The following is a 57,671-nucleotide window of genomic DNA, read 5'->3' on the forward strand; positions in this document are numbered from 1 at the left end:
CGTCTGCATGTCGTCATTCACGATGATCCCGCGGTTTACTGCGATTCCGGCTGACACAACCAATTGAATATTCGGCCTCACGCCAGCCGCCATCACAATCAAGTCAGCTTTCAATGAAGAGCCGTCTTTAAAACGGATGCCGTCTGCCCGCGAGGTGCCAGAAATGGCTACGGTGTCTTTTTCCAAAAGAAAGGTTAAGCCTTTCCGCTCCAGCTCCGTCTGCAGCAGCCGCGACGCCGTTTGATCGAGCTGTTTTTGCATAATGCCGGCTGAGTGATGAATGACGCTGACATCCATGCCGAGATGCTGTAAACCGACTGCGGCTTCGAGTCCTAATAAGCCGGCTCCGATCACCGCTGCCTTTTGATAATGTTTGGCCATGCTCATCAACGCTTGGCAGTCTTCTATTGTTCGAAATCCGTAGACGCCTTCTTTGTCCGCCCCGGGGATGGGGAGAATATGAGGGGAGGAGCCTGTTGCCACTATTAATTTGTCATAAGACAGGGTGCGTTTCCGATCCGTGATAACCCGCTGCTGATCTGTATCAATTTGAACAACCGTTTCGCCTGTGTAAAGAGTAATCCTGTGCTTGTCGTACCAATCCTTGCTGTTCAGTGTAATGTCATCGAGTGACGCCTCACCTTGCAGTACAGAGGATAAGAGAATGCGATTATAGTTGGGATGCGGTTCGCTTCCGAAAATGACAATTTCGAACATTTGGCGATTCAGCTTTAAAACTTCTTCAATACAGCGGATTCCGGCCATTCCATTCCCTGCTAACACTAATCTTTGTTTCTTCATGTACCAGACCTCCTTTGACACAGCATGTAAGTTTTCTCCTATTAAAAATTATGTCACAATGCTTTGTTAACGCATTAAACGTGTCACAAAAACTTACACATGTCTTTTCCAGAAAAAAATGGTCATATATTCTTGATTCAGAAAATTTAAAATAATAGAGGGTCAAGAAAGGGGAATCTTATGAAGCTGTCGGAACTGAAAACTAGCGGTCATCCACTCACTTTGCTCTGTTCCTTTTTATACTTTGATGTGAGCTTTATGATATGGGTTATGCTTGGGGCACTGGGTGTTTATATTTCTCAAGATTTTGGCCTATCTCCTTTTGAGAAAGGGCTTGTCGTGGCTGTGCCGATCTTATCAGGATCTGTGTTTCGTATCATTTTAGGTATTTTAACGGACAGAATCGGACCGAAAAAAACGGCAATGATCGGGATGCTGGTGACAATGATTCCCCTGCTGTGGGGGACATTTGGAGGCCGCTCACTTTCTGAGCTGTATGCCATTGGGGTTCTGCTTGGCGTGGCGGGGGCAAGCTTTGCCGTTGCGCTGCCTATGGCAAGCCGGTGGTATCCGCCTCATTTGCAGGGGCTTGCGATGGGGATCGCCGGTGCGGGGAACAGCGGCACTTTATTTGCAACCCTGTTTGGCCCGCGTCTTGCAGAGCAGTTCGGCTGGCACATTGTCATGGGAATTGCGCTTGTTCCTTTGTTGATCGTCTATATTCTTTTTGTGTCCATGGCAAAGGATTCTCCTGCACAGCCGGCGCCGCAGCCGCTTAAAAACTATCTGCATGTTTTCGGGCAAAAGGAAACATGGTTTTTCTGCCTGCTGTACAGTGTCACTTTCGGTGGATTTGTCGGGCTATCAAGCTTTTTATCTATTTTCTTTGTCGATCAATACCAGCTGTCAAAAATTCACGCGGGCGATTTCGTTACATTATGTGTGGCGGCGGGAAGCTTTTTCCGGCCTGTCGGGGGCTGGATTTCCGATCGTGTCGGCGGCACAAAAGTGCTTTCTGTATTGTTTGTCATCGTGGCCCTGTGTATGGCCGGGGTCAGCAGCCTGCCGTCTCTCTCAATGGTCATCGTTCTTTTGTTTGTCGGAATGATGGGGCTCGGAATGGGCAACGGAGCCGTATTCCAGCTCGTACCGCAGCGCTTCCGCAAAGAAATCGGCATGGTGACGGGAATTGTCGGCGCGGCCGGCGGCATTGGAGGGTTTTTCCTGCCGAACATCTTAGGATCGTTAAAACAGATGACAGGCACATATGCTATCGGTTTTATCACGTTTTCCTGTATCGCGCTGTTGGCGTTTGCACTCGTGCTTGCCGCAGGCTATTACTGGAGAAAAAGCTGGGGCGCGGAAAGCAGCCCGGCTGATGCTTAGGTTTTGACGGACACGTATTTGTGCGTGTCTTTTTTATTTTCTCTTGATTTTATTCGATGAAGTGGTCAAGATAAATAGTAATTGTTACGATTTATAGACGAGAGGAGTTTTCTGATTGAATCAATACACGCTGCTCCCGGGAAAACCGGAGCGTCTTCAATACTTTGGATCGGTCAGTTCGATGAAAGGCGAGAAACCTGTAGAAAAAGAGAAAATGAAGGATCTGCAAAACATCAGGAAAGATTATTTTTTTGACATTCAGCATGTAGGTGTCGCTAATGTGTCCCATCCGGTCACAATCACTTCTGCCATGACGCCTGCTGAGCAAACAACGACTGCGGACTTTACAATGACTTGTGATTTGCGGAGGAATCAGAAGGGGATTAATATGAGCCGGTTAACAGAGCTGCTCCAAATCTATCATCAAGATGGCTGGGTTCTCTCATTTTCCTCTCTGCAGCAATTTACGAAAGAGCTTGCAGAAAACATGGACCAGTCATCAGCTTCAGTCGAAGTGCGGTTTCCATGGTTTTTCGAACGGAAAAGTCCGAAGCTTGAGAAAGCGGGTCTGATGCATGCTGACATATTGATGTCTGTCACCTATCGCGAAGATCAGCCGTTTGAACAGCGTGCCGGCATCTCAGCAAAAGTAACGACCCTGTGCCCTTGCTCCAAGGAAATCAGTGAATACAGTGCCCATAATCAGAGGGGAACGGTCAGCATTTGGGCTGATATTCATCCGGCCGCATCGATGCCAAGCGATTTTAAAGCTGATTTGCTTCACGCCGCAGAATCAAATGCCTCTGCGAGACTGCATCCGGTCCTTAAGCGTCCGGATGAAAAAGCCGTGACGGAAACAGCATATGAAAACCCGAGATTTGTTGAGGATCTTGCCAGGCTGATTGCCGCGGATTTGTATGAGCTTAAATGGGTGTCATCCTTTGAGATTGAATGCCGCAATGAAGAATCAATCCATCTCCACGATGCCTATGCAAAGCTGCGTTTTTCGAAACAGGAGGATAGAATATGAAACTCTTCTTATTATTTGCGCGGTTCTTGTGCCGGCCAGCCTTCTGTTAGCCTGCTCCGATCATGCGGAAGAACACGCAAGTGCCGATACAAAGGATAAAAAAGTCATCGGAAAAGAAGCAAAAAAACTAGGGGTGAAGGCATCTCATGGATGTATCAGGCTGGCCATCCCAGATGCGAAATGGATATATGAAAACATCCCTCAACATACAAAAGTTGTGATTGGCTGAATGGAAAAGAAGTTGACAAAAAGGAAAAAAGAACATACGATTTAAATCGTAACAATTACGTTTTGTTGAGAGGAGATTCTCCCATGTATAAATGGCTGATCATTGGCGGCGGCATCCAAGGCTCAACCTTGGCTGTGCATCTTGTGAAAAGCAGAAGGGCATCGATTGAGGATATTGCTGTCATTGATCCCCATGAACGCCCTCTTGAATGCTGGAAACGAAACACAAGCCGCATTCAGATGAAATACTTGCGCTCTCCATCGGTTCATCATGTAGACACAGAGCCGTTCAGCCTGCAAACGCATGCGGATAAAAGCCAATGGCCGGAAGTATTCTTTGGAAGATATAAGAGGCCCTCGCTTTCGTTCTTCAATCAGCACTGCGAGACTGTGCTAGATGAAATACATATGGATCAAGCATGGAAAACAGGCATGGTGACAAATTTGAGAAGGGCAAACGGGTTGTGGGAAGCGGAGACAGATACCGCTGGTACTCTCAGGGGGGAACGAGTCGTTTTAGCCATGAGTTTTTCTCATCAGCCTTCTTGGCCGGAGTGGGCAAAACCATTTCAGAATAGCGGCATTTATCATGTGTTTGACAGAGAGGTGCACGATGTAAGCAATGAAAGTCTGCAAATGGCAGTTGTGGGCGGGGGGATAACGGCTGCTCATTACGCCATAAAACTCGCAGATGACGGCCATGATGTAACGATGCTGGTGAGGCATCCGTTCCGGATCTATGACTTCGATAGTGATCCAGGATGGCTTGGTCCGAAATATATGAAAGCATTCAGTAAAACGTCTGACTATCAAAAGAGAAGGCAATGGATTACAAGCGCCAGACATCGCGGCTCTTTTCCAAAGGACATTTCAAGAACACTTGCTGTCTATAAGGAGGAGGGCAGAGTAAAAGTCATTCAGGATGAAATTGATTTTTGTCAAAAAACAGATGACGGCAAGATACAGATACACTGTAAAACGAGTGAATCACGATACGAATACGAGCGTGTCGCATTGGCAACAGGTTTTACCTCGGACATCAGCCGGTTCGATTGGGTACAGAGAGCAGCGCAAGCGGAGCAATTGCCTTATGCAGGCTGCGGTTTTCCGATTATTGGCAAGGATTTGCAATGGGGAAAAGGCTTATATGTGATGGGAGCCTTTGCTGAATTAGAAATCGGGCCGACAGCGAGAAATATTTCCGGAGCACGAAAAGCTGCTTACACCATTGCTTATACGGCGAAGCATACAAGTTAAATCGTAATGATTCTATTTTATGAGGAGGACATTAGTATGAAAAAAATACCGGTTACCGTACTGAGCGGTTATCTTGGCGCGGGAAAAACAACATTGCTGAACAGCATTCTGCAAAATCGTGAAGGCTTAAAAATAGCGGTCATTGTCAACGATATGAGTGAGGTGAACATTGACGCGGGCTTGGTGAAGCAGGAAGGAGGCCTTTCCAGAACAGATGAAAAGCTTGTGGAAATGTCAAACGGCTGTATTTGCTGCACGCTTCGCGAAGACTTATTAATTGAAGTCGAGAAACTGGCAAAAGACGGGCGGTTTGATTACATCGTAATCGAATCGACAGGAATTAGTGAACCAATCCCGGTGGCTCAGACTTTTTCTTATATCGATGAAGAGATGGGGATCGACCTTACAAAATTCTGTCAGCTGGATACGATGGTGACAGTGGTTGATGCCAACCGTTTTTGGCATGATTATCAGTCAGGCGATAGCCTTCTGGATCGCAAAGAAGCGTTAGGGGAAGAGGATGAAAGAGACATTGCCGACCTCTTGATCGATCAAATCGAGTTTTGTGATGTTCTGATCTTGAATAAATGTGACTTGGTCAGTGAGCAAGAGCTTGAACAGCTTGAAAAAGTGCTTCGCACACTGCAGCCAAGAGCCAAATTCATTCGTTCCGTCAAAGGAAATGTAAAACCGCAAGAGATTTTGCATACAGGGTTATTTAACTTCGAGGAAGCGAGCGGGTCAGCCGGCTGGATTCAAGAACTGACGGCAGGCCATGCGGAACACACCCCGGAAACAGAAGAATACGGCATCTCTTCATTTGTGTATAAGAGACGTTTGCCGTTTCATTCTACACGGTTTTATCATTGGATGGATCAAATGCCAAAGAATGTGGTTCGTGCCAAAGGAATCGTCTGGTGCGCCTCGCATAACAATCTCGCTTTGCTGATGTCGCAAGCAGGACCGTCGGTTACAATTGAGCCTGTATCGTATTGGGTGGCGGCGCTGCCGAAGCTTGAGCAGGAGCAAGTCAAACAGCAGGAGCCGGAAATCTTGGAGGAGTGGGATCCGGAATTCGGCGACCGTCTGACGCAGTTGGTGTTTATCGGAACAGATTTGGATGAAGATGAGATCACGAAAGAGCTTGATCAATGCCTGCTGACTGAGTATGAATTTGATTCCGACTGGTCGCTGTTTGAGGATCCGTTCAAGTGGAAGCTGAATCAATAGGAAAAAAGCCGTCTCCTGAGGAGCGGCTTTTTTTAATGAAACGTTTGTTTAAACATAATGAGCGTATTTTTTCTCAAGGATATTCTGAAAAGCGGCCGCTGCTGAGCAAATGGCCCAATAAATGAGAGCGGTCAGAATATACATGGTCATGTAATCAAACTCTCTGCCGCCGATGATTTTCGCATGCTGGAGCAATTCCGGCACTGTAATCATTGCAGCGAGAGAGGACGCCTTGATTAAGTCGAGCAATACATTGGCAAGCGGAGGCAGCGCAATACGGATTGATTGCGGCAAAATGATCCCCCTCATCGTCTGCCAATAGGAAAGGCCGAGAGAGGATGCGGCTTCCCACTGTCCTTTTTCAACGGATGAAATGGCTGAACGGTTAATTTCCGCAATATAGGCGGCGCTGTTAAGACTAAAGCCAATTAAAGCGGCTGTGACAGCGGAAAACTCAATGCCGATATAAGGAAATCCGAAATAAAGGATAAACAAGATCACCAAAATCGGAACGCCCCGCATAAATGAGATATAGAGCTTCGCCGGCCATCTTAACAAGGCGAGCTGAGACATTCTGGCGAGTGATATGAACAGGCCGATCACCGTTCCCGCAAACATGCTCACAAAAGAGATGAGCAGCGTATACCCAATGCCTTTTATGACATAAGGAAACGATTCAATGGCCAGCTTTGTGTTGAAAATATATTCCCACTGAATGCTATTGATCATGGCGTCCGATTACAAACCAACGTCTTGAACGTCGACATCCAGTTTCTTTGATACATCTGCTTTATTGAAGAATTGTTTCGATAACTTTGTCAAAGTGCCATCCTTGCTCATTTCCTTCAATGTTTCGTTCATCTTTTTCTGAAGTGCTGCATTGCTTTTTTTCATGACAAGCGCTTGTTTGTTCGGCATGTACTTGATGTCAGGATGGATCGTAATGTTGAGATCCGGGAATGCTGCGAGCGCAAGTGTCTGCAGGTAATAGTCGTTTAAAATGACATCAGTGCGTCCGTTAGCGACATCTTTTAAATACTGCTCATTGGTCGCATTATCATAAATCACTTCTTGAGCGCCGTATTTTCTCGCTACATCCATGTAGACTGTCGTAGCTGCGCCAGCGGCTTTCTTTCCTTTTAAATCCTTAAGCGTTTTAATCCCTGATAAATCGTCTTTTCGGACGATTGCCGTGCCGTATGAATATTTATATGGAGTGGAGAACGCGAACTTCTTCTCGCGGTCCTTCGTCACATCGATGTCATTTGCGGCTGCGTCAACCTGGCCGCTGTTCACCGCTGTCAGCATTCCGTCAATGCCCATCTCCTTGAACTCAACCTTCAGGCCCAAGCGTTTTGCCGCTTCACGAACGACTTCAACCTCATAGCCCGTCAGCTTATCGGAACCTGAATCGGTATCGTGATAAGAAGTGGGATAAAGCGTGCCAGATGTAGCGACAACAATTTTCCCTTTGTCTTTGATCTGCTCCCAGCCTGTATCCTTGGAATCGGCTTCATTTTTGCCGGAACAGGCTGCCAATATAAGAAAGAAAGCCATTGTGAAACTGAATATAACGGCTTTCGATGGCATGAATGATTTCACCTAAGTTTCCCCCAATCTGTTAATCAACTAAAAAGATAGCACTGAACATAAGGGGTTGCAATATGTTGGTGACGTTTTCAAAAAGTTCGAATTGTGTATACAAATAGGTGTGCGTTTAAAAGCGGCTATGAAGGGAAGGAGTGATTATAAAGGAGTTGTTTAAGGATAAAAGAACTGCCATACCAAGGAAAAGAGCATGTGAAGTGAAGTATGTAGCAGATACCATGATTGAGATGCCATTACACCAATGGGCCGGGCACTCGTTATTCTCATGCTGTATGAAATGGTGAAGAAGCATGAAATCGATCTTTCACATAAATTAAGTCTTGCTGATGGCCCTAAGGCATATGATATATTCGATAAGAAAGAAGATGGAAACATCAAAGTCATATTGAAGACATATGGGGGAGTCAAATGAATATTTACAAACCAGCTGGATTCTGGATCAGATTAGGAGCTTCATTGCTGGATTACATTATTGTTTCGGTGCCTCTTTTGCTGATCTATTGGCTGATTACAGGAAAAGACCCGAACGACAGCATGTTCATCAGTCTGATTGTTCTGCTGTACTCTATTTTGTTGCCGGTGTTTTGGAACGGCTACCTTATCGGAAAAAGAATCTGCGGGATCAGAATCGTAAAAAAAGACGGATCACAGGTCAGCCTGTTAACGATGTTTTTGCGGGTTATTGTTGCAGGTCTGGTTTACGGCATCACCTTCGGACTCGGCTTGATCGCCAGCCTTATTCTGATCGGCGTCCGAGAAGACAAACGGACACTGCATGATTTAATCGCGGGAACATATGTCACTTACGCGTCTCCGGGTGAAGAAGAACTTTATACTGACGAACAAATCAGAAAGAGCGAATAATGGTTCGCTCTTTTTCTTTTGCATGTATAAAAAATGCAATGCAGCAAAACATATGAAAAATAGGATTGGAGGAATATATTGGATGGAACGAATCAAAATCAATATCATCACGATGTTCATAACCGCAGCTGTCATTTCTCTGACCGGCACAGCTGAAGCCGCTGAAAAACAGCAGCAGCCTCCCGCAAATGTCACACTGACAGATCAGCAAAAGAAAGAAATTGAACAGCTGGAAGCAGACATACTAAAAAAGCGCAAAGACGTGATCTCAAAGTATGTGCAATACGGTGTCCTGCCTAAAGAAAGAGGAGAACACATCAAAAATCACATGGACAAACACTTTGAAATGATGAAACAAAACGGCTTTGTTCCAAAGCCTCATCCTCATCAGCATAAATTTGAAAAAAGACATTAAGACGGTAAGCATCCAATGGGAATTGGGTGCTTTTTTATTGTGAAAAAGTTGCTGTAATAAATGAGTGAAGTTTTAGAAATTAATATCGCAATAGCCGGTTATATCGTATAATAAGATATAAAGAGGTGTGTATGATGGAAATGGATTTCATAGCTAAACTAAATCAGCAATGGACAGATATTTATTATGTATTACATTACAAACATAAAGACAATATTTCTCACCAGGCAATACGGCTCATGCAGCATATTGAAAAGCAAGGCGAAGCCACAATAGGGGCTTTGGCTGAATACTTGTCTGTCTCTCACAATACTGCGTCGGAGCATACTAAACGTTTAATTCAAAAGGGATTAGTAGCTAAACGGCGAAGTCAGCAAGATGAACGAAAGGTTATAGTATTCTTAACGCAAGAAGGAAGATCTGTTCTTGAGCAGCACACACAGCTAGATAAAGAGAAATTAACGGAAATAATTAAACGACTAAGCACTTCAGAAAAGGAATTGCTTGAACAGGCCTTTGAACTTTTAAGTAAGGAAGCTAAACAATGGCAGTTTTAAGCAAAGTGATCATCTCAGCGTTGATTATCGGTTTTGTGACTGAAATATCAAAAAGACATCCGACCTATGGGGGAATTATTGCCGCTTTACCCTTGGTCAGTTTATTAAGCCTTTTTTGGATGCAAATACAGGGTGAAAAAACAGCTCAATTAAGTCAATTTACATCAGGTGTGCTTACAGGAATCCCTGCTACAGTTTGTTTACTCGCTATTTTGGCGTTTTTGCTGAAAGTTCATGTGCCGTTCTGGTTAGCATTATGCGTTGGAATACTAGGATGGGCTGTATTTTTATGGATGCAAAAGATTTTTTTCAATATATTATGTAACTGAGTGAGAGAAAGGAGATGCTATGTTTTTAAAAAAAGTTACTCTTCTTCGAGATAAGATTGCGGACTTTGACAGATTTCCTTTTACTATCCCGGCTATCAATCAATTAAATGAAATTTTATTTACTAGCCAAGTGACTTTTTTTGTAGGAGAAAATGGATCTGGCAAATCTACTTTGCTTGAAGCTATAGCAAATAAGTGTGAATTCAATACAGCGGGTGGAAGCCGAAATAATGTCTATGATTTACAGGAGTCAGATTCTCATTTAGGTGATTACATACGTTTATCTTGGCTGCCAAAGGTAACAAATGGCTTCTTTTTAAGAGCTGAATCGTTTTATCATCTTTCTCTTCATCTGGATGAGATGGAATTAGAAGCTCCGCAGCCATACCGTTCTTATGGAGGGAGGCCGCTGCACAAGCAATCACATGGAGAGTCCTTTATGTCTCTATTCCGTCATCGTTTTAAAGAAAAAGCGATTTATCTTTTAGATGAGCCAGAAGCTGCACTTTCTCCAGCTAGGCAACTGGCTTTTATGAGAGTAATACATGATTTGGTGAAGGGTGGAAATGTCCAGATGATCATTGCGACTCACTCCCCGATCCTGCTGGGCTATCCCGATGCTAATATTTTAAGCTTTGATGGTGGAAGAATACATCCTACAGAATATGAGAATACAGAACATGTTCAATTAACACGATATTTTCTTGGACAAAGAGAAAAAATATTGAATGAGCTGTTCCGCGATTAATATCGAGTTGATATGAAACGCGTTTCATAACCTATGATAGGTTTATCAAATACTTCAGGAGTGATAAACACTATGATCCACCAGCATCCAGAATCTTTTCCGAAACATTTTTTGTGGGGCTCTGCTTCAGCAGCGTACCAGATTGAAGGCGCTTGGAACGAAGATGGCAAAGGCCCTTCTGTATGGGATGTATTTACGAAAATACCGGGCAAAACGTTTAAAGCGACCAATGGCGATATTGCGGTTGACCATTATCACCGTTATAAAGAAGATGTCGCTTTGATGGCTGAGATGGGATTAAAAGCGTATCGATTTTCCGTCAGCTGGCCGCGGATTTTTCCAAATGGAAAAGGGGAGATCAATGAAGCAGGCCTAGCGTTTTACGATAACCTGATTGACGAGTTGCTTTCTCATCACATTGAGCCAGTTCTGACTTTATATCACTGGGATTTGCCTCAGGCTCTTATGGACGAGTATGGTGGTTTTGAATCAAGAAACATCATAGAGGATTTTAATAACTACTGTATTACTCTTTATAAACGTTTTGGAGACAGAGTGAAATATTGGGTATCGTTAAACGAACAGAATTACAATTTTAATCACGGCTTTATTACAGCCATGCACCCGCCTGGAGTGAAAGACAGAAAACGATTTTATGAAGCAAACCATATTGCGTTTCTCGCTAATGCGAAAGCCATTGAATCTTTTAGGGAATATGTGCCTGATGGCAAAATCGGTCCAAGCTTTGCTTATTCTCCGGCTTACCCTTTATCCAGCCATCCAGAGGATATACTGGCATTTGAAAACGCTGAAGAATTTATGAACAATTGGTGGCTGGACATGTATTGCTGGGGAACCTACCCGCAAATTCCTTTCCGCTATTTAGAAAAACAAGGCTGGGCGCCGACAATCGAAGCAGGAGATATGGAGCTGCTTGCCAAAGGAAAGCCTGATTTTGTAGGTGTCAATTATTATCAGACCATCACCTACGAACGAAATCCGCTTAATGGTGTGTCGGAAGGGAAAATGAATACGACAGGCCAAAAGGGGACCAACCAGGAAACAGGGATACCCGGAGTGTTTAAAACGAAAAAAAATCCGCACCTGACAACGAGCAACTGGGATTGGACAATTGACCCAATCGGATTGCGTATCGGTCTTCGCCGAATTACAAGCCGCTATCAGCTTCCAGTGTTTATCACAGAGAATGGTTTGGGTGAATTTGATAAAGTTGAGGACGGGACTGTACAGGATGATTATCGAATTGATTATTTGCGTTCGCATCTTGAGCAATGCAGACAAGCCATCAGCGATGGTGTCGATTTGATCGGCTATTGCAGCTGGTCGTTTACTGATCTATTAAGCTGGCTGAATGGTTACCAAAAAAGATACGGATTCGTTTATGTTAATCGCGATGAAGAAAATACACATGATTTAAAACGCTTGAAGAAAAAAAGCTTTTATTGGTATCAGGATGTAATCAAGACGAACGGAGAAAGTTTATAAAGAGTCCCTGAGAGTCATTCTCTCAGGGCTTTTTCATTACACAGAAACAGCATCAATAATATAAGTGTCGGCATGCAGATCTGACATCTCAGCCGGCACAGTCCAGCATGTCAATTGATAGTCTCCTTTAGGAAGATCAAAGGACAGCCTTTTAGACATAATGCTTTCAATTTCAATTCCGTTTTCTGTGACTTGAAAAGGAACAGTCACTTTCTTTTCGTAGGAGTTTACAGTTTCTGAACTGTTCAGGCGCAAAAGAATAAAGGCCTTTGTATTTCTCTGTGCTTCAAATGAAATCGCTCCGTCCGCCGCAGCAAATCCTTTTTCGATCGCTTCGTCAGTCCAATCCATAACAGGAGGTGCAGAATCCTTTTGAAATACAGTAAATTGATGATATGAAATCGACAGTTCTTGTGGCTTCCATGACTTGATCAATGTGCTGTTCCTCCTCTATTGTTTACTGAATCGTGAATAAAACCTTTGTGCCGTCTGGATAGTCGGTAAGCTGATGCCCGACCCAAGAGCCTGCACCGCGGTTGTCAGCAGGAGAAATGTATTCTACAGAAGCTCCCTCACCGCCTTCTTTGCACATGGCCATTGGCCATTCATCTCTGTCATACCCCGTTTTTGGCGGTACGTCTTTTAATGATTGCTCGCGGCGTTCCTCAGCTCCGTCTCTGTCGATGGTGCACACATCAGAGTGCCCCTCATTTATCGCATCCTTAATATGTTTGGCCGTTTCGGGATAACGGTCAGAAGGGAGGGCAATTGTTTCGTCATATTCTTCAGTTTGAGACGTTTTTTGATCAGCTGAGAAAAAGTCTCCCTTGATCAGGCCGACAGCTGCAGCTGCTATGACGACGATGACGAGAAGTATCGTTTTTATGATGTCCATCGTGATGTTCACCTCCCGCTTTCAGCAACTTTAAAACTGCCCCAAGAGTAATCCAGAAAGCATTTGGTGTAAAGGTTAAAATTTTTAGTTTTACAATCAGTTTATTGCTGAAAACGTAATTTTAGCAGGTCGAAATATTTGTTTTCAGTAAAATACCGTTGCCAATTTACAATAATGATAGTAAGTCATCGGCCGTTTTCGGGTTGATCAATCATTTTAAATTGGCTTATGATACCGGTAAGCTCCTCAGCTAATTGAGATAGCGTTTCAGACGCTGCAGTAATCTCTTCCATTGCAGCAAATTGTTCTTCTGTTAATGCAGCCGCCTGACGGGTATTTTCTGTAGAATCTTTAATATCAGCCGTATTGGCTGCAAAGGATTCGTTTATGTTATGTGCAGTGGTTGAGATGTTTGATACAGATGCTGATAAATCACTAATTTCAGCGCTGATTTCACCTGTGGCGGCTGCAATTTCCTTAAATGCATCTCTAGTGCGCTGGATCATGGTGACGCCTTCTGCAGCCTCTGTTTTCACATGCTCAACAGATCTTGCTGATTGGCTCATATCTTTTTGGATTTCTGTGATCAGTTTTGAAATCTGTCCCGCAGACTGTTGAGATTCTTCCGCTAATTTACGCACTTCATCGGCAACAACAGCAAAACCTTTGCCATGTTCACCGGCTCTGGCAGCTTCAATCGCTGCATTCAGTGCAAGCAGGTTTGTCTGATCGGCTATTTGGGTGATGACGGATAAAATTTGCTCAATTTGTTTAGAGCGGCCGTCCAGCTGGTGTATGATTTCTCCGCTATTCTGGATCGAATCGTGAATCGCATCCATTTGTGCCTGCACATTAGAGATTTCCTTTTGCCCAATGGCGGCTTTTGATTGCGCAAGCTGCCCTTTGTCGGCAATAGCAGCAGTATTTGAAGAAATATCCCGGATATCTGCTGAAGCTTGTTTTAATGAACTTTCACTGTTTTCAATTCGTGTGATCTGATGCTGGGCTCCATTTGCAATCTGCTGTACAGCTTCTGTAATCTTTTCTGAAGCTTGATTTGTTTCCTCTGCTCCGGCTGAGAGCTGCTGAGAGGCAGAAGCAAGCTGAAGGGCTGATTGCTGTACGGTTTGGATGGTATCGTTCAGTTTCATCCTCATCTTATTGTAATAGACGCTCAGTTCTGATAGCTCGTCACCGGATTTGTCTGACACCTCTATTGTCATATCTCCGTTTCCGGCACTTTCAAAGGCGCATTTTAAAGCATTCAGCCGCTTATTGATTCTTCTGGTGAAAAGCAGGACAAGGATGACTGATGCAATAATGACGATAACAAGAACGATAGCGAATTGAGTGAAAAGTGATTGCGTAAGTGATGCTAAAATGCTTTGATTGGCTCCGGTATACAGCATGCCGATAATGTTTCCATTTTGGTCCTTTAAAGGCATGTATGCCGTCTGATAAGAAGAGCCCGCCACGTCTGCTTGTCCGTTGAATAGTTTACCCTTCTTTAAAACTGCGTCAGCAACTTCAGGAGAAGCCTGAGTGCCAACAGCTCTTTCGCCATTCTTCATGACATTGGTTGCTACACGAGTATCTCCTTGGAAAATTGTAACGGTATCACCTGTTTTTTCGCCAAGCAGATCAACGATATCCTCATTTTCGTTGATTTGTGTTTGACCTTTATAAAGCTTATTGTTTTTTATCTGCCAGTCCCCTGAAATGACATCATCAATATAAGCACTGCTTAAAGCCAGATCGCCTTTCGCTTTTTCAGTCGCCATTTGTTTCATGCTGTCTGTAATTTCCTTAAGCATCACAGTGCCGATTGATACCGAAAACAAAAGAACAATCACGAAAACTAGGCAGAGAATTTTTGTTCCTAGCTTAAGCTTTAGTTGTTTTATCACCATAATTCCTCCTTTTAATGATTTGTAGGTCATATTACTTATCGGGTTTTTGAGTTTAAAGTTTTATTTTAGGAATAATTAAAACCGGCCTGATCTCCAGGCCGGTTGTGTGACGCTATTCAAGGTTTGCGTGGTGGGTGAACATGGTATCAGAATCGAGCCCTTGTTTCTCCATAAGTTTTAAAATGACTGCATCATAGAACAGCAGCAAAGTTTGCTCAAATAACGATCCCATTGGCTGTATGGTTTTATAGCTTCCGTTTGACTGGTCTTTAGGAGAACCGGGCATGTTGACGATGAGATCCGCTTGTTTTCCGATGCTTGATTCTGGATTGATGGTTAAAGCGGCAACAACCCCGTCTAAGCTATTTGCTTTTGCTGCTGTATGGATCAGGCTCTTTGTCTCGCCTGATCCTGAGCCGATAATGACGAGATCTCCTTTGCGGAGCGGCGGAGTGAGAATCTCACCGACAATATGAGCGTTGAAGCCCATGTGCATCAATCTCATGGCGAAGGATTTTGCCATCAGGCCAGAACGCCCTGCACCCGCAGTGAAAATTTGATTAGATGAAAGAATGTGGTCGGCAAGCTGATCAGCTTCTTCATCAGAAATATAAGCCGCTGAACGGTGTAACTCATTGAGAATTTCCGTTACGTATTCAGTCGTTTTCATAACGTTATCCTTGGGCAATAAGCTGTTTCATTTTTGAAGCCGTTTCTGCTTTATCGGCTGCGCTTGTAATTCCGCCTCCAACAATGACAAGGTCAGGATTTTGTTTGATCACTTCAGGAAGTGTATCAAGTTTGATGCCCCCCGCAATTGCGGTTTTTGCGTTTTTTACGGTATTTTTGATTGTCGTTAATTCTTCGAAAGAGTTTTTACCCTCTGCTTGAAGATCATATCCAGTGTGGACGCAGATGTAGTCAACACCGAGTGCGTCAATTTCTTTCGCACGGGATTCAATATCTTTCACGTTAATCATGTCCACTAAGATTTTCTTCTTCTGTTTTTTGGCTTCTTCTACTGCGCCTTTAATCGTTGCGTCGTCTGTAGCCCCTAAAACGGTGATGATGTCAGCGCCTGCTTCCGACGCTTTCATGATTTCGTATCCACCGGCATCCATGATTTTCAGATCTGCTAGAACCTTCAATTGCGGAAATGTTTCTTTTATTTCTTTAACGGCTCTGAGGCCTTCATTAATGACTACTGGTGTTCCGATCTCAACTACGTCGATGTATTGTTCCACTTCTTTGACGAGCTCAATGGCTTCCGGGATATTTACGAGGTCTAATGCAAGCTGTAATTCCATTGTTAATCCACTCCCTTTTTCGAATTATTTTTCATTCTATAGGTTCCCTCTATTGATGAGAAGTAGGCACTTTGAAGTCAACTAGTTACTTGGAGGATACTGTGAGGAGAGGCAATCAGATTTCTTTCGCTTGGTTTTATGAGTGAGTATAATAAAAAGGAGTCTGCGAAAAAGTAAGTAAGTGATGATACGTCTCTAACATACAAATAGTATACTAAGGGGGGATTTCTTTGAGCCGGATGGACGACAAAAGGTTTAATTGTGAGAAGGAATTAACGCTTGCAGTGATCGGCGGTAAATGGAAAATGCTCATTTTGTGGCATTTAGGAAAAGAAGGCACAAAACGGTTCAATGAATTAAAAACTTTGATTCCTGATATTACGCATAAGATTCTCGTAAATCAGCTGAGAGAGCTTGAGCAGGATATGATTGTTCACAGGGAAGTGTATCCGGTTGTCCCGCCGAAGGTTGAATATTCATTGACCTCGCAAGGAGAAAGCCTCATGCCGATTCTTGATGCCATGTATGAGTGGGGGAAAGGCTATATGGAACTGATTGATATCGACAAAAATGTCATAAAGGAATCGTTGTAAGGCGCTCTTCGCAAGGGTGTCTTTTTTTTGCTCGTTTTTCGGTTTTTGCGCGGTAAATAGATGTCATGTAAAGAATGTAAATGGCTTTCAACAATAAAGGGGAATTAATAGGGTGGACGAGTTTTAAAAATTTTTATTTTTCTGTAAATAATGTTTAGTGGAAATTTTTGCGGCATCCCGCAAAAATATCCCAGTAAATAAACTGGAATCTTTCGGCATCCCGCATGAAACTTTTCACCCATTTTTCGGTGATAAAAACATTTTTTTCATTTAAAGTGAACGGTAGTAATGTAAAAAAATATTGAAAACAATGAATAAATAGCCAAAACTGTTTCCTGTTGGGATGAGGGATCTTGCGGTCTGTATCCGCTAGTGTTAAACACCGCAATGATGATGATGGCAGCCCGTTTTGATAGCGGCAATCTGTTTTTTTGTTTGGATGCACTGCTTTTTAAGTGTAGTACTTTTGGCTTTTTCGACTGTTAGTTCATAAGGTTTAAAAGCTTATATGGATAAGAAAGGGAAAATACGCTGCACATGTTCACTAGTTATTGAAGATTAGGGGAGGTATGACAATATGGAAATAACTTTTTACCCTTTAACGGATGCACAAAAACGAATTTGGTACACAGAAAAATTTTATCCTCACACAAGTATTTCGAATCTTGCGGGGATTGGTAAGCTGGTTTCAACTGATAAGGTTGACTGGGTGCTTGTTGAGCAGGCGATTCAAGAGTTTATCCGCAGAAATGACGCTATGCGCCTTCGTTTACGGCTCGATGAAAACGGAGAGCCTGTTCAATATATAAGCGAGTATCGGCCTGTTGATATAAAACATACTGACACCACTGGAGATCCGAATGCGATTGAGACTATTTCACAATGGAGCCGGGAGGAAACGAAAAAACCGTTACGGCTGTACGATTGTGACTTGTTCCGTTTTTCCATGTTCACCATAAAGGAAAATGAAGTGTGGTTTTACGCAAATGTTCATCACGTGATTTCTGATGGAATCTCTATGAATATACTCGGAAATGCGGTTATGCACATTTATTTAGAATTAGCCGGCGCCTCAGAAACAAAAGAAGGAATCTCGCATTCATTTATCGATCATGTTTTATCTGAACAGGACTATGCTCAATCGAAGCGGTTTGAAAAGGATAAGGTATTTTGGAACAAGCAATTCGAATCGGTGCCTGAACTTGTTTCCCTGAAACGGAATGCTTCCGCAGGTGGGAGTTTAGATGCTGAGAGGTTCTCTAAAGATGTGCCTGAAGCGCTTCATCAGCAGATCCTATCGTTTTGTGAGGCAAACAAGGTCAGTGTTCTTTCGGTGTTTCAATCGGTGCTTGCCGCCTATTTGTACAGAGTCAGCGGTCAGAATGATGTCGTGACGGGAACCTTTATGGGCAACCGGACAAATGCGAAAGAGAAGCAGATGTTTGGCATGTTTGTTTCGACAGTTCCGCTACGGACAAACGTAGACGGCGGTCAGTCGTTTTTAGGTTTTGTCAAAGACCGGATGAAGGATCTCATGAAGACGCTTCGTCACCAAAAATACCCGTATAACCTCCTGATCAATGATTTGCGTGAAACAAAGAGCTCGCTGACCAAGCTGTTTACGATTTCTCTTGAATATCAGGTGATGCAGTGGGAGAAAGAAGAGGATCTTTCCTTTTTGACTGAGCCGATTTTCAGCGGCAGCGGATTAAATGATGTCTCGATTCATGTAAAGGATCGATGGGATACAGGGAAACTCACCATTGATTTTGATTACCGCACTGATTTATTTTCACGTGAAGAAATCAAAATTGTTTGTGAACGCATGATGACGATGCTGGAGAATGCATTATCGCATCCAGATGATGCAATTGATGAATTAACGCTGATTTCTGAAGCGGAGAAAGAGAAGCTGCTTGCGAGGGCCGGCGGTGAATCTGTCAGCTATCGTAAGGATATGACGATTCCAGAGCTGTTCCAAGAACAGGCTGAACTGCTATCTGATCATCCAGCGGTTGTTTTTGAAGATCGCACATTGTCCTATCGAACATTACATGAACAATCTGCACGCATCGCCAATGTGCTGAAACAGAAAGGGGTTGGCCCAGACAGTCCTGTCGCGGTTCTGATTGAACGCTCAGAACGGATGATTACGTCTATCATGGGGATTTTAAAAGCCGGCGGAGCCTATGTGCCGATTGATCCCGCTTTTCCGGCGGAGCGCATTCAATATATTTTGGAGGACTGCGGCGCGGACTTCATCCTGACTGAATCGAAGGTTGCGGCTCCTGCAGCTGATGCTGAGCTGATTGATTTTGATCAGGCGATTTCCGAAGGTGCAGACGAAAGCCTGAATGCAGATGTGAACGCACGGAACCTTGCCTACATTATTTACACATCGGGAACAACCGGACGTCCGAAAGGTGTTATGATCGAGCATCGCCAGGTTCATCACTTGGTTGAATCTTTGCAGCAGGCGATTTACCAAAGCGGCAGCCAAACACTGCGGATGGCATTGCTTGCGCCGTTCCACTTTGATGCGTCAGTGAAGCAGATTTTCGCGTCGCTTCTTTTGGGACAAACCCTTTATATCGTATCTAAGAAAACAGTGACAAACGGATCTGCCCTTGCTGCATATTATCGCAGGCACAGCATTGAAGCGACGGATGGAACACCTGCCCATCTGCAAATGCTGATCGCGGCGGGCGATTTTGAAGGTCTCAAGCTGAAGCATATGCTGATTGGAGGAGAGGGCCTATCGTCTGTTGTTGCGGACAAGCTGTTGAAGCTATTTAAAGAAGCAGGCACAGCGCCGCGTTTGACCAATGTGTACGGGCCGACTGAAACGTGTGTTGACGCGTCCGTTCATCAGGTTATCCCAGAGAGTGCCGTTCAATCAGCGTATGTGCCGATCGGGAAAGCGCTGGGGAATAACCGTTTATATATTTTGGATCAAAGAGGCAGGCTGCAGCCGGAAGGTGTGGCGGGCGAGCTTTATATCGCAGGCGACGGTGTTGGCCGAGGCTATTTACATTTGCCTGAATTGACGGCTGAGAAGTTTTTACAAGATCCATTCGTGCCAAGCGATCGCATGTACCGGACCGGAGACGTGGTGCGCTGGCTGCCAGATGGAACAATCGAATATTTAGGCAGAGAGGATGACCAGGTCAAAGTCCGCGGATACCGGATTGAGCTTGGAGAAATTGAAGCCGTGATTCAGCAGGCGCCAGACGTTGCGAAAGCCGTTGTTTTGGCACGTCCTGACGAACAGGGAAATCTTGAGGTTTGCGCATATGTTGTGCAGACGACTGGCAGCGAATTTGCTCCGGCCAGCCTGCGGGAGCATGCGGCCAGACAGCTTCCTGACTATATGGTACCGGCTTACTTGACAGAAGTGACAGAAATTCCGCTCACGCCAAGCGGTAAAGTGGACCGCCGAAAGCTGTTTGCATTACAGGTGAAGGCGGTCAGCGGAACAGCCTATACGGCGCCGCGCAATGATATGGAAAAAGCAATCGCAGCCATTTGGCAGGACGTGCTGAATGTTGAGAAGGCGGGGATCTTTGACAATTTCTTTGAAACGGGCGGGCATTCATTGAAGGCTATGACGCTTTTAACAAAGGTTCATAAGGAAACAGGCGCTGACATTCCGCTTCAATACTTGTTTGAGCATCCGACGATTGCGGCTCTTGCGGAGGAAGCCAAACACAGAGAAATCCAGGAATTTGCAGCGATTGAACCTGCTGAAAAACAGGAGCATTACCCGCTTTCTTTGGCACAGCAGCGAACTTATATCGTCAGCCAGTTCGAGGATGCGGGTGTTGGATACAACATGCCGGCGGCAGCGATTTTGGAAGGGCCTTTAGAGATTCAAAAGCTGGAGCGCGCATTTCAAGGGTTAATCCGCCGCCACGAGTCTCTGAGAACGTCATTTATTCTTGAAAACAGCACGCCGAGACAGAAAATTCATGACAGCGTCGATTTCAACATCGAGATGATTGAAAGAGGCGGCCGCTCAGATGAGGCAATTATGACTTCATTCGTCCGGAGATTTGATTTGGCAAAAGCACCGCTGTTCAGAATCGGCTTGATGGAGCTTGAAGAGAACCGTCATATGCTTCTGTTTGACATGCATCATTTGATTTCTGACGGTGTGTCCATTGGCATTATTTTGGAGGAGTTAGCACGGATATACAAAGGCGAACAGCTTCCTGAGCTTCGTCTTCAGTATAAGGATTACGCTGTGTGGCAAAGCGGCCAGGCTGCTGAAGGGTACCAGAAGGACCGGGCGTATTGGAAGGAGGTCTTTGCGGGCGAGCTTCCGGTGCTTCAGCTTCTGTCCGATTATCCGAGACCGCCTGTTCAAAGTTTTGAAGGGGATCGGGTGTCAATCAAGCTGGATGCGGGATTAAAGGATCGCTTAAATCGTTTGGCTGAACAAAATGGCGCCACGCTGTATATGGTGATGCTGTCCGCTTACTATACGCTTTTGTCAAAGTATACGGGACAGGATGACATCATTGTCGGCACACCGTCTGCGGGCAGAAACCACTCCGATATAGAGGGCATTGTCGGGATGTTCGTCAATACGCTCGCAATTCGCAGTGAAGTGAAGCAGGACGAGACGTTTACCCATTTGATCACTCGTGTCCGCAAACAGGTGCTGGACGCCTTTTCTCATCAGGACTATCCGTTTGAGTGGCTTGTTGAAGATCTGAACATTCCGCGTGATGTAAGCAGACATCCGCTGTTTGACACGATGTTCAGTCTTCAAAATGCGACAGAGGGTATTCCGGCTGTCGGTGATCTGATCTTGTCTGTTCATGAGACCAACTTCAAGATTGCAAAGTTTGATTTGACGATGCAGGCGAGAGAAACCGATGAAGGCATTGAGCTTGATTTGGACTACAGCACGAACCTGTTTAAGCAAAGCACGGCTGACAGGCTGCTCAACCATTTTGCGCGTTTGCTAGAAGATGCTGCGGCTGAGCCTGAGAAACAGATTTCTGAGTACAAGCTTCTTTCTGAAGAGGAGGTTGCTTCGCAAATTCAGCAGTTTAACCCGGGCAGAACACCTTATCCGAAAGAAAAAACGATTGTTCAGCTGTTTGAAGAGCAAGCGGCGAAAACGCCAGACCATCCGGCACTTCAATATGAAGGCAAATCACTTACCTATCGTGAGCTGAATGAACGGGCCAATCGTTTAGCGCGCGGCATTCTTTCTCTCGGAGCAGGCGAAGGCAGAACAGCCGCTGTCTTGTGCGAACGGTCAATGGACATGATTGTGTCGATCCTCGCAGTTTTAAAAGCTGGCTCGGCTTATGTTCCGATTGATCCGGAACATCCGATTCAGCGGATGCAGCATTTCTTCTGTGACAGCGGAGCGAAGGTGCTTCTCACTCAGAAAAAATTAAAGGCTTTAGCAGAGGAAGCGGAATTCGACGGCGTTATCGTGCTTGCAGATGAGGAAGAAAGCTATCATGCTGATGCGCAAAATTTCACACTGCCTCTTGATTCTTCGGCGATGGCCAATCTGACGTATACTTCCGGAACGACAGGAACACCAAAGGGAAATATCGTGACACATGCCAATATTCTGCGCACGGTGAAGGAAACGAATTATCTCAGCATTACGGAACAGGACACGATTCTCGGACTTTCCAATTACGTGTTTGACGCGTTTATGTTTGATATGTTCGGTTCTTTGTTAAACGGTGCCAAGCTTGTACTGATACCGAAAGAAACCGTTTTGGATATGGCTCGCCTGTCTCGTGTTATTGAGCGGGAGAACATCAGCATTCTTATGATTACAACTGCTTTGTTCCACCTGCTTGTGGACTTGAATCCGGCATGCTTGTCAACGCTGCGCAAGATTATGTTTGGCGGGGAGCGGGCTTCGGTTGAGCATGTAAGAAAAGCTTTGCAAACGGTTGGAAAAGGCAAGCTCCTTCACATGTATGGGCCGTCTGAAAGCACGGTTTTCGCGACGTATCATCCGGTTGATGAATTGGAGGAGGACACACTGTCTGTTCCGATTGGAAAACCGGTCAGCAATACGGAAGTATACATCCTTGACCGGGCGGGACACGTGCAGCCTGCCGGGATCGCCGGGGAGCTTTGTGTGAGCGGCGAAGGACTCGTGAAAGGCTATTACAACCGTCCAGAACTGACTGAGGAGAAGTTCATTCCGCATCCGTTTACGTCCGGCGAACGCATGTATAAAACGGGTGACCTCGCCAGATGGCTGCCGAATGGCGACATCGAATTTATCGGTCGGATCGACCATCAGGTGAAAATTCGCGGACAGCGCATCGAGCTTGGAGAAATCGAACATCAGCTGCAAACCCACGACCGCGTGCAAGAGAGTGTTGTGCTTGCTGTTGATCAAGGCGCGGGAGACAAGCTGCTCTGCGCGTACTTTGTCGGGGAGGGAGAAATCTCATCTCAAGAGCTGAGAGAACATGCGGCAAAGGATCTGCCGGCTTACATGATTCCTGCAGTGTTTATTCAAATGGACGAGCTGCCGCTGACCGGGAACGGAAAAATCGACCGGAGAGCGCTGCCGCTTCCTGATGCCAGCGTCTCAAGAGGTGTTTCATATGTTGCGCCTCGCAATGAAACGGAACAACAACTCGCAGACGTTTGGGCACAGGTGCTTCAGGTTCAACAGGTCGGCGTTTATGATCACTTCTTTGACATCGGCGGACATTCATTAGCAGGCATGAAGATGCTTGCCTTAGTTCATCAGGAACTGGGTGTTGAACTGTCACTTAAAGATCTCTTCCAGTCACCTACGGTTGAGGGCTTAGCACAGGTAATTGCCTCTGCTGAAAAAGGGACAGCCATCAGCATCAGCCCGGCAAAGAAACAAGATACGTATCCTGTTTCCTCACCGCAAAAACGGATGTATGTGCTCCAGCAGCTTGAAGGAGCGCAAACGAGCTATAACATGCCAGCGGTTCTGCGCCTTACAGGTGAGCTTGATGTTGAAAGGCTTAACAGCGTCATGCAGCAGTTAATGCAGCGTCATGAAGCCTTTAGAACCACGTTTGAAATAAAAGATGGAGAAACGGTGCAGCGGATCTGGGAAGAAGCTGAGTGTGAGATGGCATATTTCGAAGCTGCAGAAGAAGAGACAGAGCGGATCGTTTCTGAGTTTATCAAGCCTTTCAAAATCGATCGGCTCCCGCTGTTTAGAATGGGTCTGATCAAGCATTCAGACACTGAGCATGTGCTGCTGTTCGATATGCATCATATTATTTCTGATGGTGCGTCTGTTGGTGTGCTGATTGAGGAACTTTCGAAGCTGTACGACGGAGAAACCCTTGAGCCGCTCCGCATTCAATATAAGGATTATGCCGTGTGGCAGCAGCAGTTCATTCAGTCTGAGCTTTACAAGAAACAAGAGGAGCACTGGCTGAAGGAGCTGGACGGAGAGCTGCCGGTGCTGACGCTACCGACTGACTATAGCCGGCCTGCCGTTCAAACATTTGAAGGAGACCGTATTGCATTTTCATTAGAAGCAGGCAAAGCTGAAGCTCTGCGCAGACTAGCAAAAGAAACGGATTCCACACTGTACATGGTGCTTCTGGCTTCATACAGTGCGTTTTTATCGAAACTGAGCGGGCAAGACGATATCATCGTCGGTTCACCGATAGCCGGACGATCCCAAGCTGACGTCAGCCGCGTCATCGGAATGTTCGTCAATACGTTGGCGCTGCGCACGTATCCGAAAGGTGAAAAAACATTTGCTGACTATCTTAGCGAAGTGAAAGAAACCGCGCTCAATGCTTTTGGTGCGCAGGATTATCCGCTTGAGGATCTGATCGGAAACGTACAGGTTCAGCGTGACACGAGCAGAAATCCGTTATTCGATGCAGTATTTTCGATGCAAAATGCGAACATCAAGGATTTAACGATGAAAGGGATTCAGCTGGAGCCGCATCCGTTTGACCGGAAAACGGCCAAGTTTGACATCACACTGACGGCTGACGAAACGGACGGAGGGCTTACGTTCGTACTTGAATACAATACAGCGCTGTTTAAACCTGAAACAATCGAACGATGGAAACAATACTGGATGCAGCTTCTAGATGCTGTCACAGGCAATCCGAACCAACCGCTTGCCAGCCTGTCAATCGTCACTGAAACAGAAAAACAAACGCTTCTCGACGCATGGAAGGGCAAAAACCTTTCTGTGCCGACAGATAAAACCGTTCATCAGCTATTCGAAGAGACCGCTCAGCGCCACAAAGACCGCCCGGCTGTCACATTCAACGGACAGTCATGGACGTACGGCGAGCTGAATGCGAAGGCAAACCGTCTTGCCCGGATTCTGATCGACTGCGGCATCAGCGCGGATGAGCGCGTCGGCGTTCTCACGAAGCCGTCGCTTGAAATGTCCGCTGCGGTGCTCGGCGTCTTAAAGGCGGGAGCGGCGTTTGTGCCGATTGATCCTGATTATCCGGATCAGCGGATTGATTATATTTTACAAGACAGCGGCGCGAAGCTTCTCTTGAAACAGGAAGGCATTTCAGTTCCGGATAGCTTCTCAGGAGACGTCATTTTTCTCGACGGAGATCGTACGATTCTAAGCCTGCCGCTAGATGAAAACGATGAAGAAAATCCAGAGACGGATACAAACGCGGAAAACCTCGCGTACATGATTTACACGTCTGGAACGACCGGGCAGCCGAAGGGTGTCATGGTTGAGCATCATGCGCTTGTGAACCTGTGCTTCTGGCACCACGACGCGTTCAGCATGACAGAGGAGGACCGCAGTGCGAAATACGCGGGCTTTGGATTCGATGCCTCCATTTGGGAGATGTTCCCGACTTGGACAATTGGCGCCGAGCTTCACGTCATTGATGAAGAAATCCGCCTTGATATCGTCCGCCTGAACGACTATTTCGAAACACACGGCGTGACGATTACCTTCCTGCCGACGCAGCTGGCGGAACAGTTCATGGAGCTTGAGAACACATCACTACGTGTCCTCTTGACTGGAGGAGACAAGCTGAAGCGTGCGGTCAAACAGCCGTACACGCTCGTCAACAACTACGGGCCGACAGAAAATACGGTCGTTGCCACGAGCACAGAAATCAACCCGGAGGAAGGCTCGCTTTCCATCGGGCAGGCGATCGCCAATACGAGAGTGTACATTCTCGGCGAGGGCAATCAGGTGCAGCCGGAAGGCGTGGCCGGAGAGCTTTGCGTGGCGGGACGCGGACTGGCGCGAGGCTATCTGAATAAAGAGGACGAAACCGCGAAGCGGTTTGTCGCTGATCCGTTTGTGCCGGGTGAACGCATGTACCGCACCGGCGATTTGGTGAAATGGGTGAACGGCGCCATCGAATACATCGGCCGGATCGACCAGCAGGTCAAGGTCCGCGGTTATCGGATCGAGCTCTCAGAAATCGAAGTCCAGCTCGCCCAGCTTTCTGAGGTGCACGATGCTGCGGTAACAGCTGTCAAAGATAAAGGCGGCAATACAGCGATCGCGGCGTATGTCACACCGGAAACAGCTGACATAGAAGCGTTAAAGTCTTCGTTGAAAGAAACCCTGCCGGACTATATGATCCCGGCGTTCTGGGTGACGCTGAACGAACTTCCGGTTACCGCAAACGGCAAAGTAGACCGCAAAGCGCTGCCGGAGCCGGATATCGAAGCAGGGGGCGGAGAATACAAAGCGCCGACAACGGACATGGAAGAGCTGCTTGCCGGCATTTGGCAGGACGTGCTCGGTATTTCTGAAGTCGGTGTCAGTGACAATTTCTTCTCGCTCGGCGGAGATTCCATCAAAGGAATCCAGATGGCGAGCCGCTTGAACCAGCACGGCTGGAAGCTGGAAATGAAAGATCTTTTCCAGCACCCGACGATCGAAGAGCTGACCCAATACGTGGAGCGTGCCGAAGGCAAACAGGCAGACCAAGGCCCAGTGGAGGGCGAAGTCATTCTGACACCGATCCAGCGCTGGTTCTTTGAAAAGAATTTCACGAACAAGCACCATTGGAATCAGTCAGTGATGCTTCACGCCGCGAAGGGCTTTGATCCTGAACGGGTGGAGAAAACATTGCAGGCACTGATCGAACATCATGACGCACTCCGCATGGTTTATCGTGAGGGAACGAAAGAGGTCGTTCAATACAATAGAGGACTTGAAGATGCTTCAGCTCAATTGGAGATCATTCAAATCGAGGGCCAAGCGAAAGATGATGAAGACCGCATAGAGAGAGAAGCGGAACGGCTGCAGAGCAGCATCGACTTGCAGGAAGGCGGCTTGTTAAAAGCAGGCTTGTTCCAAGCGGAAGACGGAGACCACTTGCTTCTTGCCATTCACCACTTAGTGGTTGACGGCGTGTCGTGGCGGATTTTACTGGAGGATTTCGCCGCGGTATATACACAGCTTGAGCAAAGCAATGAACCGGTTCTCCCGCAGAAAACACATTCATTTGCGGAGTATGCAGAGAGATTACAAGACTTCGCGAACTCCAAAGCCTTTTTGAAAGAAAAAGAGTATTGGAGACAGCTTGAAGAACAAACTGTCGCGGCAAACCTTCCGAAGGATCGTGAATCTGGTGATCAGCGAATGAAACATACAAGGACAATCGAATTTTCGCTGACTGCTGAAGAGACAGAACAGCTCACCACCAAGGTGCATGAGGCATATCACACAGAAATGAATGATATTTTGCTGACGGCATTCGGATTGGCGATGAAGGAGTGGACAGGTCAGGATCGAGTAAGTGTTCATTTAGAGGGGCATGGACGTGAAGAAATCATAGAAGACCTGACCATTTCCCGGACAGTCGGCTGGTTTACGAGTATGTACCCGATGGTACTCGATATGAAGCATACGGATGATCTGGGCTACCAGCTGAAGCAAATGAAAGAAGATATCAGACATGTACCGAATAAGGGAGTCGGGTATGGCATTCTCCGCTATCTGACGGCGCCGGAACATAAAGAAGATGTGGCGTTCTCGATTCAGCCGGATGTCAGCTTTAACTACTTAGGACAGTTCGATGACATGTCGGATGCAGGCTTGTTCAAGAGATCAGAGCTGCCTTCAGGACAGTCGTTAAGCCCGGAAACAGAAAAACCGAACGCGCTTGATGTTGTCGGATACATTGAAAACGGAAAACTGACGATGTCAATGGCCTATCATTCTCTTGAATTTCATGAAAAAACGATAAAGACATTCAGCGACAGCTTTAAAGCCCATCTTCTCAGAATCATTGAACATTGCCTATCTCAAGATGGAACGGAACTGACGCCGAGTGACCTTGGCGACGACGATTTGACGCTGGATGAACTGGATAAATTAATGGAAATTTTCTAATAGAGGTGGCATATGAGCAAAAAATCGATTCAAAAGGTGTACGCACTGACACCGATGCAGGAGGGAATGCTGTATCATGCGATGCTTGATCCGCATTCTTCCTCGTACTTCACACAATTAGAGCTTGGGATTCACGGTGCTTTTGATCTTGAAATCTTTGAGAAAAGCGTCAATGAACTGATTCGGTCATACGATATTCTCCGTACGGTATTTGTGCACCAGCAGCTGCAAAAACCGCGTCAGGTCGTGTTAGCGGAACGCAAAACAAAGGTGCATTATGAAGATATCAGCCATGCGGACCAAGACCGCCAGAAAGAGCATATTGAGGGTTATAAACAAGACGTGCAGCGCCAAGGTTTTAACCTGGCAAAAGACATGTTGTTTAAGGTGGCGGTTTTCCGTCTTGATGCAGATCAGCTGTATCTTGTCTGGAGTAATCATCATATTATGATGGATGGCTGGAGCATGGGCGTACTCATGAAAAGCCTGTTCCAAAACTACGAAGCGATCAGAGCAGGCAAAACACCGGCAAACGGTCAGGGAAAGCCTTATTCCGACTACATCAAGTGGCTTGGAAAGCAGGACAATGAAGAAGCGGAGAGCTACTGGAGCGAACGCTTGGCGGGTTTTGAACAGCCGAGCGTACTCCCGGGCCGCCTGCCTGAGAAAAAAGACGAATACGTTAACAAAGAATATTCATTTACATGGGACGAAAAACTGGTTGCCCGCATTCAACAAACCGCAAACCGCCATCAAGTGACAGGACCCAACCTGTTTCAGGCTGTTTGGGGCATTGTTCTTAGCAAATACAACTTTGCGGATGACGTTGTCTTCGGCACGGTTGTATCGGGCCGCCCGTCTGAAATCAACGGGATTGAAACGATGGCGGGGCTGTTTATCAACACCATCCCGGTTCGGGTAAAAGTTGATCGAGATGCTGCTTTCGCTGATGTGTTCTCAGCTGTTCAACAGCATGCAGTAGAGGCGGAGCGCTATGATTACGTACCGCTCTATGAGATTCAAAAGCGCTCAGCCCTTGATGGCAATCTCTTGAACCATCTGGTCGCGTTTGAAAATTATCCGCTGGATCAAGAGCTTGAAAACGGCAGCATGGAAGACCGACTCGGATTTTCTATCAAGGTAGAAAGCGCATTTGAGCAAACGAGCTTCGATTTCAATCTGATTGTGTATCCAGGCAAAACGTGGACTGTCAAAATCAAATATAACGGAGCTGCCTTTGATTCCGTCTTTATCGAACGGGCAGCGAAGCACCTTACCCGCATGATGGAAGCGGCTGTCGATCAGCCGGACGCTTTTGTCCGTGAGTACGGGCTTGTGGGAGACGAAGAGCAGCGGCAAATTGTCGAGGTGTTTAACCAGACGGAAGCCGAACTTCCAGAAGGAATAGCCGTTCATCAAGTGTTTGAAGAACAAGCGCAGCGAACACCAGCAAGCACTGCCGTCGTATATGAAGGAGCCGAGCTGACATACCGTCAGCTGAATACAGCGGCAAACCGTCTGGCGAGAAAGCTTGTCGAACTAGGTCTTCAAAAAGGGGAAACAGCCGCGATTATGAACGACCGCTCGGCAGAAACCGTTGTCGGCATGCTGGCTGTGTTAAAAGCTGGAGCCGCCTATGTGCCGCTTGATCCCGTGCTTCCTGAAGACCGTCTTCGTTTCATGGCGGAGGACAGCTCAATTCAGATGGTATTGGCCGGAAAGTCTTATACAGAGCAGGCGCATCAGTTGCAAGTGCCGGTTATTACACTGGACAGCGGCTTTGAAGAGAGCGGAGCGGCTGACAATCTCAATCTGCCATCCGCACCGTCTGATTTGGCATACATCATGTATACATCTGGTTCAACGGGCAAACCGAAAGGCGTCATGATCGAACATAAAAGCATTTTGCGCCTCGTTAAAAATGCCGGTTACGTTCCTATTCATGAAGAGGACCGCATGGCGCAAACGGGAGCTGTCAGCTTTGATGCCGGCACTTTTGAGGTATTCGGCGCACTGCTGAATGGCGCAGCACTTTATCCGGCCAAAAAAGAGACGCTGCTTGATGCGAAACAATTTGCGGCATTCCTGCGTGAGCAGAGAATCACGACCATGTGGCTGACATCACCATTATTCAACCAGCTTGCTGCAAAGGATGCCGGCATGTTCGGCACACTGCGCCATGTAATCATCGGAGGAGACGCGCTCGTGCCGCATATTGTCAGCAAAGTGAAGCAGGCATCACCGTCGCTTTCGTTGTGGAACGGATATGGTCCGACAGAAAACACGACGTTTTCAACAAGTTTTCTGATCGACCGTGAGTATAGCGGCTCTATTCCAATCGGGAAGCCTATCGGAAATTCGACTGCCTACATCATGGATGAGCAGCAGCGTTTGCAGCCGATTGGCGCTCCCGGCGAGCTGTGCGTCGGCGGAATCGGTGTAGCGCGAGGATATGTCAATCTTCCTGAGCTGACGGAGAAGCAATTTCTTGAAGATCCATTCAGGCCGGGTGAAAGGATTTATCGCACTGGCGACTTGGCGAGATGGCTGCCGGACGGCAATATCGAATTTTTAGGAAGAATCGACAATCAAGTGAAGGTGCGCGGCTTCCGAATTGAGCTTGGCGAAATTGAAACAAAACTGAACATGGCAGAGCATGTGACAGAGGCTGCGGTGATCATCCGCAAGAACAAAGCAGGTGAAAATGAAATTTGCGCGTACTTTACGGCGGACCGTAAAGTGTCTGTGAGCGGGCTGCGAAAAACGCTGTCTCAATCTTTGCCTGATTATATGGTTCCTGCCCATTTGATTCAGATGGACAGCCTGCCGCTCACGCCGAACGGAAAAATCAACAAAAAAGAACTGCCTGCGCCTCAATCAGAAGCCGTACAGCCGGAATACACAGCACCAGAGACAGAGAGTGAAAAGAAATTAGCGGAGATCTGGGAAGGGGTACTCGGCGTCAAGGCAGGCGTTACCGATAACTTCTTTATGATCGGCGGTCATTCTTTGAAAGCGATGATGATGACGGCAAAAATCCAAGAGCATTTTCATAAAGAAGTGCCGATTAAAGTGCTTTTTGAAAAGCCGACTATTCAAGAATTGGCTCTGTATTTGGACGAGAATGAAAGCAAGGAGGAGCAGACGTTTGAACCGATCAGGCAAGCACCTTATCAGCAGCATTATCCTGTATCCCCAGCCCAGCGGAGAATGTATATCCTCAATCAGCTTGGACAAGCAAACACAAGCTACAACGTCCCCGCTGTACTTTTGCTGGAGGGAGAAGTAGATAAAGACCGGCTTGAAAACGCGATTCAGCAATTAATCAACCGGCACGAAATTCTCCGTACATCGTTTGACTTGATCGACGGAGAAGTTGTACAAACCGTTCATAAAAACATATCGTTCCAGCTGGAGGTTGCCAAGGGACGGGAAGAATACGCGGAGGAAATGATCAAAGCGTTCATTCAGCCGTTTGAATTAAACCGCGCGCCGCTCGTCCGTTCGAAGCTTGTCCAGCTTGAAGAAGAACGCCATCTGCTGCTGATTGATATGCACCATATCATCACTGACGGCAGTTCAACAGGCATTCTGATCGGTGATCTCGCCAAAATGTATCAAGGCGCTGATCTTGAGCAGCCGCAAATTCACTATAAAGATTACGCTGTTTGGCATAAAGAACATGCTGATCAACAAAAGGATGAAGCATACTGGCTCGATACCTTTAAAGGCGAGCTGCCGATTCTTGATCTTCCGACGGATTTCGAGCGGCCTGCTGAACGGAGCTTTGCTGGAGAGCGCGTGATGTTCGGGCTTGATAAACAGATGACTGCTCAAATCAAGTCACTCTTGGCAGAAACGGATACGACAATGTATATGTTTTTGCTGGCGGCGTTCAATGTACTCCTTTCTAAGTACGCGTCACAGGACGATATCATTGTCGGATCGCCGACTGCGGGAAGAACACATCCTGATCTTCAAGATGTGCCGGGGATGTTTGTCAACACGGTCGCACTAAGAACGGCGCCTGCGGGAGATAAAACGTTTGCGCAATTCCTTGAAGAAGTCAAAACAGCAAGCCTTCAAGCATTCGAGCATCAGGGCTACCCGCTTGAGGAGCTGATTGAAAAGCTTCCGCTTACAAGGGATACAAGCCGAAGCCCGCTGTTCAGCGTGATGTTCAACATGCAGAACATGGAGATTCCATCATTGAGATTAGGAGATTTGAAGATTTCTTCATACTCCATGCTTCATCACGTGGCGAAATTTGATCTCTCCTTGGAAGCGGTCGAGCGAGAAGAGGATATTGGCCTAAGCTTTGACTATGCGGCTGCCCTGTTTAAGGACGAGACGATTCGGCGCTGGAGCAGCCACTTTGTCAACATCATCAAAGAGGCCGCAACTAATCCGAATGTTCGGCTATCTGATGTAGACTTGCTTTCACCAGCAGAAACAGCTGCTTTACTTGAAGAAAGTCATATGACTCAAATTACTGAAGCAACCTTTGCAGCTCTTTTCGAAAAACAGGCCCAGCAAACACCTGATCATTCTGCGGTGAGGTCTGGTGGAAATCTGCTGACCTATCGCGAGCTTGATGAACAGGCGAACCAGCTGGCGCATCATCTTCGTGCGCAAGGGGCAGGAAGTGAAGACATCGTTGCAATTGTCATGGATCGGTCAGCTGAGATCATGGTATCGATTCTCGGAGTCATGAAAGCGGGGGCGGCTTTCCTGCCGATTGATCCGGACACGCCTGAAGAACGAATCCGCTATTCATTAGAGGACAGCGGAGCGAGAATTGCGGTCGTAAACGAAAGAAACATGACGGCCATTGGGCAGTATGAAGGGACAATCGTCAACCTTGATGACGCGAAATGGAGAAATGAGAGTAAGGAGCGTCCCTCTCCGATCTCCGGATCTCGTAATCTTGCATACGTCATTTATACGTCCGGTACGACCGGGAAGCCAAAAGGTGTGCAAATCGAGCATCGCAATCTAACAAACTATGTTTCTTGGTTTAGTGAAGAGGCGGGCCTGACGGAAACCGATAAGACTGTATTGCTTTCGTCTTACGCATTCGACCTAGGCTATACGAGCATGTTCCCTGTGCTTCTGGCAGGGGGCGAGCTCCACATCGTGCCGAAGGAAACCTATACGGCGCCAGATGAAATGGGGCTTTATATCAAGGAACACGGGATCACATATATCAAACTGACACCGTCTCTGTTCCACACGATGGTGAATACTTCCAGATTTACAAAAGAACCAAACTTTGAATCCTTGCGCTTGATCGTCTTGGGAGGAGAAAAAATCATCCCGGCGGATGTTCTCACCTTCCGCAAGGTGTATGGCCATACCGAATTTATCAATCACTACGGCCCGACAGAAGCAACAATCGGCGCCATCGCCGGACGGGTTAATCTGTCTGAGCCGGATGCATTCGCGAAACGCCCGACAATCGGGCAGCCGATTGCGAATGCCGGTGCGCTTGTCTTAAATGAGTCGTTAAAGCTTGTGCCTCCGGGAGCGAGCGGCCAGCTCTATATCAAGGGACAGGGGCTTGCGAGAGGATATCTCAACAGGCCTCAGCTGACAGCCGAGAGATTTGTACAGAATCCATATTCACCGGGCAGTCTCATGTACAAAACCGGAGATGTTGTACGGAGACTTTCTGACGGTACGCTTGAATTTATCGGCCGGGCCGATGATCAGGTGAAAATCCGCGGCTATCGCATTGAGCCGAAAGAAATTGAAACGGTCATGCTCAGCCTCAGCGGAATTCAAGAAGCGGTTGTGCTAGCAGTTTCCGAGGGCGGGCTTCAAGAGCTTTGCGCGTATTATACGGCGGATCAAGCCATTGAAAAAGCAGAGCTCCGCAACCAGCTTTCACAAACACTGCCGTCTCATATGATTCCTGCTTTCTTTGTGCAGGTTGACGCCATTCCGCTGACGGCAAACGGGAAAACCGATAGAAGCGCATTGCCGAAGCCACACGCGGAACAATCCGGACGCAGGGCCTTAGCCGCACCGGAAACAGTGCTTGAGAAGAGCCTATGCCGCATTTGGCAGAAAACGCTTGGCATAGAAGCGATCAGCATCGACGACAATTTCTTCGATTTAGGCGGCCATTCATTAAAAGGGATGATGCTCATTGCCAACATTCAGGCTGAATCGGAGAAAATCGTACCGCTTAAAGCGCTGTTCGAGCACCCGACTGTTCGCCAGCTTGCGGCTTACATGGAGGCATCGGCAGTTTCAGGCGGCCATCACGTGCTCAAACCGGCTGACAAACAGGATATGTACCCACTGTCATCTGCGCAGAAACGGATGTATGTACTGAATCAGCTTGACCGGCAGACGATTAGCTACAATATGCCATCTGTTCTTCTGATGGAAGGCGAGCTTGATATTTCACGTCTGCGCGACTCACTCAATCAGCTTGTGAACCGCCACGAGTCATTGCGCACATCATTTATGGAAGCAAACGGTGAGCCTGTTCAGCGCATTATTGAGGAGGCGGCGATTGATCTTCATTTGTTTGAAGCGAAAGAAGATGAAGCGGAACAAAAGATCAAGGACTTTATCCGTCCATTCGACTTAAACGACGCACCGCTCATTCGCGCAGCATTGCTTCGAATAGAAGCGAAAAAACATTTGCTGCTTTTAGATATGCATCACATCATCGCAGACGGGGTATCAAGAGGCATTTTTGTAAAAGAATTGGCGCTGCTTTACAAAGGAGAGCAGCTTCCAGAGCCGGCGCTTCATTATAAGGATTTCGCCGTTTGGCAAAATGAAGCTGAGCAAAAGGAACGGATGAAGGAGCATGAGGCGTACTGGCTCTCGGTTCTTTCAGGCGAGCTGCCGGAACTTGATCTTCCGCTCGATTACGCCCGTCCGCCTGTGCAAAGTTTTAAAGGGGACACGGTCCGTTTCCGTACGGGAAGTGAGACGGCAAAGGCGGTAGAACAACTGCTCGCAGAAACCGGAACGACCTTGCACATGATGCTTCACGCTGTTTTTCACGTCTTTTTAAGCAAAATATCCGGGCAGCGGGATATCGTCATCGGCTCCGTCACTGCCGGCCGGATGAATGCTGATGTCCAAGATATGCCGGGAATGTTCGTCAATACGCTTGCCTTAAGAATGGAAGCGGAAGAACAGCAAACATTTGCAGAGCTGCTGGAGCAAGCGAAGCAGACAAACCTGTCAGCGCTGGAGCATCAGGAATATCCGTTTGAGGAATTAGTCAATCAGCTTGATCTCCCTCGGGATATGAGCCGAAATCCATTGTTTAACGTGATGGTGACGACAGAAAATCCTGATAAAGAACAGCTTACATTGCAGAATCTAAGCATTTCACCTTACGAGTCCCATCAGGGAACGTCTAAGTTTGATCTGACATTAGGCGGATTCACTGATGAAAACGGCATCGGACTGCAGCTCGAATATGCGACTGATCTGTTCTCAAAAGAAACGGCTGAAAAATGGAGCGAATACGTTCTACATTTACTAAAAGCTATCGCGGAAAATCCGAACCAGCCGCTTTCCAGCCTGTCACTCGTCACCGAAACAGAAAAACAAACGCTTCTCGACGCTTGGAAGGGTAAAACGCTGCCTGTACCGACAGACAAAACCGTTCATCAGCTATTCGAAGAAACAGTTCAGCGCCACATAGACCGCCCGGCTGTCACATATAACGGCCAGTCATGGACGTACGGCGAGCTGAACGCCAAGGCGAACCGTCTTGCTCGGATTCTGATTGACTGCGGTATCAGCGCGGATGAACGCATCGGCATCCTCACGAAGCCATCGCTGGAAATGTCCGCCGCGGTGCTCGGCGTCTTAAAGGCGGGAGCGGCGTTTGTGCCGATTGACCCTGACTATCCGGATCAGCGGATTGAATATATCCTACAGGACAGCGGTGCGACGCTTCTCTTGAAACAGGAAGGCATCTCAGTGCCGGACAGCTATACGGGAGAGGTCATTCTTCTTGACGGCAACCGCACGATCCTAAGTCTGCCGCTTGATGAAAACGACGAAGAAAATCCAGAGACGGATGCAAACGCTGAGAACCTCGCGTACATGATTTACACGTCTGGAACGACCGGACAGCCGAAGGGTGTCATGGTTGAACACCATGCGCTTGTGAACCTGTGTTTCTGGCACCATGACGCGTTCAGCATGACGGCGGAGGACCGCAGTGCGAAGTACGCGGGCTTCGGATTCGACGCTTCCATTTGGGAGATGTTCCCGACCTGGACGGTCGGCGCCGAGCTTCATGTCATTGATGAAGCGATCCGCCTTGATATCGTTCGCCTGAACGATTATTTCGAAACGAACGGGGTGACGATCACCTTCCTGCCGACGCAGTTGGCGGAACAGTTTATGGAGCTAGAGAACACGTCACTCCGCGTATTGCTGACAGGCGGAGACAAACTGAAGCGTGCCATGAAACAGCCGTACAAGCTCATCAACAACTACGGGCCGACAGAAAACACGGTCGTTGCCACAAGCACAGAGATCAATCCGGAGGAAGGCTCGCTTTCCATCGGGCAGGCGATCGCCAATACGAGAGTGTACATTCTCGGCGAGGGCAATCAGGTGCAGCCGGAAGGCGTGGCCGGAGAGCTTTGCGTGGCGGGACGCGGACTGGCGCGAGGCTATCTGAATAAAGAGGACGAAACCGCGAAGCGGTTTGTCGCTGATCCGTTTGTGCCGGGTGAACGCATGTACCGCACCGGCGATTTGGTGAAATGGGTGAACGGCGCCATCGAATACATCGGCCGGATCGACCAGCAGGTCAAGGTCCGCGGTTATCGGATCGAGCTCTCAGAAATCGAAGTCCAGCTCGCCCAGCTTTCTGAGGTGCACGATGCTGCGGTAACAGCTGTCAAAGATAAAGGCGGCAATACAGCGATCGCGGCGTATGTCACACCGGAAACAGCTGACATAGAAGCGTTAAAGTCTTCGTTGAAAGAAACCCTGCCGGACTATATGATCCCGGCGTTCTGGGTGACGCTGAACGAACTTCCGGTTACCGCAAACGGCAAAGTAGACCGCAAAGCGCTGCCGGAGCCGGATATCGAAGCAGGGGGCGGAGAATACAAAGCGCCGACAACGGACATGGAAGAGCTGCTTGCCGGCATTTGGCAGGACGTGCTCGGTATTTCTGAAGTCGGTGTCAGTGACAATTTCTTCTCGCTCGGCGGAGATTCCATCAAAGGAATCCAGATGGCGAGCCGCTTGAACCAGCACGGCTGGAAGCTGGAAATGAAAGATCTTTTCCAGCACCCGACGATCGAAGAGCTGACCCAATACGTGGAGCGTGCCGAAGGCAAACAGGCAGACCAAGGCCCAGTGGAGGGCGAAGTCATTCTGACACCGATCCAGCGCTGGTTCTTTGAAAAGAATTTCACGAACAAGCACCATTGGAATCAGTCAGTGATGCTTCACGCCGCGAAGGGCTTTGATCCTGAACGGGTGGAGAAAACATTGCAGGCACTGATCGAACATCATGACGCACTCCGCATGGTCTACCGTGAGGAAGACGGAGAGATCATTCAAGCATATAAACCAATCGGTGAAAGCAAGGTCAGCTTCGAAATCGTTGATCTGTACGGCACTGATGAAGAGATGCTGAAAAGCCAGATCAAGATTCTCGCGGACAGGCTGCAAAGCAGTCTCGATCTGCAAAACGGACCGCTTCTGAAGGCGGAGCAATACCGTACGGAAGCTGGCGATCACCTGCTCATTGCTGTACACCATCTCGTGGTCGACGGCGTATCATGGCGGATTTTGCTTGAAGATTTTGCTTCAGGCTATGTGCAGGCTGAGAAAGAAGGGAGCGTTGTCTTCCCGCAAAAAACAAATTCCTTCAAGGATTGGGCGGAAGAACTGGCGGCATTCAGCCAATCAGCGGATCTTTTACAGCAGGCTGAATACTGGTCGCAAATTGACGCTGAACAGGTTTCTCCTGTGCCGAAGGACTACGAAACAGAGCAGCGGATCGTCAAGCATACATCATCCGTAATTTGTGAATTAACGGAAGAGGACACTAAACATCTCTTAACGGATGTTCATCAGCCATATGGAACCGAAATCAATGATATTCTTCTCAGCGCGCTCGGTTTAACGATGAAAGAATGGACAGACGATGCCAAAATCGGCATTAACCTGGAGGGACACGGACGGGAGGACATCATCCCGAATGTCAATATCTCCAGAACGGTCGGCTGGTTTACGGCACAGTATCCTGTTGTGCTCGACATGTCTGAAGCAGATGTATCAACCGTGATCAAAACAGTCAAAGAAAACCTGCGCCGCATTCCGGATAAAGGAGTTGGCTACGGCATTCTCCGTTATGTCACAAAAACTGCGGAAACAAAGGGCTTCACGCCAGAGATCAGCTTCAACTATTTAGGACAATTCGACAGTGAAGTAAAAACCGACTTCTTTGAGCCGTCCGCTTTCGATATGGGGCGCCAAGTAAGCGAAGAATCAGAAGCACTGTACGCTTTAAGCTTCAGCGGAATGATTAGAAACGGCCGGTTTGTGCTTTCTTGCTCCTACAATGAGAAGGAGTTTGAAAGAGCTACAGTCGAGGAGCAAATGGAACGGTTTAAAGAAAATCTCCTGATGCTGATCCGCCATTGTACGGAAAAAGAAGATAAGGAATTCACGCCAAGCGACTTCAGTGCTGAAGACCTTGGAATGGACGAGATGGGCGATATCTTTGACATGCTTGAGGAGAATTTAAAATAAAACGCAAGGGAATTACAGAAGGCGGGAGCGAAGCATATGAGTCAATTTAGCAAGGATCAGGTTCAAGATATGTATTACCTATCGCCGATGCAGGAAGGGATGCTGTTTCATACCATCCTGAATCCCGGCCAGAGCTTTTACCTTGAACAAATCACGATGAAAGTAAAAGGCAGCTTGAATACCAAATGCCTTGAAGAGAGCATGAATGTGATCATGGACCGGTACGAAGTATTTCGTACCGTGTTCATTCACGAAAAAGTAAAAAGGCCTGTCCAAGTCGTATTGAAAAAACGCGAGTTTCGTATAGAGGAAATAGACCTGACACACTTAACGGACAGCGAACAAATAGCCAAAATCAATGAATATAAGGAACAGGATAAGGTCAAGGGCTTTGATTTAACGCGGGATATCCCAATGCGCGCAGCTATTTTCAAAAAAGCTGAAGAAAGTTTTGAATGGGTGTGGAGCTACCACCACATTATTTTGGACGGCTGGTGCTTTGGCATTGTCGTGCAGGATCTGTTTAAGGTATACAATGCCCTGCGCGAACAAAAGCCGTACAGCCTGCCTCCTGTCAAACCGTATAAAGACTATATCAAGTGGCTTGAAAAGCAGGATAAACAAGCATCACTGCGTTACTGGCGCGAGTATTTAGAGGATTTTGAAGGACAGACGACGTTTGCGAAGCTAAGAAAGAAACAAACGGACGGCTACGAGCCGAAAGAACTGCTCTTCTCACTGCCGGAGGCGGAAACAAAGGCCTTTACCGAGCTTGCAAAATCGCAGCATACCACTTTAAGTACGGCCCTGCAGGCAGTCTGGAGCGTATTGATCAGCCGCTATCAGCAGTCTGGCGATTTGACTTTCGGCACAGTCGTTTCCGGGCGTCCCGCGGAAATCAAAGGCGTTGAACATATGGTCGGGCTGTTTATCAACGTTGTCCCAAGACGTGTGAAACTGTCTGAGGATATCACATTTAACGGTTTGCTCAAGCAGCTGCAGGAGCAAGCGCTTCAGTCTGAGCCGCATCAATATGTGCCGCTCTATGACATCCAAACTCAGGCTGATCAGCCAAAACTCATTGACCACATCATTGTCTTTGAAAATTATCCGCTTCAGGATGCAAAAAATGAAGAAAATAGTGAAAACGGCTTTGATATGGAGGATGTACATGTTTTTGAGAAGTCGAATTATGACCTCAACCTGATGGCTTCCCCGGGAGATGAGATGCTGATTAAGCTTGCCTATAATGAGAATGTGTTTGATGAGGCGTTTATCCTGCGCTTGAAATCTCAGCTTCTCACAGCGATTCAGCAGCTCATCGAAAAGCCGGATCAGCCTGTCAGCACAATCAATCTCGTTGACGACAAGGAGAGAGCGTTTCTGCTTTCCGGCTTAAACCCGCCGGCTCAAACTCATGAGGCAAAGCCTCTGACGGATTGGTTCAAGGAAGCGGTGAACGTTAATCCGGATGCACCGGCGCTTACGTATTCCGGCCAAACTCTTTCCTACCGGGAATTAGATGAGGAAGCGAACCGCCTTGCACGCCGATTGCAAAAGCAAGGCGCGGACAAAGGCTCCGTAGTAGCGTTGTACACGAAGCGTTCGCTTGAACTGGTGATCGGCATTCTCGGCGTATTAAAAGCAGGAGCGGCTTATCTGCCGATTGATCCGAAGCTGCCGAAGGACCGAATCTCGTATATGCTGACTGACAGCGCCGCAGCCTGTCTGCTGACACATCAGGAGATGAAAGAAAAAGCGGCTCAGCTGCCGTATACAGGAACAACGCTCTTCATCGATGATCAAACACGGTTTGCAGAACAGGCGAGCGACCCAGCAATCGCGATTGAACCCGACGATCCGGCATATATCATGTACACGTCCGGTACAACCGGAAAGCCGAAAGGCAATATCACCACTCATGCCAATATTCAAGGATTGGTCAAGCATGTAGACTACATGGCATTTTGCGAAAAAGATACGTTCTTATCTGTTTCGAATTACGCCTTTGACGCATTTACCTTTGATTTCTACGCTTCAACACTGAATGCGGCACGGCTCATTATCGCAGATGAACATACGCTGCTTGATACAGAACGTCTAACCGATCTGATTCATCAAGAGAATGTCAATGTCATGTTTGCGACAACTGCACTATTTAATCTTCTCACAGATGCGGGAGAGGATTGGATGAAGGGGCTTCGCTGCGTGTTATTCGGAGGAGAGCGCGCGTCTGTGCCTCACGTCAGAAAAGCGCTGCGGGTCATGGGGCCGGGCAAGCTGATTAACTGCTACGGGCCGACTGAGGGAACGGTGTTTGCGACAGCTTACGTCGTGCATGATATACCGGATTCCGTCTCCTCATTGCCGATCGGAAAGCCGATCAGCAATGCCAGTGTTTATATTCTCAACGAGCAAAATCAGCTCCAGCCATTCGGGGCGGTCGGTGAACTGTGCATCAGCGGAATGGGCGTATCTAAAGGATATGTAAACCGTCATGACCTGACGAAGCAAAAGTTTATCACGAACCCGTTCAAACCGGGAGAAACGCTTTACCGCACAGGGGACTTAGCACGCTGGCTGCCGGACGGAACGATTGAATACGCTGGCCGGATTGACGACCAGGTCAAAATACGCGGACACCGGATTGAGCTTGAAGAAATCGAAAAGCAGCTGCAGGAATATCCAGGTGTGAAAGATGCGGTCGTTGTGGCAGATCGCCATGATTCTGGCGATGCATCAATCAACGCATACCTCGTGAACCGGACGCAGCTTTCAGCTCAAGACGTAAAGGCGCACTTGAAAAAACAGCTTCCTGCTTACATGGTGCCACAAACCTTTACTTTCTTGGACGAGCTTCCTTTAACGACAAACGGGAAGGTCAATAAACGACTGCTGCCAAAACCGGATCAGGATCAGCTGGCGGAAGAATGGATCGGGCCACGAGACGAGACGGAAGAAACGATCGCACAAATTTGGTCGGAGGTTCTCGGCAGACAGGAAGTTGGCATTCATGATGATTTCTTTGCACTCGGCGGGCATTCCTTAAAAGCAATGACTGCCGCTTCCCGCATCAAAAAAGAGCTCGGGATTGATCTCCCGGTAAAGCTTTTGTTTGAAGCGCCGACGATCGCCGGCATTTCAGCGTATTTGAAAAACGGAGGCTCAGATGGATTGCAAGATGTAACGATAATGAATCCCGATCAGGAGCAGATCATTTTTGCATTCCCGCCGGTCTTGGGCTATGGCCTTATGTACCAAAACCTGGCTAGCCGCCTGCCGTCATACAAGCTGTGTGCCTTTGATTTCATCGAGGAGGAAAACCGGCTTGACCGCTATGCGGCTCTGATTCAGGAGCTTCAGCCGGAAGGGCCTTTGACACTGTTCGGGTATTCGGCGGGTTGCAGCCTGGCGTTTGAAGCAGCCAAAAAGCTTGAGGAACAAGGACGTACTGTTCAGCGGATCATCATGGTGGATTCCTATAAAAAACAAGGTGTCAGTGATCTCGACGGACGCACGGTTGAGAATGATGTCGAAGCATTGATGAATGTCAATCGGGACAATGAAGCGCTCAACAGCGAAGCCGTCAAACAAGGCCTCAAGCAAAAAACACACGCTTTCTATTCTTACTATGTCAACCTGATCAGCACAGGACAGGTGAAAGCTGATATTGATCTGCTGACATCTGGCGCTGATTTTGACATGCCGGAATGGCTTGCGACGTGGGACGAGGCAACAACAGGTGCTTACCGTGTGAAAAGAGGCTTCGGAACACACGCTGAAATGCTGCAGGGCGAAACGCTAGATAGGAATGCAGGGATTTTGCTCGAATTTCTTAATACACAAACCGAAACGGTTTCTTAAATGAAGTGTGAAAGGAGGAGACAGCCAATGAGCCAACTCTTCAAATCCTTTGATGCGTCGGAAAAAACGCAGCTCATCTGTTTTCCATTTGCCGGCGGCTACTCAGCGTCGTTTCGCCCTCTCCATGCTTTTTTGCAGGGAGAGTGTGAGATGCTCGCTGCCGAGCCGCCAGGACACGGCACGAACCAAACGTCAGCCATTGAGAATCTCGAAGAGCTGACCGATTTGTACAAACAAGAATTGAACCTTCGTCCTGATCGGCCGTTTGTGCTGTTTGGACACAGTATGGGCGGAATGATCACCTTCAGGCTGGCGCAAAAGTTGGAGCGTGAAGGCATCTTTCCGCAGGCAGTTATCATTTCAGCGATACAGCCGCCGCACATTCAGCGGAAGAAAGTGTCCCATCTGCCTGATGATCAGTTTCTCGATCATATTATCAAATTAGGAGGGATGCCCGCGGAGCTTGTGGAAAACAAGGAAGTCATGTCCTTTTTCTTGCCTTCCTTCAGATCAGATTACCGGGCTCTTGAACAATTTGAGCTTCACGATATGGCCTCGATCCAATCCCCTGTTCATGTCTTTAACGGGCTTGATGATGAGAAATGTATACGAGATGCGGAAGGCTGGAAGAAGTGGGCGAAAGACATTACATTCCATGAATTTGCCGGTGGGCACATGTTTCTGCTGTCACATACGGAAGAAGTGGCAGAACGGATTTTTGCGATATTGAACCAGCATCCAATCATTCAATCGTGATCAAAAGCGGACAGCACCTGCTGTTCCGCTTTTGATGTGGAATGACAATTTTTACATGATATAATAGTCGCAATACTCAAATAAAGGCGGGTCGGAACATGCGCGCGTCTCCTCAGATGAAATGGTTTATATTGCTGTTTACGTTTGTTTTCGCCATCGGAATGAACTCATTCAGAAATTCCTTTCAATTTTTTATGCTGCCGATGGCGGATACCTTCCATGCCGACAGGTCACTGATCGCGGTTTCAGTCAGCATTTTTATGATCACCACGGGCATCGTTCAGTTTTTTGTCGGGTTTTTTATTGACCGGTTTAGCGTCAGAAAAATTATGGCGCTCGGGGCTGTTTGTATCAGCGCAAGCTTTTTGGTGCTTCCGTATTCACCGAATGTTCATGTGTTTTCTGCCATTTACGGAGTGCTCGGCGGAATCGGCTATTCCTGTGCGGTCGGCGTGACGACCCAATATTTCATCAGCCGCTGGTTTGACACACACAAAGGCCTCGCGCTCGCTATTTTGACCAATGCAAACTCAGCGGGCCTGCTGCTGCTCTCGCCCATTTGGGCCGCGGCTCCGTACCATGCCGGCTGGCAAAACACCTATACCATATTAGGCATCGTTATGGCGGCTGTTCTTCTGCCGCTTCTCGCCTTCGGGATGAAGCATCCGCCACATGCGCAAGCGCCGTCAGTGAAAAAATCTTATGACTGGCGGGGATTTTGGAGCGTGGTAAAGCAATCCCGTCTCATTCATATCCTGTACTTCGGCGTGTTTACATGCGGATTTACAATGGGAATCATTGATGCTCATCTCGTTCCGATGCTGAAGGATGCGCATGTCTCTCATGTCAACGGAATGATGGCCGCGTTCGGGGCGTTTATTATCATTGGCGGATTACTGGCGGGCTGGCTGTCAGATCTCCTCGGCAGCAGAAGCGTGATGTTGTCCATCTTATTTTTCATTCGGCTGATCAGCTTGATTTGCCTGCTCATTCCCATTCTCGGAATCCATCACAGCGAACTTTGGTACTTCGGGTTTATCCTGTTATTCGGACTCAGTTACACAGGTGTAATCCCGCTGACCGCGGCGTCTATTTCAGAAAGCTATCAAACAGGATTAATCGGCTCGCTGCTAGGCATCAATTTCTTTATCCATCAGATTGCCGGAGCTCTCAGTGTGTATGCAGGTGGTTTGTTTTTTGACATGACCCATGATTATCTGCTAATTATTGTTGTGTGCGTCGTGTTTGTAGGTGTATCGGCTGTAATAGAGCTGGTGCCGTTTTTAGATAAACAGAAGGCAAAAGAAACGCATCAATCATTATAAAAGGACCAGCACTGTCATCGCTGATCCTTTTTAAATTTAACTTTTTTTGATTCGGTATTATTAAGGATAATGCCCCTGAATCTGTTCATCTCCTCTTTGGAATGAAAAAAATGTTTTGGTACCGCAATATATTGGCTGCTGGATGTATTGATCCGGAAGATATTCTTATATTCGAAAACAGCTGTGATTTCATTCCAATTAAAAATGAGGTCATACTTTTTAGAACATATACGGATTCCTTCTTGATTGAGGATATACGTTCTTTTGGATTTAATCCGTTCGTTCTTCTTGTATGCTCTGGAAAACTTCACATATAGAAGAAGGAGGAGCAGCAGTGTAAACAGAACTGACATCACGATAATCAACATACTATTCATAAACAAGTTAAGCGCGTCACTGCCATAAACGAGACGGGGCCATCCGTTACTAGAATAAACTGCAGCAAAAATAGCGCAAAACAACAGAAAGTAAAAGAATGAGATTTTTCCGACTTGATAAAAAAAGATTTCTCTTACATCCTTAAAAGTAATTTCTCCTGGAAGATTGATACTTTCACTAGCATATTGAATCATACGGTACACTTACACCTCAAACCATGTTTTTCCTATCAGTCTAGCATAATTTCTCATTTTTTTGCAGGGACTCTATGGTGATTTGTCTTTTTCTGCAGATTGGTATTGCTCCCCAGCACGCCAATCATAATACAAACGGCGCCGGCAAGATGATACCACGACAGGCTTTCGTTTAGAATCACCACGCCTGCAATCATCGTCACGATAGTGGATACGTGATTAAAAGCGCTCATTTTAAACGCCTCAATCCGTGACAGCGTATAGTTAGACAGAAACGAAGTGACAAGTGAAGACAGCACGCCCAAATACACAATGGCGAGAACAAAGCCGGGCTCCCGGAATGGCTGAAAATAAGTGCTGACAGTTCCAGCCGCGCCGTGGCGAATAAGGGCGATGGCGTTGAAGACGACAAAGCCGATGGCTGACATGATGTAGGTGAGCTCTGTCAGCTTGAACCGCTGGGTCATTTTTCTGGCAGCGGTATTGTACATCGCGGAGGACAAAGCGGACAGCAGGATCAGCAAAGAGCCTTTTAAGCTGGCTGATTCCACATCGACGCCTTTCATCACAAAAATAAACATGACGCCGGCGACGGATAAAACCGTGAAACCCTTCTGCGTCCACGTCGAGCGTTCCTTTAAAACATAAGCGGCAAAGACCATCGTGAAAATCGGAATCGCTGCCTGAATAATTCCCGCTTCAGAGGAGGACGAGTACACAAGACCGAATGCCTGAAAGCTGAAAAACAATGCCGGATATAGCAGGGCGAGCGGCAAAATGGCCATGACGTCCTTTACACGGATTGATAGCTTTACCCAGCCGAATAAGACCGGTACAGTGGCCGCAGCAAATGCAATGGTGAACCGGTGTGCCAGAATATCAAACGGTTCGGCTGTTTGCAGTGCGATTTTTACGAATAGAAAGGATAAACCGATAATGAACGAATATAAGATAGCCGCCATATAAGCGGAGGCTTGCTGATTTTTAATCATAATGGGAGGTGCTCCTTTACCTAAATTGCGCCGGTCGCTTTATTTTATTGTATGGCTGTGACCATAACGGTACAATGAGAAAAACAATGAACTGTACCGGTACAAAACAGGGGGGAAAGCATGGAGAAATATATGAGTCTTTTAACGAGGATAGAGGAGATGATGCAAAGCAGCGCCTATCAAGAAGGAGACAGGCTCCCGTCCATCCGTCAGCTGTCCGCCCGCTACCAAGTCAGCAAAAGCACAGTGATCCGAGCGCTGCAGGAGCTGGAAAAGCGCCACCTCATCTACTCTGTTCCGAAAAGCGGCTATTATATTGTGAAAAAGACGGGAAAATCAAAAAGCGGGCAGCCGGGCACCATCGACTTTGCCACATCTGCACCGGACCCCGATGTGTTTCCGTATCTTGATTTTCAACACTGCATCAACAAAGCGATTGATACATACAAAAATGATTTGTTTATTTATGGAACGCCAAAGGGGCTTCCATCACTCATTCGCGTACTCCGAAAACTGCTGGCCAATCAGCAGGTATTTGCGGATGAACGGCATATTTTCATCACTTCAGGTGTTCAGCAGGCGTTGTCCCTGCTTTGTGCAATGCCGTTTCCAAATGGGAAAGAGAAGATCGCTATTGAACAGCCGGGCTATCATTTGATGATTGAACAGCTTGAGACGCTTGGAATTCCTGCCATCGGCGTGAATAGAACAGAAGCGGGGCTTGATATAGCCGAGGTCGAGCGGCTGTTTCAGACAGAATCGATCAAGTTTTTTTATACGATGCCGCGCTTCCATAACCCGCTGGGCTGCTCTTTATCAGAACATGATAAACAAGAGCTTGTGAGACTGGCAGAAATGTATGATGTCTATCTCGTTGAGGATGATTATCTCGGTGATTTGGAGGAAAATAAAAAGGCAGATCCGCTGTACGCATATGATCTGTCCTCGCATGTCATTTATTTGAAAAGCTTCTCGAAAATGATGTTTCCCGGCCTTCGCGTGGGGGCCGCTGTTTTGCCGGATGCGCTGGCTGACACGTTTCACACCTACAAAAAGCTGAACGACATCGACTGCTCGATGATTTCTCAAGCGGCGTTGGAGATTTATCTGAAAAGCGGCATGTATGGCAGGCATAAGGAGAAGATCCGCGCTTCCTATAAGGAACGGTCACTGAGGCTTCATCAAGCCATTCAAACACATAGGCAGCTGGGAAGCGGCCGCTTTACGTTCTCCAGCGGGCAGGCACCCTGCATGCACACCCATCTGGTGCTTCCTCGGGATCTGCCAGCCTCAAGGGTGATTCAAAGGATGAAAAAACAAGGGGTTCTCCTTGAGGCGATAGACCGTCATTATTTATCAGATTATCCGAAAGAAAATCTATTAAAAATCAATATTTCCAATGTGAAAACGGAAGATATTGAGCATGGCGTCAAGCTGCTGATGAGCCACTTATAAAAGCGCTTCGTACGAGAGCATTGTGATATCCTCGGGGAAATCAGGGTGCGCGGCGCATACGGCCATTTTGTAGCCGGGATCCACCTCATAGGTTTTGATATAGCATGGTGTATGGCTGTCCGGAAGCTCAATGGATACTTGTCCGTCCTGATGCAGGCGCACTGAAAAGGAATCTAGCGGAAGTGATAAGCCTTTGCCTTCCTGTTTGATAAAGCTTTCTTTCATTGACCATAGATGATAAAAATAGTCTGTCTGCTCGTCCTTGTTTTTTGCTAAAAGGTCGCTGTACTCTGTTTTTGAAAAGAAACGTTTGGCGATCTCAAGGCTGATCGGTTTCATTTTTTCAATATCGATGCCGATCGGGTGTGAATCAAACGCACAAATGACCCAGCGGCCGGAGTGAGAAATGTTGAAATGGGCGTCAGGAAGATCAGGGATGCAAGGCTTCCCGTATTCCTGCGCGCTGAAGCGGATGTCAGCTTTGTCCAGCTGATACTGCCTGCTAATAACCGAGCGAACGAGCACATCTCCTAGCAGGGTGCGGTGAGCATCTTCTTTATGATAAAATCTCCGGCATTTCTCCTGTTTTTCAGGCGATATGAAAGACATGAACCGTTCATTCTCTTCCTGGGAAAGCGGGCGGTCCATATAAATTCCGTAAATCTTCATTCTAGATCCTCCGTCTGCAAAAGATTGTCAAAACCATCCTATCATACTTCAACAAGACTCATATAGAGGAGAAAATAAAAAAACAAAGCCGTAGCGGCTTTGTTTTAGTGTATAGGCGGAGTTGCTTTCACAGCGGCTGTCCGCCTTGCCACAGCATAATTCAGCAGCTGGATTGACTGCGGCAATGAAAAGCGCAAAATGATACCGGTGAGGATGGCGGTCAAAATTGTACCTAAACCGATCGGTCCGCCCATGCCCCATGCCGCAAACAAAATTGTTATTTCCATGCCGTTCCGCACCCATTGCACATTCCAGCCGGTTTTTTCTGTAATCAGCATCATCAGTGAATCACGCGGCCCCGCGCCAAGGCCTGCTGATACATAAACACCGACGCCGTAGCCGATCAACAGCACGCCGAGAGAGAAGACGATGACGGAGCCTGTGTAGGTGGAGGGGGCTGGCAGAAGAAAATTGAAAAAATCTATAAAAACACCAATGAGCACCATGTTCAGGATCGCCCCAATTTTTGGCCAAGCCCTCGTAAACAATGACGTTAATCCGACGATGAGCGCTCCAATAATGATGGACCACTGGCCGACGGTAAGCCCGAAGTGCTGAAACAGGCTGTAATGAAATGCATCCCACGGACTAATGCCGAGTGCTTTTCCTTCTATCGTCAGGGATACACCAAAAGCCAAAATGATCAAACCGGCAAAATAAAATGTCCAGCGCAGAACAAGTTCTTGCTTCACGTGAGGTCCCTTCTTTCGTAAAAATCAGTCGAGTGTCATTGTAGCACATCTACCAAAAGGGCGGAATAGGCGAATGGGGCTCAACATAAAAAACAGGGCTGAGGCAGCCCTGTTTTTCTTATTACAGCGGGTTCAAAATCCGGTTCAAGAACCGCTGCGTCCGTTCTTCTTTTGGTGCGGAGAAAATTTGCTCCGGCGGTCCCTGTTCCACGATGACGCCGCCATCGATGAAGACGACTTCGTCCGCCACATCCTGGGCGAATTTGATTTCGTGGGTCACGACGACCATGGTCCAGCCTTCGTTGGCCAAATCCTTGATAACCTTCAGCACCTCTCCGACAAGCTCGGGGTCAAGCGCTGAGGTCGGTTCGTCAAACAGCATGAGCTCAGGCTGAATCGCTAATGCACGGGCGATGCCGACGCGCTGCTGCTGTCCGCCGGAGAGCTGGAACGGATATAAATCCATTTTGTCCTTCAATCCGACTTTTTCAAGAAGCTGAATCGCTTCTTTTCTGACTTCCTCTTTGTTCCGTTTTTGCACCTGAACAGGGCCCTCCATCACATTTTCAAGAGCTGTGCGGTGCGGGAACAGGTGATACGCCTGAAATACCATTCCGGATTTCCGGCGCAGCTTCAGGATATCTGCCTGTTTCACTTTTTTGGAGAAATCGATGGAGAAATCATCAAATGAAAGCTCCCCGCGATTGGGGATCTCCAGCGCATTCAGGCAGCGGAGCAGCGTCGTTTTCCCTGAACCTGAAGGCCCAAGTATGGCGATGACTTTTCCTTTTTCAATCTTCATATCTATCTTTTTTAAAATTTCATTTTCACCGAATGATTTGTTTAATCCTTTAACGGTAAGCATACTCGGAACCTCCTTATTTGGCCACGTAGCGGTCAAGACGCCGTTCGATGACATGCTGGACGAGTGAAAGCAGGAAGCAGATCATCCAATAAATAAAGGCTGCTTCAATATAGATCACTAAAATCTGATCAAGATTCCGCGCGCCGATTTCCTGAGCTTTTCTGAACAGCTCAGCGACCAAAATCTGAGAAGCGAGGGATGTATCTTTAATCAGGCTGATAAAGGTATTGGATAATGGCGGGATCGACACACGAAACGCCTGCGGCAAAATGACGCGGAACAGCGTTTTCTGATGTGTCATGCCAATTGTGTAGCCGGCTTCCCATTGCCCTTTCGGCACGGATAAAATAGATGCCCGGATGATTTCAGATGCATAGGCGCCGACGTTTAATGAAAAGGCGATAACTGCGCTTGGAAATGGATCTAATGTGATGTTAAAGGCCGGGAACAGATAGAAAATGATGAACAATTGAACGAGAAGAGGAGTGCCACGTATCGCGGATACGTATACGCTGAACACCCATCTCAAAGGTCTCACTTTCGACATTCTGGCAAGCGCCGTAATCAGCGCCAGTATCATTCCGAATATAAAGGAAAGAATGGTAAGGGGAATCGTATAGTAGATTCCCCCTGAAAGTATCGGCCAGAATGACTGCTGCACCAGGTCCCACGGGATCGCCGTGCCAAGCGTCAATGCCGGCAGATTATTTAGATACATCTTCGCCGAACCATTTTTTAGAAATTTTAGAAAGAGTCCCGTCCTCTTTCATTTCTTTTAAAGCTTTGTTGACTTGATCAACAACCTCGCCGCTTCCTTTGCGGAACGTGAAATACGTTGACTGCGGATCGCCTGTTTCAAACGCGATTTTTACGTTTTTGTTGCCTGATGTTTTTAAGTAGTTCAATACGGCAAGCTTATCGTTGTATGTCATATCGACGCGGCCTTGCTGGATTAATTGAAGGGATTGTGCCAAGCCTTCAACACCTTCAACTTTCGCGCCCGCATCTGTAGCTAATTTATTGTAGTTGCTTGTCAGTGATTGAGCTGACGTTTTTCCTTTTACATCTGCTTCTGACTTAATATCGTTGTTGTCTTTTTTCGTCACGACAACGGCTCTTGATGTTGTGTATTTATCTGAGAAATCATATTGGTCTTCACGATCTGTTTTTCCGACTTGGTTGGCAATGACGTCAAACCGTTTGGAATTCAGGCCGGCAAACATGCTGTCCCATTGTGTTTCATTAAAGTCGACTTTCAGTCCTAGGCGTTTTGCGACTTCTGTGATGACTTCCACATCATAGCCAGTCAGCTTGTCAGTGTCTTTGTCGTGGTAAGTGAACGGTTCATATGTTCCTTCCGTACCGACTGTCAGCACACCTTTTTTCTTAATAGAAGCCCAAAGATCGCCGTCTTTGGCGTTATCTTTTGACTGATTGTCATTTCCTGCTCCGCAAGCTGCAAGAACGGCAATGCTTACGACCATGAATAAAGCCAATAATGCTTTTTTCATCTTATTCCCCACTTTTCTGGTTGATTTTATTGAAATAAAAAATTAGCTTACAAATCTAAAGGATAACTTTTTTTTAGTATGAGTCAAGTATTTGGTTTTCATAAGGCAAAATCCTTTAAAACAAATCCAAAAATTGCTGTACCGGTTTTGGCAAATAACTGTCTGTTCTCCAGATGACTGCCGGTGTCATAATGAAAGGATTGTTTTCGATATGGACGGTGTGAACATGGTTTCTCATATGAACGGGAATCATCGTGACGGGCAGAATGGACGCGCCGAATCCGGATGAGACGAGACTGAGCAAAGTTGCGGAATCATGGCATTCGCAAACAATGCGCGGTTCCAGATTCAAACGATGAAATTCATTCATGACCTGATTATAGACGCCTTTTCCGTTGACAGGCCGCAGCAGAATCAGCGGAAAGGAAGGAATGTCCTCCATTTTAATGGTGTCACCGCACGGATATCCGGCTTCTTCTGAAAGCACGAGCACACATGGAATGTCATCAAGCTGTTTGAATTGAACTGAATCGCTTTTGATCAGCGTCGTCGTGACCGCAGCATCGATTTGTCGGCTTTCAAGCAGCTCTAACAGTGTCGCAGGCTCATTCTCCCAAATGTTAAAGGTGAGGTGCGGGTATCTCTCTTTGATCTGTGTTACTTTTTCAAGCATCAGAGCCGCGCAATAAATCGTTGAACCCACGGCCAGCGTGCCGGCTACCTTCTCCTTCAGCTCTTGGACCTCAATGACTGCATCTTCAAATCTATGCAGAATCTCCTTGGCTCTTTTCAGAAAAACAGTTCCTTCATATGTAAGCGTCATTTGTTTTTTCTTATTCCGGTCAAACAGAATAACACCTAGCTCGTCCTCCAGCTGTTTCAGCTGCCTGCTTAAAGGCGGCTGCGCCATGTGGAGTTTTTTGGCGGCGGACGTGATTTTCTGTTCTTGGGCAATGGTAATGAAATATCGAAGCTGGCGAATGTCCAAAAGAAAGCGCCTCCTCACTATACCTTTTAGGTATTAAATATAGATTTAACAGATATTTTTCATATGGATATATCAGGAGTATGATGGAAATGAAAGCAGAATTCAAGCGTAAAGGAGGGGACAAAGTGAAACTCGTTGTCGGAATGACAGGGGCAACAGGGGCCATTTTTGGGGTCAGAATGCTGGAGTGGCTGAAGGCCGCCGAGGTAGAAACCCATCTCGTTGTGTCTCCTTGGGCGAACGTCACGATCAAACACGAAACAGGCTATACCTTAAAGGAAGTTGAACAACTGGCCACATACACTTATTCGCATAAGGACCAGGCGGCAGCCATTTCAAGCGGGTCGTTTGATACCGATGGAATGATTGTTGCGCCATGCAGCATGAAATCTCTCGCAAGCATTCGCACCGGGATGGCGGATAATCTGCTGACACGTGCGGCGGATGTCATGCTCAAGGAGAGAAAAAAACTCGTCCTCTTAACGAGAGAGACGCCTTTGAACCAGATTCATCTCGAAAATATGCTAGCGCTTACGAAAATGGGTACCATCATTCTACCTCCTATGCCGGCATTTTATAATCAGCCGAGCAGCTTAGAGGAAATGGTCGACCATATTGTATTCAGAACGTTGGACCAATTCGGCATTCGCCTACCTGAAGCGAAACGCTGGAATGGGATTGAAAAACAAAAAGGAGGAGCTTGATCATGGCTTATCAAGATTTCAGAGAATTTCTCGCTGCCCTTGAAAAAGAAGGACAGCTGCTAACAGTGAATGAAGAGGTAAAGCCCGAGCCGGATTTAGGAGCCGCAGCACGCGCAGCCAGCAATCTTGGAGATAAGAGCCCCGCGCTCTTATTTAATAACATTTATGGCTATCACAACGCGCAAATTGCGATGAATGTGATCGGCTCCTGGCCGAACCATGCAATGATGCTGGGCATGCCGAAAGACACGCCGGTAAAAGAACAGTTTTTTGAATTCGCGAAGCGTTATGACCAGTTTCCGATGCCGGTCAAACGTGAGGAATCAGCGCCGTTTCATGAAAATGAAATCACGGAAGATATCAATTTGTTCGATATACTGCCTCTTTTCCGAATTAACCAAGGAGACGGCGGTTACTATTTAGACAAAGCATGTGTCATTTCCCGCGATCTTGAAGACCCTGAGAATTTCGGCAAGCAAAACGTCGGCATTTACAGAATGCAAGTCAAAGGAAAAGATCGCCTTGGCATTCAGCCTGTGCCGCAGCACGATATTGCGATCCATCTGCGTCAAGCTGAAGAACGCGGCATCAATCTTCCGGTCACCATTGCGCTCGGCTGTGAGCCGGTCATAACCACGGCGGCATCAACTCCGCTTCTTTATGATCAATCAGAATACGAAATGGCAGGCGCAATTCAAGGTGAACCATATCGCATCGTAAAATCTAAGCTGTCTGATCTTGATGTTCCATGGGGCGCTGAAGTAGTGCTTGAAGGTGAAATCATTGCCGGAGAGCGTGAATATGAAGGCCCGTTCGGTGAGTTCACAGGCCATTATTCCGGCGGACGCAGCATGCCGATTATCAAAATTAAACGCGTGTATCATAGAAACAATCCGATTTTTGAACATTTATACTTAGGCATGCCTTGGACAGAATGCGATTACATGATTGGCATTAACACATGTGTGCCGCTTTATCAGCAGTTAAAAGAAGCGTATCCGAATGAAATTGTGGCTGTGAACGCCATGTACACACACGGTTTAATCGCGATTGTTTCCACAAAAACACGCTATGGCGGATTTGCGAAAGCAGTCGGCATGCGCGCGCTCACAACACCGCACGGACTCGGCTACTGCAAAATGGTCATTGTCGTTGATGAGGATGTCGATCCATTCAACCTGCCGCAGGTCATGTGGGCGCTTTCGACCAAAATGCATCCGAAGCACGATGCGGTCATCATTCCAGACTTATCTGTCCTGCCGCTTGACCCGGGATCTAATCCATCAGGAATCACTCACAAAATGATTCTTGACGCCACTACACCGGTTGCGCCGGAAACAAGAGGCCATTATTCACAGCCGCTTGATTCACCATTAACAACGAAAGAATGGGAACAAAAATTAATGGACTTGATGAATAAATAAGGAAAGGAAGATCGAAATGCATACATGTCCTCGATGCGATTCAAAAAAGGGAGAACTCATGAGTAAATCGCCTGTAGAAGGCGCTTGGGAAGTTTATCAGTGTCAAACATGTTTTTTTACATGGAGATCCTGTGAGCCGGAAAGCATTACAAATCCGGCGAAATACAATCCGGCGTTTAAAATTGATCCGAAGGAAACAGAAACCGCAATTGAAGTTCCGGCTGTGCCGGAACGAAAGGCTTGATCAGCGTGAGCTGTATGTCAGACCGCCTCTTTGAGCTGCTTGACGGGAATCGCCTGAAGGAGAAGCGGCAGGAGGCTTTCGTTCTGCAAACGGTATCGGAGGACGGCTGGCCGCACGCCGCTATGATCAGCGTGGGAGAAATCATCGCTCTGAGCCGAACGGATATCCGAATCGCTCTGTGGAAAAACACAGCGACTGCAGCCAACATCCTTCGCACAGGAAAAGCGCAGTTCACGGCATGGTGGAAGGGAGCCGCTCATTATGTGAAGCTGCAATGCGAGCCTTTGCCGCCTCTGAAAGAAGCCGAATATGACAGAGAACGTTTTGCCTGCCGTATCGTTTCGGTGAAGGAGGACGTGGCGAAATATGCTGATTTGACTTCTGGTGTCCGTATCCAGCTTCACAGCCCTGAAGAGGTGTTGAACAGATGGGAAAAGACGCTTGAGGAATTAAAACGGTAATATCGAAAGCCTGACGCCATGCGTCAGGCTTTTATTTTATATAATGAAAACAAAGGGGGCGTGAGAAATGGAACGTATGGGAATCTGTCACTCAGACGGTTTTGATTTATCTTATCGAATCGAGGGAGAGGGCGCACCCATCCTTGTGATCGGAAGTGCGGTTTACTACCCGCGTCTTTTTTCCTCAGACATCAAACAGAAATATCAATGGATATTTGCTGATCACAGAGGATTTGTCAAGCCAAAGCGGGAACTGCGGGCAGAAGATCTGAGGCTTGAAGCCGTTTTGGCCGATATTGAAAGGCTGAGAACGTCTCTTCAGCTTGAGGATATGGTCATCTTGGGTCATTCTGGACACGCATTTATGGCTTTAGAATATGCCAGAACATATCCTGAACATGTCCGGAAGGTTGCGCTTTTCAACACTGCACCTGATAACAGTGAAGCAAGACAGCGAAAAAGTGAATCGTTTTTCATGGAGACAGCCAGTCTTGAGAGAAAAAAACGCTTTGAAAAAGATATTGCGAATTTGCCGCTGGACATTAAAAAAGATCCCGAGAGACGCTTTGTGCACATGTGTATTCACGCTGAAGCGAAGAGCTTTTATCAAGAGCGGCCGCATGCTGCTGCTTTATGGGACGGTGTTTTCACGAATATGCCGATTATTGATGAATTATGGGGTCATACATTTGCCCAGCTTGATCTTATTCAGAGGTTAGCTGATGTTCAAGTGCCGGTTTACATCGGCTTAGGTAGATATGATTATCTAGTTGCGCCTGTTACACTGTGGGATGCTGTTGACGGTTTATATCCCCATGTGGAGAAGGTTATTTTTGAGAAGAGCGGCCATCAGCCAATGCTGGAAGAACCGCAAGCCTTTGATCAAAGCTTCAGCAAATGGATGGACAAATAAAAAACAGCCCGCCAAAATCGGCAGGCTGTTTTTTTTATTATAAGACCCCTTTCATCGCGCGTTTGATAATCGGCGAGATCAGCAGCAGAATGCCGCCGAGTACGATAGATATCAAACCGATGGTGCCGAAGTAGATGGTTTCAGGAATTTTATCAAACAATCCGGCAACTTGGGCATTGATCGCTTGGGCTGCTGCGTTAGTCAGAAACCACATACTCATTGTCTGTGCAGAGAATGCAGCCGGCGCCAGTTTCGTTGTTACGGATAAACCGACTGGAGACAGGCACAGCTCTCCAAGCACGACGAGCAGGAAGCTGAGAACGAGCCAAAGCGGGCTTACGAGTGCTTCTTTTCCTTGCATTGCAGGGAATACCATAATGATAAATGACAATCCGGCTAGAATAATTCCGATTGAGAATTTAACTGGTGTGGACGGCTGGCGTTTGCCAAGCTTCATCCATAGCCACGCAAAAATGGGTGCAAAAATGACGATAAACAATGGATTTAATGATTGGAACCAAGATGACTGAAGTTCTAATCCGCCCAATGAAAGCCTTGTGCGTTCATCGGCGTATAGCGCAAGAATGGTTGCTCCCTGTTCCTGAATCGCCCAGAACATGACAGCAGCGATAAACAAAGGAACGTAAGCGGCAAGACGAGATTTTTCTGTTTTGTCCGCTTTTTTGCTTGTAAACATGATAATGAAATAAACAATAGGAATCAAAATACCGAGAATACTTACAAGATTGATGAACCGATTGATCGTCAGCACGCCTGTTTGTACAGCAATGATTGCCGCAATCGCTACAATGATCACCCCGATACCGGTGCCGATCGCTGATTTTTTAGACAGCGGGTTCGGTACATTTGAACCTGCAATCCCGAGGTTTTTCTTTCTTGTCAAAGCAAATACGATAAGTCCGAGAAGCATTCCGACTGCGGCAGCCCCGAAGCCGAGATGATAGTTGTACTTCTGTCCGAGTGTTCCGACAATTAACGGCGCAAGTAAACCACCGAGGTTGATTCCCATATAGAAAATACTGAAACCTGAGTCACGGCGCGGGTCTTCTTTCGTATAAAGATCCCCAACTACGCTTGAAACGTTTGGTTTTAATAAACCTGTTCCAATAATGATAAGCGCCATGCTGATATAGAATGCTGTCGCGCTGCCCGGATAGGCGAGTGCAACGTGGCCGAACATAATGAATATGCCGCCGTAAAACACGGTGTTTGCGGTACCGAATACCCGGTCTGCGAGCCATCCGCCAATAATACTGGACATGTATACGAGAGATCCGTAAATCGACATAATGGCAACTGCTGTGCCCTTGTCAAAGCCAAGCCCTCCATTTACCGTCTCTGTATACAAATAGTAAAGTAAGATTGCTCTCATTCCATAGTAAGAGA

At 47.0% G+C, this 57,671-nt stretch carries 39 protein-coding genes and 4 pseudogenes (2 of these 43 cut by a window edge); 26 read left to right on the forward strand and 17 right to left on the reverse strand.

Annotated elements, in window-relative coordinates; translation table 11 throughout:
- Positions 1 to 801, reverse strand: the beginning of a protein-coding gene (nirB, locus tag Q5C82_RS14120) for a nitrite reductase large subunit NirB (RefSeq protein WP_003224853.1). It extends 1,524 nt beyond the left edge of the window; only the first 801 of its 2,325 coding nucleotides appear in the window; its start codon is at positions 799 to 801; the stop codon falls past the left edge of the window.
- 180 nt (positions 802 to 981) lie between these two features.
- Here nirB and Q5C82_RS14125 point away from each other — a divergent pair, with 180 nt between their 5' ends.
- The 5 genes and pseudogenes from Q5C82_RS14125 to zinU all read left to right on the forward strand — a co-directional run bounded on the left by Q5C82_RS14125 (position 982) and on the right by zinU (position 5,932).
- Positions 982 to 2,187, forward strand: a complete 1,206-nt coding sequence (locus tag Q5C82_RS14125) for an MFS transporter (RefSeq protein WP_003224854.1) — start codon at positions 982 to 984, stop codon at positions 2,185 to 2,187.
- Between the two features lie 115 nt (positions 2,188 to 2,302).
- Positions 2,303 to 3,217, forward strand: a complete 915-nt coding sequence (gene folE2 / locus Q5C82_RS14130) for a GTP cyclohydrolase FolE2 (RefSeq protein WP_003224856.1) — start codon at positions 2,303 to 2,305, stop codon at positions 3,215 to 3,217.
- 88 nt (positions 3,218 to 3,305) lie between these two features.
- Positions 3,306 to 3,446 (forward strand): annotated as a pseudogene (locus tag Q5C82_RS14135) (L,D-transpeptidase); the annotation flags it as partial.
- Positions 3,447 to 3,529: 83 nt separating this feature from the next.
- Positions 3,530 to 4,702, forward strand: a complete 1,173-nt coding sequence (locus Q5C82_RS14140; RefSeq protein WP_003224860.1) for an FAD/NAD(P)-binding protein — start codon at positions 3,530 to 3,532, stop codon at positions 4,700 to 4,702.
- A 36-nt stretch (positions 4,703 to 4,738) separates the two neighbouring features.
- Positions 4,739 to 5,932, forward strand: coding sequence for a zinc metallochaperone ZinU (gene zinU / locus Q5C82_RS14145; protein WP_003224862.1), 1,194 nt, complete (start codon positions 4,739 to 4,741; stop codon positions 5,930 to 5,932).
- A gap of 48 nt (positions 5,933 to 5,980) precedes the next feature.
- Here zinU and Q5C82_RS14150 read toward each other — a convergent pair whose 3' ends face one another.
- Entirely contained in the window at positions 5,981 to 6,661 is a 681-nt protein-coding gene (locus Q5C82_RS14150) for an amino acid ABC transporter permease (RefSeq protein ID WP_003224863.1), read from the reverse strand.
- A 9-nt stretch (positions 6,662 to 6,670) separates the two neighbouring features.
- Complete coding sequence (locus Q5C82_RS14155) at positions 6,671 to 7,534, reverse strand: transporter substrate-binding domain-containing protein (RefSeq protein ID WP_079996288.1); 864 nt, start codon at positions 7,532 to 7,534, stop codon at positions 6,671 to 6,673.
- Between the two features lie 281 nt (positions 7,535 to 7,815).
- On the opposite strand from Q5C82_RS14155, the pseudogene Q5C82_RS14160 reads away from it, so the two are divergent.
- The 7 genes and pseudogenes from Q5C82_RS14160 to bglC form a co-directional block, all read left to right on the forward strand.
- Positions 7,816 to 7,952, forward strand: a pseudogene (locus Q5C82_RS14160) (hypothetical protein); the annotation flags it as partial.
- Complete coding sequence (locus Q5C82_RS14165) at positions 7,949 to 8,404, forward strand: RDD family protein (protein ID WP_003224877.1); 456 nt, start codon at positions 7,949 to 7,951, stop codon at positions 8,402 to 8,404. The pseudogene Q5C82_RS14160 and the gene Q5C82_RS14165, both read left to right, overlap by 4 nt.
- Before the next feature lie 82 nt (positions 8,405 to 8,486).
- Positions 8,487 to 8,819, forward strand: coding sequence for a YckD family protein (locus Q5C82_RS14170; protein ID WP_003224878.1), 333 nt, complete (start codon positions 8,487 to 8,489; stop codon positions 8,817 to 8,819).
- A 134-nt stretch (positions 8,820 to 8,953) separates the two neighbouring features.
- The gene (locus Q5C82_RS14175) at positions 8,954 to 9,376 is read left to right on the forward strand and encodes a MarR family winged helix-turn-helix transcriptional regulator (RefSeq protein WP_003224879.1); all 423 of its coding nucleotides are present in this window, start codon (positions 8,954 to 8,956) and stop codon (positions 9,374 to 9,376) included.
- Complete coding sequence (locus Q5C82_RS14180) at positions 9,364 to 9,705, forward strand: DUF3147 family protein (protein ID WP_003224880.1); 342 nt, start codon at positions 9,364 to 9,366, stop codon at positions 9,703 to 9,705. The genes Q5C82_RS14175 and Q5C82_RS14180 overlap by 13 nt, the downstream gene beginning before the upstream one ends.
- Before the next feature lie 19 nt (positions 9,706 to 9,724).
- Positions 9,725 to 10,453 carry an AAA family ATPase gene (locus Q5C82_RS14185; RefSeq protein ID WP_003224881.1) on the forward strand — a complete coding sequence of 243 codons (729 nt, stop codon included), beginning with the start codon at positions 9,725 to 9,727 and terminating at the stop codon, positions 10,451 to 10,453.
- A gap of 72 nt (positions 10,454 to 10,525) precedes the next feature.
- Positions 10,526 to 11,959 (forward strand): 6-phospho-beta-glucosidase, encoded by a 1,434-nt coding sequence (gene bglC, locus Q5C82_RS14190; protein ID WP_003224917.1) that lies wholly within the window; start codon positions 10,526 to 10,528, stop codon positions 11,957 to 11,959.
- Positions 11,960 to 11,995: 36 nt separating this feature from the next.
- Here bglC and nin read toward each other — a convergent pair whose 3' ends face one another.
- The 5 genes from nin to hxlA form a co-directional block, all read right to left on the reverse strand.
- Positions 11,996 to 12,394, reverse strand: a complete 399-nt coding sequence (nin, locus tag Q5C82_RS14195) for a DNA-entry nuclease inhibitor (protein ID WP_003224919.1) — start codon at positions 12,392 to 12,394, stop codon at positions 11,996 to 11,998.
- 22 nt (positions 12,395 to 12,416) lie between these two features.
- Entirely contained in the window at positions 12,417 to 12,866 is a 450-nt protein-coding gene (gene nucA / locus Q5C82_RS14200) for a DNA-entry nuclease (RefSeq protein WP_136975843.1), read from the reverse strand.
- Between the two features lie 173 nt (positions 12,867 to 13,039).
- On the reverse strand, positions 13,040 to 14,764 hold the full coding sequence (tlpC, locus tag Q5C82_RS14205; RefSeq protein ID WP_003224925.1) for a methyl-accepting chemotaxis protein TlpC: 1,725 nt from the start codon (positions 14,762 to 14,764) through the stop codon (positions 13,040 to 13,042).
- Positions 14,765 to 14,876: 112 nt separating this feature from the next.
- Complete coding sequence (hxlB, locus tag Q5C82_RS14210) at positions 14,877 to 15,434, reverse strand: 6-phospho-3-hexuloisomerase (protein WP_003224927.1); 558 nt, start codon at positions 15,432 to 15,434, stop codon at positions 14,877 to 14,879.
- A gap of 4 nt (positions 15,435 to 15,438) precedes the next feature.
- Positions 15,439 to 16,071, reverse strand: a complete 633-nt coding sequence (gene hxlA / locus Q5C82_RS14215; RefSeq protein WP_003224929.1) for a 3-hexulose-6-phosphate synthase — start codon at positions 16,069 to 16,071, stop codon at positions 15,439 to 15,441.
- A gap of 230 nt (positions 16,072 to 16,301) precedes the next feature.
- Between hxlA and hxlR the strand changes: the two genes are divergently transcribed.
- The 8 genes and pseudogenes from hxlR (at position 16,302) to Q5C82_RS14260 (ending at position 44,714) form a co-directional block, all read left to right on the forward strand.
- Complete coding sequence (gene hxlR, locus Q5C82_RS14220; protein WP_003224931.1) at positions 16,302 to 16,664, forward strand: transcriptional activator HxlR; 363 nt, start codon at positions 16,302 to 16,304, stop codon at positions 16,662 to 16,664.
- 577 nt (positions 16,665 to 17,241) lie between these two features.
- The gene (gene srfAA, locus Q5C82_RS14225) at positions 17,242 to 28,005 is read left to right on the forward strand and encodes a surfactin non-ribosomal peptide synthetase SrfAA (RefSeq protein WP_302267804.1); all 10,764 of its coding nucleotides are present in this window, start codon (positions 17,242 to 17,244) and stop codon (positions 28,003 to 28,005) included.
- A 12-nt stretch (positions 28,006 to 28,017) separates the two neighbouring features.
- A pseudogene (gene srfAB, locus Q5C82_RS14230) lies at positions 28,018 to 31,110 on the forward strand (surfactin non-ribosomal peptide synthetase SrfAB); the annotation flags it as partial.
- Positions 31,111 to 31,153: 43 nt separating this feature from the next.
- Positions 31,154 to 31,294: a competence protein ComS gene (gene comS / locus Q5C82_RS14235; protein WP_013307914.1), complete on the forward strand. Its 141-nt coding sequence runs from the start codon at positions 31,154 to 31,156 to the stop codon at positions 31,292 to 31,294.
- Positions 31,240 to 38,769, forward strand: a pseudogene (srfAB, locus tag Q5C82_RS14240) (surfactin non-ribosomal peptide synthetase SrfAB); the annotation flags it as partial. The gene comS and the pseudogene srfAB (Q5C82_RS14240), both read left to right, overlap by 55 nt.
- A 36-nt stretch (positions 38,770 to 38,805) precedes the next feature.
- A complete protein-coding gene (gene srfAC, locus Q5C82_RS14250; RefSeq protein ID WP_003224936.1) occupies positions 38,806 to 42,633 on the forward strand; it encodes a surfactin non-ribosomal peptide synthetase SrfAC in 3,828 nt (1,275 codons plus the stop codon).
- 27 nt (positions 42,634 to 42,660) lie between these two features.
- Positions 42,661 to 43,389, forward strand: coding sequence for a surfactin biosynthesis thioesterase SrfAD (gene srfAD / locus Q5C82_RS14255; RefSeq protein WP_003224939.1), 729 nt, complete (start codon positions 42,661 to 42,663; stop codon positions 43,387 to 43,389).
- 98 nt (positions 43,390 to 43,487) lie between these two features.
- Positions 43,488 to 44,714, forward strand: coding sequence for an MFS transporter (locus Q5C82_RS14260; RefSeq protein WP_003224941.1), 1,227 nt, complete (start codon positions 43,488 to 43,490; stop codon positions 44,712 to 44,714).
- 14 nt (positions 44,715 to 44,728) lie between these two features.
- On the opposite strand, the gene Q5C82_RS14265 is transcribed toward Q5C82_RS14260, so the two are convergent.
- Together Q5C82_RS14265 and Q5C82_RS14270 are read right to left on the reverse strand one after the other, a co-directional pair.
- Complete coding sequence (locus tag Q5C82_RS14265) at positions 44,729 to 45,286, reverse strand: YcxB family protein (RefSeq protein ID WP_003224943.1); 558 nt, start codon at positions 45,284 to 45,286, stop codon at positions 44,729 to 44,731.
- Between the two features lie 53 nt (positions 45,287 to 45,339).
- On the reverse strand, positions 45,340 to 46,278 hold the full coding sequence (locus Q5C82_RS14270; RefSeq protein ID WP_003224944.1) for a DMT family transporter: 939 nt from the start codon (positions 46,276 to 46,278) through the stop codon (positions 45,340 to 45,342).
- 120 nt (positions 46,279 to 46,398) lie between these two features.
- Between Q5C82_RS14270 and Q5C82_RS14275 the strand changes: the two genes are divergently transcribed.
- A complete protein-coding gene (locus Q5C82_RS14275; protein ID WP_003224946.1) occupies positions 46,399 to 47,733 on the forward strand; it encodes a PLP-dependent aminotransferase family protein in 1,335 nt (444 codons plus the stop codon).
- On the opposite strand, the gene Q5C82_RS14280 is transcribed toward Q5C82_RS14275, so the two are convergent.
- The 6 genes from Q5C82_RS14280 to bsdA form a co-directional block, all read right to left on the reverse strand.
- Positions 47,728 to 48,402, reverse strand: a complete 675-nt coding sequence (locus tag Q5C82_RS14280; RefSeq protein WP_003224948.1) for a 4'-phosphopantetheinyl transferase — start codon at positions 48,400 to 48,402, stop codon at positions 47,728 to 47,730. The genes Q5C82_RS14275 and Q5C82_RS14280 overlap by 6 nt on opposite strands.
- Before the next feature lie 104 nt (positions 48,403 to 48,506).
- Positions 48,507 to 49,154 carry a YitT family protein gene (locus tag Q5C82_RS14285; RefSeq protein WP_003224949.1) on the reverse strand — a complete coding sequence of 216 codons (648 nt, stop codon included), beginning with the start codon at positions 49,152 to 49,154 and terminating at the stop codon, positions 48,507 to 48,509.
- A gap of 121 nt (positions 49,155 to 49,275) precedes the next feature.
- The gene (gene tcyC, locus Q5C82_RS14290) at positions 49,276 to 50,019 is read right to left on the reverse strand and encodes a cystine ABC transporter ATP-binding protein TcyC (RefSeq protein ID WP_003224951.1); all 744 of its coding nucleotides are present in this window, start codon (positions 50,017 to 50,019) and stop codon (positions 49,276 to 49,278) included.
- 13 nt (positions 50,020 to 50,032) lie between these two features.
- Complete coding sequence (tcyB, locus tag Q5C82_RS14295; protein WP_003224952.1) at positions 50,033 to 50,737, reverse strand: cystine ABC transporter permease TcyB; 705 nt, start codon at positions 50,735 to 50,737, stop codon at positions 50,033 to 50,035.
- Positions 50,724 to 51,530, reverse strand: coding sequence for a cystine ABC transporter substrate-binding lipoprotein TcyA (gene tcyA, locus Q5C82_RS14300; RefSeq protein ID WP_003224954.1), 807 nt, complete (start codon positions 51,528 to 51,530; stop codon positions 50,724 to 50,726). The genes tcyB and tcyA overlap by 14 nt, the downstream gene beginning before the upstream one ends.
- Before the next feature lie 115 nt (positions 51,531 to 51,645).
- Complete coding sequence (gene bsdA, locus Q5C82_RS14305; protein ID WP_003224956.1) at positions 51,646 to 52,518, reverse strand: transcriptional regulator BsdA; 873 nt, start codon at positions 52,516 to 52,518, stop codon at positions 51,646 to 51,648.
- 89 nt (positions 52,519 to 52,607) lie between these two features.
- Between bsdA and Q5C82_RS14310 the strand changes: the two genes are divergently transcribed.
- The 5 genes from Q5C82_RS14310 to Q5C82_RS14330 all read left to right on the forward strand — a co-directional run bounded on the left by Q5C82_RS14310 (position 52,608) and on the right by Q5C82_RS14330 (position 56,264).
- Complete coding sequence (locus Q5C82_RS14310) at positions 52,608 to 53,222, forward strand: non-oxidative hydroxyarylic acid decarboxylases subunit B (protein WP_003224958.1); 615 nt, start codon at positions 52,608 to 52,610, stop codon at positions 53,220 to 53,222.
- A gap of 2 nt (positions 53,223 to 53,224) precedes the next feature.
- On the forward strand, positions 53,225 to 54,646 hold the full coding sequence (gene bsdC / locus Q5C82_RS14315; RefSeq protein WP_003224959.1) for a phenolic acid decarboxylase BsdC: 1,422 nt from the start codon (positions 53,225 to 53,227) through the stop codon (positions 54,644 to 54,646).
- A gap of 16 nt (positions 54,647 to 54,662) precedes the next feature.
- Positions 54,663 to 54,890, forward strand: coding sequence for a phenolic acid decarboxylase subunit BsdD (gene bsdD, locus Q5C82_RS14320; protein WP_003224961.1), 228 nt, complete (start codon positions 54,663 to 54,665; stop codon positions 54,888 to 54,890).
- Entirely contained in the window at positions 54,887 to 55,351 is a 465-nt protein-coding gene (locus tag Q5C82_RS14325; protein ID WP_003224963.1) for a pyridoxamine 5'-phosphate oxidase family protein, read from the forward strand. The genes bsdD and Q5C82_RS14325 overlap by 4 nt, the downstream gene beginning before the upstream one ends.
- A 67-nt stretch (positions 55,352 to 55,418) precedes the next feature.
- Positions 55,419 to 56,264, forward strand: coding sequence for an alpha/beta fold hydrolase (locus tag Q5C82_RS14330; RefSeq protein WP_003224964.1), 846 nt, complete (start codon positions 55,419 to 55,421; stop codon positions 56,262 to 56,264).
- Positions 56,265 to 56,301: 37 nt separating this feature from the next.
- On the opposite strand, the gene Q5C82_RS14335 is transcribed toward Q5C82_RS14330, so the two are convergent.
- Positions 56,302 to 57,671, reverse strand: partial view of a peptide MFS transporter gene (locus Q5C82_RS14335; protein WP_003224966.1) — the 3' portion only. It continues 109 nt past the right edge of the window; 1,370 of the gene's 1,479 nt are visible here — the last part of the coding sequence; the start codon falls outside the window, past its right edge — the gene reads right to left on this strand; its stop codon occupies positions 56,302 to 56,304.

The sequence above is a fragment of the uncultured Bacillus sp. genome (assembly GCF_958411575.1).
In the GTDB taxonomy this organism is placed as follows: Bacteria; Bacillota; Bacilli; order Bacillales; family Bacillaceae; genus Bacillus; species Bacillus spizizenii.

What these genes read in the sequence shown, in the direction of transcription:
- Q5C82_RS14125 (WP_003224854.1), top strand. Translation starts at nt 982, where the DNA reads ATGAAGCTGTCGGAACTGAAAACTAGCGGTCATCCACTCACTTTGCTC.
- Q5C82_RS14140 (WP_003224860.1), top strand. Translation starts at nt 3,530, where the DNA reads ATGTATAAATGGCTGATCATTGGCGGCGGCATCCAAGGCTCAACCTTG.
- zinU (WP_003224862.1), top strand. Translation starts at nt 4,739, where the DNA reads ATGAAAAAAATACCGGTTACCGTACTGAGCGGTTATCTTGGCGCGGGA.
- Q5C82_RS14150 (WP_003224863.1), bottom strand. Translation starts at nt 6,661, where the DNA reads ATGATCAATAGCATTCAGTGGGAATATATTTTCAACACAAAGCTGGCC.
- Q5C82_RS14165 (WP_003224877.1), top strand. Translation starts at nt 7,949, where the DNA reads ATGAATATTTACAAACCAGCTGGATTCTGGATCAGATTAGGAGCTTCA.
- Q5C82_RS14170 (WP_003224878.1), top strand. Translation starts at nt 8,487, where the DNA reads ATGGAACGAATCAAAATCAATATCATCACGATGTTCATAACCGCAGCT.
- Q5C82_RS14175 (WP_003224879.1), top strand. Translation starts at nt 8,954, where the DNA reads ATGGAAATGGATTTCATAGCTAAACTAAATCAGCAATGGACAGATATT.
- Q5C82_RS14180 (WP_003224880.1), top strand. Translation starts at nt 9,364, where the DNA reads ATGGCAGTTTTAAGCAAAGTGATCATCTCAGCGTTGATTATCGGTTTT.
- Q5C82_RS14185 (WP_003224881.1), top strand. Translation starts at nt 9,725, where the DNA reads ATGTTTTTAAAAAAAGTTACTCTTCTTCGAGATAAGATTGCGGACTTT.
- bglC (WP_003224917.1), top strand. Translation starts at nt 10,526, where the DNA reads ATGATCCACCAGCATCCAGAATCTTTTCCGAAACATTTTTTGTGGGGC.
- tlpC (WP_003224925.1), bottom strand. Translation starts at nt 14,764, where the DNA reads ATGGTGATAAAACAACTAAAGCTTAAGCTAGGAACAAAAATTCTCTGC.
- hxlB (WP_003224927.1), bottom strand. Translation starts at nt 15,434, where the DNA reads ATGAAAACGACTGAATACGTAACGGAAATTCTCAATGAGTTACACCGT.
- hxlA (WP_003224929.1), bottom strand. Translation starts at nt 16,071, where the DNA reads ATGGAATTACAGCTTGCATTAGACCTCGTAAATATCCCGGAAGCCATT.
- srfAA (WP_302267804.1), top strand. Translation starts at nt 17,242, where the DNA reads ATGGAAATAACTTTTTACCCTTTAACGGATGCACAAAAACGAATTTGG.
- srfAC (WP_003224936.1), top strand. Translation starts at nt 38,806, where the DNA reads ATGAGTCAATTTAGCAAGGATCAGGTTCAAGATATGTATTACCTATCG.
- srfAD (WP_003224939.1), top strand. Translation starts at nt 42,661, where the DNA reads ATGAGCCAACTCTTCAAATCCTTTGATGCGTCGGAAAAAACGCAGCTC.
- Q5C82_RS14260 (WP_003224941.1), top strand. Translation starts at nt 43,488, where the DNA reads ATGCGCGCGTCTCCTCAGATGAAATGGTTTATATTGCTGTTTACGTTT.
- Q5C82_RS14265 (WP_003224943.1), bottom strand. Translation starts at nt 45,286, where the DNA reads ATGATTCAATATGCTAGTGAAAGTATCAATCTTCCAGGAGAAATTACT.
- Q5C82_RS14270 (WP_003224944.1), bottom strand. Translation starts at nt 46,278, where the DNA reads ATGATTAAAAATCAGCAAGCCTCCGCTTATATGGCGGCTATCTTATAT.
- Q5C82_RS14275 (WP_003224946.1), top strand. Translation starts at nt 46,399, where the DNA reads ATGGAGAAATATATGAGTCTTTTAACGAGGATAGAGGAGATGATGCAA.
- Q5C82_RS14280 (WP_003224948.1), bottom strand. Translation starts at nt 48,402, where the DNA reads ATGAAGATTTACGGAATTTATATGGACCGCCCGCTTTCCCAGGAAGAG.
- tcyC (WP_003224951.1), bottom strand. Translation starts at nt 50,019, where the DNA reads ATGCTTACCGTTAAAGGATTAAACAAATCATTCGGTGAAAATGAAATT.
- tcyB (WP_003224952.1), bottom strand. Translation starts at nt 50,737, where the DNA reads ATGTATCTAAATAATCTGCCGGCATTGACGCTTGGCACGGCGATCCCG.
- tcyA (WP_003224954.1), bottom strand. Translation starts at nt 51,530, where the DNA reads ATGAAAAAAGCATTATTGGCTTTATTCATGGTCGTAAGCATTGCCGTT.
- Q5C82_RS14310 (WP_003224958.1), top strand. Translation starts at nt 52,608, where the DNA reads ATGAAAGCAGAATTCAAGCGTAAAGGAGGGGACAAAGTGAAACTCGTT.
- bsdC (WP_003224959.1), top strand. Translation starts at nt 53,225, where the DNA reads ATGGCTTATCAAGATTTCAGAGAATTTCTCGCTGCCCTTGAAAAAGAA.
- bsdD (WP_003224961.1), top strand. Translation starts at nt 54,663, where the DNA reads ATGCATACATGTCCTCGATGCGATTCAAAAAAGGGAGAACTCATGAGT.
- Q5C82_RS14330 (WP_003224964.1), top strand. Translation starts at nt 55,419, where the DNA reads ATGGAACGTATGGGAATCTGTCACTCAGACGGTTTTGATTTATCTTAT.